A 56,777-nucleotide genomic window follows, 5' to 3' on the forward strand; every position below is an offset into this window, starting at 1 on the left:
ACGGTTCGGCGCTGATCTTCGAGACCATCGTGGACGGCGTCAGCCTGCAGGGCATCGACCTGCTCCGCACCGATGCCGACGGGCTCATCACCGAGTTCACCGTGATGGTGCGACCTCTGTCGGCGGCGAACGCCTTGGCGGCCGCAATGGCGGCCCAGTTCCCCCAGATCCAGCAGGAGGCGGCTCGATGAGCCCCTACCCACACCTGCTCAGCCCCCTCGACCTGGGCCACACGACCCTGCGCAACCGCGTGATCATGGGCTCGATGCACACCGGCATGGAGGACCGGGCCAAGCACCTGCCGGAGCTCGCCGCCTACTTCGCCGAGCGGGCCAAGGGCGGCGTGGCCCTGTCGGTCACCGGCGGCTACGCGCCCAACCGCCACGGCTGGTTGCTGCCGTTCGGCTCCACCATGACGTCCAAGCGGCTCGCCGACAAGCACCGGGTCGTCACCGACGCGGTGCACGAGCACGACGGCAAGATCGCGCTGCAGCTGCTGCACGCCGGTCGCTACGGGTACCACCCGTTCAAGCGCGGCGCCTCCAAGATCGCGTCGCCCATCACGCCGTTCGGTCCTCCCAAGGCGATGAGCACCGCCGAGGTCGACCGGACCGTCGACGACTTCGCTGCCTCGGCCGAGCTCGCCCAGCGCGCCGGGTACGACGGCGTCGAGATCATGGGCTCGGAGGGCTACCTGATCAACCAGATGGTGACGGCGCGCACCAACGACCGCACCGACCAGTGGGGCGGATCGGCGCGCAACCGGATGAAGTTCCCGATCGAGATCGTTCGCCGCGTGCGGGACCGCGTCGGCCCCGACTTCATCGTGATGTACCGCATGAGCCTGCTCGATCTCGTCGACGACGCCCAGAGCTGGAGCGAGACGGTCGAGCTGGCCCAGCAGGTCGAGGCCGCCGGCGTCTCGATCATCAACACCGGGATCGGCTGGCACGAGGCCCGCATCCCCACCATCGTCACCTCGGTGCCCCGCGGCGCGTTCTCGTGGGTGACCGGCAAGCTGCGGCCCGCCGTGAACGTGCCGGTCGTGGCGTCCAACCGGATCAACACCCCCGAGGTCGCCGAACGGATCATCGCCGACGGCGAGGCCGACCTGGTCTCGATGGCTCGGCCGCTGCTCAGCGACCCGCACTTCGTGAACAAGGCCGCCGAGGACCGCGCCGACGAGATCAACACCTGTATCGCCTGCAACCAGGCCTGCCTCGACCACACCTTCGCCAACAAGCGCGCCAGCTGCATGGTCAACCCGCGCGCCGGGCACGAGACGACCCTGGTCCTGACGCCCACCCGCACGGCCAAGCACATCGCCGTCGTGGGGGCCGGGCCAGCTGGCCTCGCGGCCGCCGCCGAGCTGGCTGGACGCGGCCACCGGGTCGAGTTGTTCGAGGCCGAGCCGCAGGTCGGCGGCCAGTTCAGCCTGGCCATGAAGATTCCGGGCAAGGAGGAGTTCGCCGAGACGCTGCGCTACTACTCCCGCCGGCTTGAGCTCGGCGGCGTGCAGGTCCATCTGGGGCGCCGGGCGCTCCCCGAGGATCTGACCGCCTTCGACGAGGTCGTCGTCGCGACCGGGGTGACACCCCGCATCCCGGAGATCCCGGGGCTCGACCACGACTCGGTCGTGTCGTACCAGGACGTGATCCGCCACGAGGTTCCCGTGGGGCGCCGGGTCGCCATCCTCGGCGCCGGGGGGATCGGCTTCGACGTCGCCGAGTACCTGCTGCACGACGTGGACGAGTCGCTCGAGCACTGGATGCAGCGTTGGGGCGTCACCGACCCGGCCCGCCAGCGGGGCGGCCTCGCCACCAAGGTGCAGGCACCACCTCGCCGCGACATCACCCTGCTCCAGCGCAAGACCACGTCGCTGGGCAAGGGCCTGGGCAAGACCAGCGGCTGGGTGCACCGCACCACGCTGAAGGACTCGGGCGTCGACATGATCAAGGGCGTCACGTACGACCGCATCGACGACGACGGCCTGCACATCACCGTGAGCACCGGCAAGAAGACCAGCGAGTCACGGCTCATCGAGGTCGACACGATCGTGCTGTGCACCGGCCAGGAGTCGCAGCGAGATCTCGTGGATCCCCTCGAGGCTGCCGGGGTGACGGTGCACGTCATCGGCGGCGCCGACGTCGCCGCCGAGCTCGACGCCAAGCGCGCCATCAAGCAGGCCACCGAGCTCGCGGCCCGTCTGTAAGCCGCCGCCCGGGGTGCGAGGGCATCTCAACACCGACTGGTCCGATAACCGCCAGCCCGTGCGGAATCCAGCGGGTTGACTGACTGCCATGACCTCATCGACGAATCCGACCGACCCCGCCCCCAGCCAGGCCGACAGGGCCAGGGACTTTCATGCCCTGCACACCATCGGGGTGCTCGTTCTTCCGAATGCCTGGGACGTTGCCTCGGCTGTCGTGGTGCGCGACGCGGGGGCACGTGCGGTGGCGACCACCAGCGCCGGGGCCGCCTGGAGCCTGGGTGCCCCGGACGGGGAGCGCTTGGCTCGCGATCGCGCCGTGGATCTGATCGCCCGCATCACCGCAGTTCTCGACGGTCCGGTCACCGCAGACATCGAGGCCGGTTATGGCGCTGACCCGGACCAGGTGGCGGCCACTGCGCACGCGATGCTTGAAGCCGGTGCCGTCGGGGTCAACCTGGAAGACGCGTGCGGGGCGCGACTGTGGGGCCAGCTCGAGCAGGCCGAGCGGATCGCCGCCGTACGAGCTACAGCCGACGAGGCCGACGTGCCGATGTTCATCAACGCCCGCATCGACACCTACGTGCTGCAGGTCGGTGAGCCCGAGAAGCGACTGAGCGAGACGATCCGCAGAGCGGATGCCTACCTCGCCGCAGGTGCGGACGGCATCTTCGTACCCGGTCTCATGGACGCCGGAGCCATCCGAGACCTCACTGCTGCGGTACCAGCGCCCGTCAACATCATGGCCGGACCGGGTGCACTGACCGTCGCCCAGCTGACGGATCTCGGTGTACGTCGGGTCAGCGTGGGCATGGCTATCGCACAAGGCGTCTACGCCTACACCCGCCGCGCGGCTGTCGAACTGCTCAACGAAGGCACCTACCGTGAACTTGCCGAGGGGATGGACTATGCCGAGCTCAACGCCGCCCTCGCGGCCCACTTCAGGAGCCGGCCAGGTCGATCAGTCGCTGCACGGTGTTCAGGTTGCGGGCGGTCCCCAGGACCCCCAGCTGACGCATGATCGCGTCGGTCCGCATCTGTGGCCGTCCCGCTCCCTGGGCATAGCGGATGTGCAGCTCGGCGCCGATGACCTGCCAGCGGTCCTCGCCGGTCGCGATCTCCTCGGCCCGGGCCACGGCCGATCGCGGCGGCTCCGCCGTCAAGAAGGTCACGAACGAGGCGGTGGGAGCGGCCACCTCGAACGGGTGCGCGGCGAGGGATGCCCTCAGCTGCGCGGGGGTGCGCGAGATCACTTCGCGAAAGAAGCCGAACTCGGAGGTGATCGCCTGCTCCAGCGCCCGGTCGAACACCTCGTGGTCGGTGTCGAGGTCGACCAGCAAGTTCCCCGAAGCGATGTACGTCGAGACATTGATGGCCCCGAGGTCCGTGGCGATCTCCCGCAGGCGAGCCATCGGCAGCTTCGCGGTACCGCCCACGTTGACCGCGCGCAGCAGCACGACGTGACGTGACATCGTCCACTCCTCTCGCCGCGATCAGTACTGCGACGCGACAGTGGGCCGCCACCCGGAGGTGACGGCCCCTGAGTCGCGCGTGGTTAGAAGTAGTGCTTTCGTCCGCCGATTCCGCGGCCCACCGCCCCCAGGACAAACAGGACGACACCGACCACGGCGAGGATGCCGCCGATCGTGTACAGGATCGGAATGTTCAGCACCGCCCCCAGGATCAACAGGACGACTCCAAGAATGATCACAAGTTCTTCCTCTCTTCTCGAGGTCGGCCGGGGGCCAACCTCACAGGACGGCGACACTACGCCAATCTCAGGTTCCGTTCATACTTTCGTGCCGTCGACACGCTCGATCTTTGCCGCCGTTTTAGGCTTGACGACGTGAGTCGGCCCTTCCCCCAGATCGTCAGCGCACTGGGCGACCGCCGCTGTCTGGTGCTGACCGGGGCGGGGGTCTCGACCGACTCGGGTATTCCTGACTACCGCGGCCCCGGATCGATCGCCCGCACGCCCATGACGTATCAGGAGTTCGTGGCCGCACCTGAGGCTCGGCAGACGTACTGGGCCCGCGCCCACGTCGGGTGGAGTCGCATGAGCGGCGCCGAGCCGAACCGCACCCACGTCGCGCTCGTCGAGCTGCAGGGCGCTGGCCGCCTGGGCGGTCTGATCACCCAGAACGTCGACGGGCTGCACGAACGGGCCGGCCACCTCGACACGATCGACCTGCACGGACGCCTCGACCGCGTCGTCTGCCTCGACTGCGGCCAGCGCACGCCACGCAGCAGCCTGCACGAGCGACTCGTGCGCCTCAATCCCGGTTACGCCGACCGCGACGGTCCGACCCGACCCGATGGCGACGTGCTGCTCGCCACCACCGACGACTTCGTCGTCGCCGACTGCCTGCGGTGCGCCGGTCGAGGAGACGTCGGCCGCCTCAAGCCCGATGTGGTGTTCTTCGGCGAGAGCGTCGCCAAGCCACTCGTGCAGCGCTGCTTCGACCTGGTGGAGCGGGCCGAGGCACTGCTGGTGCTCGGGTCGTCGCTGCAGGTGATGTCCGGCCTGCGCTTCGTGCGAGCCGCCGCCAAGCGGGAGATCCCCGTGGTGATCGTCAACCGCGGACCGACCCGCGGCGACGACCTCGCCACCGTGCGCATCAACGCCGGCTGCGCCGAGACGTTGGCTCAGCTCAGCTGACGGATCCGTACCGTCTCGGGCAACGCCGCCAGGGCGGCCAGCGTGTCGGCGCTGACCCCGTCGGGGACGTCCGTCACGACGTAGCCGTTCTCACCCCGGGTCGACAACGACTGCGCGTCGATGTTGACCTCGCGCTCGCCGAGCAACCCGTTGATCGTGGCCAGCACGCCCGGGGCGTTGCGGTGCACGTGGGCGATGCGGCACTTGCCCTGATCGGCGGGCAGGTTCAGCTCGGGCATGTTCACGCTCAACGACGTGCTGCCGAACTCGGTGTAGGACCGCAGCTTGGAGGCGACGAATCGGCCGATGTCCTGCTGGGCCTCCTCGGTCGAGCCACCCACGTGCGGCGTCAGGATCACGTTGGGCAGGCCGCGCAGGTCCGACTCGAACTCATCGCCCTGACGCTTGGGCTCGACCGGGAACACGTCGACGGCCGCACCGGCGATGTGACCGGACTGCAGGTGCTTGCGCAGGGCCACGGTGTCCACGGCGATGCCGCGCGACAGATTCAGGAACAGCGCCCGCGGCTTCATCTGCTTCATCTCCTCGTCGCCGAACAACCCCGCGTTTCCGGGGCGGCCGTCGACGTGCAGCGTCACGACGTCGGCCTCGGCGAGCAGCTCCTCGATCGTCGAGCAGCGCTTGGCGTTGCCCAGGGCGAGCTTGTCGTCGATGTCGAAGAAGATCACCTTCAGGCCGAGGGCCTCGGCCACGACCGACAGCTGGCTGCCGATGTTGCCGTATCCGATGATGCCGAGCGTGCGGCCACGGATCTCGTGGCTTCCGGCGGCCGACTTGTTCCAGACCCCGGCGTGCATGTCGGTGGACTTCTCGTGCAGTCGGCGGGCCAGCGAGATGATCTCGGCGATCGCGAGCTCCACGACGCTGCGGGTGTTGGAGTACGGAGCATTGAAGACCGCGATGCCACGCGCCGTGGTGGCGGCCAGGTCGATCTGGTTGGTGCCGATGCAGAACGCCCCGATCGCCAGCAGGTTCGGAGCCGCGGCCAACACGTTGTCGGTGATGTAGGTGGTCGACCGGATGCCGAGCAGGTGCACGCCGGCGATGGCCTCGATCAGCTCGTCCTCGCCGAGCGCGCCGTCGCGCGTCTCGACCTGGTACCCCTTGCCGCGCAAGAAGTCGGCCCCGTCGGTGTGGATGTTCTCCAGCAGCAGGACCCGGACGTCGGCGTCCTCGAGTCGTTCGGTCGCGAACGGGGCGGAAGTGTTCATGGTCATCATCATGGTGGTGGGCTCCAGGTCAGCAGAAATGGGGGCTGACCGGGGCCCAGGCGAACGGTCCCAGTACGGATGGTGCGGTGTCGCGAACGCGGTCACTCCCCGGTGGTATCCACCTCAACGCCAGTCGCGGCCGCCCGATGAGCCTACCCGTTGTCCTGACCGGTGAACTGCGCCAGCATCTCGGGCGGGATCTCCCGGTCGAGATTGGCCAGTCGCACCTGGCCCTGGGCGATGAGCTTGTCGTCCTGGTTGATCGAGTCGAGGTGCCACAGCTGCTGGCTGCGCCCGCGATGGATGGGGGTGGCGGTCACCGTGATCGTGTCTCCGACCGCGGCCTGGCGGATGAAGTCCGTGGAGTTGTTGGTGCCCACCACGACGCCCTGGGTGCCGAGCCAGACCTGCCCACCGGTGCTGGCCGTGGACTCGTGCACGGCGCAGTAGACGCCGCCGTGCGGGATGCCGAAGGGTTGCAGGTGTTCGGTGCCGATCGTGAACTGCACGACGACCCGGTCGGCGGTGACCTCGAGGTGCTCCACGCCCAGCAGTCCGTCCAGTCCGGGAATCTCACTCATGCGCCGAGTATGTCAGGGGTTGGACCTGCAGCACGCCGCCGGCCAGCCGGGATAATGTGACGGCCATCGCTCCGACTTCCGAGGACTTCATCGTGCCCACCCTTGCCATCACCGGCGCCACCGGCGTCGTGGGATCGACCGCAGCACGACACCTCGCCGCGGCTGGCCGCACGGCTCGGCTCATCGTTCGTGACGCCGCGCGCACCGTCGACCTGCCCGGTTTCGATATCGCGACCTTCCCCGGAACGCATGGCCCGGCGCTTCGCGCAGCCTTGTCAGGCATCGACACGGCCTTCATGGTCTCGGCCTACGAGGACGACAATCGCCTGCTGCTGCACCAGGACTTCGTCGATGCCGCCGTGCGGTGCGGTGTGCGACAGATCGTCTATCTGTCCTTCGTGGGGGCGGCCGATGACGCCGTCTGCGTGTACGCCCGCGATCACGGGGCGACCGAGACGTACCTGAACGATTCAGGTCTCGACGTCACGATCCTGCGCAGCAACCTCTACGCCGAGACGCTGGTCGACCTGGTGCACGAGGACCAGATCCGGGCGCCGGCCGCGGACGGCCGCATCGCCGCGGTGGCCCGCGCCGACGTGGGCGCCGCAGTGGGAGCCGTGCTCGCCGACCCCAAGACCCACGTGGGCCAGACCTACGAGCTGTCCGGGCCCGACGCTCTGTCCCTCGACGACGTCGCCACGTTGCTCGAGCCCGTGATCGGTGTCCCGATCGCCTACACCCCGCAGAGCGATGAGCAGGCCCGGCAGCAGAAACGGGATCACTGCGCTCCCGATGAGGTGCTCGACGCGTGGCTGTCGGCCTACGTCGCGATCCGCCACGGCATTCACGGCCACGTCACCGACGACGTGCGCCACCTCACGGGACGGGCACCGACTCCTGCCGCGCAGGCACTCGCACACTGGCAGGAATAGCCTAGACGCATGACCTCCACCCCTTTGCTGACCATCGATGGCACCGTCTCGATCCGCGAACGGGTGGCGATTCCCGCCGGCGCGATCGCCTCGATCAAGCTGGTCGACTCCACCGGTGAGGTGCTGGCCGCAACCGCGGTGCAGGTCGACGGCGTCCCAGCCCCCTTCCACCTCGCGGCCGACCCGGCCTTCCAGACCGTCGAAGGATCCCTGCTGCTGTGGGCGGCGCTGCGCACCGAGGACCACCTCTGGGGAACCCCGGACCTCGTGCCCGTGCTCTCCGACACCGCCGACCTGATGCTCCAGCAGATCGAGGAGTGATGGACGAGCCGCTCCTCGGTCGCATCGCGCGACTGCTGCGGCCCTATCGCAGGCAGGTGTCGTGGGTGGGCGTGGCCGTGGTGGTCGCCGCCGCCCTCACGTCGGTGATCCCGTTCCTGACCCAGGCCGTGTTCGACCGGGCCCTGTTCCCGTCGTCGGGCCCTCCGCAGCTGGGGCTGCTCGGCTGGCTGGTCGCCGGCATGATCGTCATCCCGGTCGTCACCGCGCTGATCGGGATCGCGCAGAACTGGCTGACCTCCACGATCGGCAACTCCGCGATGGCCGACCTGCGGGGCGACCTGTTCGCCCACCTGCAGAGAATGGACCTCGCCTTCTTCACCGCCACCAAGACCGGTTCGATCCAGTCACGTCTGGCCAACGACGTCGCCGGCGTGCGCACCGTGCTGACCGACACCGCGACGACCATCGTGCAGAACTCGGTCACCGTGGTCGCGGCGTTCGTGTCGATGGTGATCCTGTCCTGGCAGCTGACCATCCTGACCCTGATCCTGATGCCGCTGTTCGTGGTCATCCAGCTGCAGGTCGGCAAGCGCCGCCAGCGGATCGCCAAGCGCACTCAGGAGTCGTTGTCGGAGATGACGGCGATCACCGAGGAGGCGCTGAGCGTCTCGGGCATGATGCTGTCCAAGGTCTTCCACCGCGGCGACTCCGAGGTCGATCGGTACCGCGAGGCCAACCGGCAGCAGACCCGCCTGCAGGTCGATCAGGCCATGACCGGGCGTGCGTTCTTCGCCACGGTCCAGACGTTCTTCGCCATCACCCCGGCGCTGATCTACCTCGTCGCCGGTCTCATGATCACCGGATCGCTCGGCGGTGCCAGCCTCACGGCCGGCACGCTCGTCGCGTTCACGACGCTGCAGGCCCGGCTGCAGATGCCGCTGCTGCAGCTGATGCGCGTCACGCTGGACGTCCAGACATCGCTGGCCCTGTTCCGTCGCATCTTCGAGTACCTCGATCTCGAGCCCGCCATCACCGAGCGACCGGGTGCGATCGTCCTGGACCCGAGCACGTTGCGCGGCGAGATCGAGTTCCGTGACGTGTCGTTCCGCTACCCCGAGCCGCGAGCCCTGTCCGGCACGGCCAACCACGACCGGTTCGGCGACACCGGCGTACGCATCGAGCGCGGCGACGAGCCGCTTGGGACGCAGTGGGCCCTGGAGCACGTCTCCTTCACGGTCCGCCCCGGCCAGCTGGCCGCCATCGTGGGTCCGTCGGGGTCGGGCAAGACCACGACCAGCTACCTGGTCCCCCGGTTCCACGAGGTCACCACCGGCGCCGTGCTGATCGACGGCCACGACGTGCGCGACGTGACGATGGCGTCGCTGGCCCAGTCGATCGGCATGGTGACGCAGGAGCCGTACCTGTTCCACGGCACGATCCGCGACAACATCGCGTACGCCCGGCCCGACGCGACCGCCGAGCAGATCGAGCAGGCGGCTCGCGACGCCAACATCCACGACCGCATCGTCGGCTTCGACGACGGCTACGAGACCATCACCGGCGAGCGCGGCTACCGGCTCAGCGGTGGAGAGAAGCAGCGGCTCGCGATCGCCCGGGTGCTGCTGATGGACCCGCGCATCCTCATTCTCGATGAGGCCACCTCGGCACTCGACACCGAGACCGAGCGGCTGGTCCAGGAGGCGCTCGACCGCGCCACCCACAACCGCACCACCATCGCGATCGCGCACCGGCTCTCCACCATCGCGAACGCCGACGTCATCTTCGGCCTCGAGGACGGTCGACTCGTCGAGTCCGGCACCCACGCCGAGCTGCTCGCCGCCGGGGGGCTGTACTCACGCCTGTACGTCGAGCAGTTCAGCTCGGCGACGAGAACGCCCCTAGACAGCCAACGCCCCTGAGGCGATCGCGGCGCGGTGCGCCTGGTCCAGCGCGGTGCGGGCTCGGTCGCGCACCTCGTCGGACTCAGCTACGCCTGGTGCAGCGAAGACCACCGAGCTGAACACGCCGTCGGTGCAGGTCTGGGCCTGGACACCCACGGCGTCCGCACCGGCGGAGGTCTGGATCGGCACGAACAGCACGAAGTCGCTGGGCTCATCGTCGGCGACGGCCCCGGCGATGGTGGGGAAGAGGTCGCAGGCCTCGGTGGCCGACAGCGCGCCTCGACCCTCGACGAGATCGACGATCTCCTGCAGGCTCTCCTGCTCATCGGCGTCGACGTCCCGGCCCGAATCGGTCAGCGCGTTGATGAGGTCGGGCAGGGAGCTGGCCCACGAACCGGCATCGAGTGAGCTCACCTCGACGAAGGTGGCTCCGTCGGCCCACCGGCACTGCAGGCCAAGTGCCGCCCTCGACGGATCGGTCACCGTGTCGACCCGCTGGCCCGTGAGGTCCTCGCGCTGCTGGCTGTCCAGCAGACCGCAGGCGATCGCCTGGCTGCTGGACGAGGGCGCCGGCGCCGCGCTGTCGCCGTCCGCGCTCCCGCTGCAGGCTGAGAGCGCGGCCACGGCGAGGAGGGTGACCACAGCGCGCACGGGCTACAGCGCCAGGCCGACGTACTTGGTCTCGAGGTACTCCTCGATGCCCTCGGCACCGCCCTCACGGCCGAAGCCGCTGGCCTTGACCCCACCGAACGGCGCTGCGGGGTTGGACACGACGCCCTGGTTGATTCCCACCATGCCGGTCTGCAGTCCCTCGTACACGCGCACGACGCGGGCGTGGTCGCGGGTGAAGGCGTAGGCCACCAGGCCGAACTCGGTGTCGTTGGCCATGTCGATGCCCTCCTGCTCGTCGCTGAAGGTGTAGATCGGCGCAACGGGGCCGAAGATCTCCTCGGTCCAGATCTCGGCGTCCTTGCTGACGTTGGTCAGGACCGTGGGCGGGTAGTAGGTGTCGGTGCCGTACTGGCTGGTGTCGGGGCGCTCGCCTCCGGTCAGCACGGTGGCTCCCTGGGCGATCGCGTCGGCGACCAGATCGGCGACCTTGTCGCGCTGGGTGGAGTCGACCAGCGGACCGACCTGGACACCGTCGTCGGTGCCGCGACCCACCGTCATCGCCGCCATCTTCTCGGTGAGCTTGGTGCCGAACTCCTCGGCCACCGACTCATGGACGATGAACCGGTTGGCCGCCGTGCAGGCCTCCCCGACGTTGCGCATCTTGGCCAGCATGGCGCCGTCGACGGCCGCGTCGATGTCAGCGTCGTCGAACACCACGAACGGCGCGTTGCCGCCGAGCTCCATCGACACGCGCAGCACGCCGGCAGCGCTCTGCTCGATGAGCTTGCGGCCGACCCCGGTCGATCCGGTGAAGGTCAGCTTGCGCAGACGAGGGTCCTCGATCAACGGGCCCATGACCTCGCCGGTGCTGGAGGTGGTGACGACGTTGAGCACGCCATCGGGCAGGCCGGCCTGCTTCAGCAGGTCGGCCAGACGCAGCATGGTCAACGGGGTCTGTTGCGCAGGCTTGACGACCATGGTGCAGCCCGCGGCGATGGCGGGCCCGATCTTGCGGGTTCCCATGGCGAGCGGGAAGTTCCACGGCGTGATCATCAGGCACGGGCCGACAGGCTGCTTGAGGGTCAGCAACCGGGTCTTGCCGTTGGGCGCCATCGAGTAGCGCCCCGAGATGCGGACGGCCTCCTCGCTGAACCAGCGGAAGAACTCCGCGCCGTAGGCGATCTCGGCCTTCGACTCGCTCAGTGGCTTGCCCATCTCGAGGGTCATGAGCATCGCCAGCTCGTCGGTTCGTTCGGTGATCATCTCGAAGGCGGTGCGCAGGATCTCCCCACGATCGCGCGGCGCACTGGCCGCCCACTCCGCCTGCGCAGCGACGGCTGCGTCCAGCGCGGCCGCGCCGTCGGCCGCCGAGGCATCGGCCACCTGCACGAGCGTCGATCCGGTCGAGGGATCGTCGACCGACAGGGTGCGTCCGCCTTCGGCGTCGCGCCACTGTCCGGCGATGAAGAGCTGGGGATGGACTGCGTCGATGACCGTCTTCTCGTTCATGACTTCACTGTAGGTCGTCTAGAAGAAGTCGCCGGCTGCCGCCGCAGGCGCTCCGCCCTCGTCGTGGGCCATGGGCGTGAACCGCGAGTAGTGGCCCTGGAAGCTGACCGCGACCTTGGTGGTGGGACCGGATCGGTTCTTGGCCACGATGATGTCTGCCTCACCGATGCGCTCGCGCGGGCCCTCGGACGCCCCACCGCCGGACTCGTCTCCGTCGCGCTGGCCGCGGTGCAGCAGCAGGACGACGTCGGCGTCCTGCTCGATCGAGCCGGACTCGCGCAGGTCCGAGATCATGGGGGTCTTGTCGGTGCGCTGCTCCGAGCCACGGTTCAGCTGGCTGATCGCGATGATCGGCACGTTGAGCTCCTTGGCCAGCAGCTTGATCTGGCGGGAGAACTCCGAGACCTCGACCTGACGGTTCTCGACCTTCTTGCCCGAGGTCATCAGCTGCAGGTAGTCGATGACCAGCAGGCCGAGGCCATGCTCCTTCTGGATGCGGCGGGCCTTGGCGCGGATCTCGGGCATCGTCATGTTGGGGCTGTCGTCGATGACGATGGGCGCGCCGTTGACCTTGCTGGTGACATTGCTGATCTTGCGCCAGTCGGCATCGGACATCTGGCCACCGCGCATGGCGCTGACGTTGACCTTGCCCTCGGCGGACAGCAGTCGGGTGGTGATCTCCGAGGCCGTCATCTCCAGGGAGAAGATCGCCGACGGGATCTTGTGCCGGATCGAGGCGGAGCGACAGAAGTCGAGGCCGAGGGTCGACTTGCCGATACCGGGTCGGGCCGCCACCACGATCATCTGACCGCCACGAAATCCCGTGGTGACGCGATCGAGGTCGGGGAATCCCGACGGCACGCCGTGGATCTCACCGGACCGCTGACCCAACGCCTCGATCTCGTCGATCGTGCTGGGGATGAGCTGGGAGATCAGCCGGTAGTCGTCGGCGCCGCGTGATCCGTCGACGTCGAGCACCTCGGCCTGGGCCCGGTCGACGATGTCCTCGAGCTCGCCCTGACCGGCCTGCCCGAGCTGCGCGATGCGCTGGCCGACCTCGACCAGGCGGCGCAGGATGGCCTTCTCGCGCACGATGTGCGCGTAGTAGTCGACGTTGGCGGCGATGCTGACGCCGGATACCAGGGTGTGCAGGTAGGGAGCGCCACCGACTCGGGCGACCTCGCCGCGGCGTTGCAGCTCGGCGGCGACCGTGATCGCGTCGGCGGGCTCTCCGCGGGTGGCCAGGCCCACGATGGTGTCGAAGATGAGCTCGTGCGCGGGGCGGTAGAAGTCGCGGCCCTGCACCGTGTCTGCGGCCGGGTCGATGGCGTTCTTGCTGAGCAGCATGGCCCCCAGGACGCTCTGCTCGGCCGCAACATCCTGGGGCGGAACGTGGGCGTCGGCTGCGCTGTCGGGCTCAGGCTCGTACAGATCAGAGACGCTCATGGACCGGACGCTACGGGTGCACCCCGACAAAGTGAACCTCGCGCCGCACAGCCCATGTGCGCAACTGCCGCCAGCCTGTGGAACACGCCGCGCAGGTTGTGCACGGACGGTGGACAACTCTGTGGACAGTACCTGTGTGCAGATTGATTTAATCCGCGTGACCAGCACAGATGTGTTTTGCTACCTGTGGATCAAAGAAATCCGACAGCTGTCCAGTCGGGACGCAGGAACTGGGCCGGACCGTAGTTGGCCACGCCGTCGGCGACCACCATGGCCTGGGGGACGACGCCCAGGGGCACGAGTGGAACGTCGGCGAACAGCTGCTCGTCCAGATCCGCGATCTCATCGAATCGCGCCTGGTCGTCGAGGGTCTCGACGGCCGTGTCCCAGGCCCGGGCCAGGTCGTCGTCCTCGCGCCCCGTGAAGTTCTGGCTGGAGTCGATCGGATGGAACAGCGCCTTGGCGTCGGCGAGCTCGAAGACCCCACCGGACTGGGTGAAGGTGGCCAGGTCGAAGTCCAGGGCGATGATGCGATCGGGGAAGTCCTCGTCGGGCACCGGCTCGACCGTGACCTCGATACCGACCTCGCCGAGCTGGTCGGCGATCAGCGCGGCACGGTCGGTGACGGTGCTGGTGGTCTCCGGCACCGGGAGGGTGAGGGTCAGCGGGTTGTCGGCGTCGAAGCCGGCCTCGGCCAACAGGCGCGTGGCCTCGTCCGGATCGGGAGCGATCAGGTCCGACTGGTCGGTGTAGCCGCGCTGGCCCGGCAGTAGGACGAAGCTGCCCAGCACGGCCGGCGGCGACGGAGCGGCGGTCGCGGCGGCCAGTGCTCGTCGATCGAGGGCGAGCGCGACCGCCCGGCGCACCTCTGGCTCGCTGAGCGGGCCGGAGGCCGCGTTCATCGTCAGCTGGGTCCACTCGGTTCCTGCCGATTGGCGCACCTGCCGATCGTCGAGATCGATCGAGTCCAGATCGGTGGACGGTGGTGGCGTGATCGCGTCGAGCTCACCGTCGCCCAACGCCTCGACCTGGGCTCGCGCCGTGGCCGACTGCCACACGATCGCCTCGAGTCGGGGCGGATCACCCCACCACAGGATGTTGGGCTCCAGCATCAGCCGACCGGCCTCGCGGTCGACGTCACTGACCACGAAAGGCCCGTTGGACGGGGCGGCACGCTCCGCGAGGGCAGTGTTGAAGCGGTCGGGTGAACTGGTCACGGACTGCGGGAGGCGGGGGTAGACGTAGCGAGGCCAGTCGGCCGTCGCGCTGTCGAACTCGACCGTGTAGGAGTACTCGTCCTCGCCGGGTTCGACCGCCGCGATGTCTCGCCAGCCCTGGGTGCTGCGCACCTCGAAGTCGCTGTCGGAGCCGTTCTGGGCCTTCCAGTAGGCGACCATGTCTGCCGCGGTGATCGGTTGGCCGTCCTGCCAGACGGCCTCAGGGTTCAGGTCGACCTGGATGGTCAGCGGGGAGCTCTCGACGACCTCGATCGATCGGGCGTAGTCCGGATCGACCTCCCACCCGCCGTCGGCCGTGAGGCGTACGCCGGATCCGTAGGTGGGCTCGAGGAGCTGCTCGACGGTCCCGTCGACGTTGGCGGCCAGCTGCGGGTTGAAGTTCGCGGGCAGAGCCGCGGTGGCGAGGCGTAGCGTGCCGCCGGCCTCGGTCTCCTCGGCCGGGACGGGGTCCCAGCCCACGGCTGGCAGCGGCGCGTCGGGGTCGGGCGTGGCGGCGGGAGCACCCGTGCGCTCGTCGTCGTCACCGGAGAACAGCGCGCACCCGCTGAGCAGCATGGTGGCTGCCATGAGCACGACGAGGAGTCGGGCGGGGGACCTGAGAAGAGTTCGCACGATGGGTACCAACGACGAACCGGCGCCGCCGTCCCCCTGCGGGGACGACGCGCGCCGGCTCGATCGTTCTACTTGGACGCGACCACGTTGAGCTTGACGCGCGCGCTGACCTCGGGGTGCAGGCGCACGGCGACCTCGTGTGGGCCGACGGCCTTGATCGGGTTGCCGATCTCGATGCGTCGCTTGTCGACACTGCCGCCATCGGCAGCGATGGCCGCAGCGATGTCGGCCACGGTGACGGCGCCGAACAGGCGTCCGCCGGTGCCGGCGTTGACCGGCACGTTGACCGGCGAGCCCTCGAGGCGACCCTTGAGGCTCTTGGCCTCTTCGAGGTCGTGGATGGCGTGGCTGTCGCGGGCCGCCTGGATGGACTCGACCTGCTTGGCCGCTCCCTTGGTCCAGCGGATCGCGAAGTTGCGCGGCAGCAGGTAGTTGCGGCCGTAGCCGTTCTTGACCTCGACGATGTCGCCGGGCTCACCGAGATTGGTGACCTCGTGCGTGAGGATGAGCTTCATTGACGTGTCCCCTTCCTCAGCGTGTGGTGGACGTGTAGGGCAGCAGCGCCATCTCGCGGGCGTTCTTGATCGCCTTGGCCAGCTGGCGCTGCTCCTGCACGGAGACGCCGGTGACCCGACGCGCGCGGATCTTGCCGCGGTCGGAGATGAACTTGCGCAGCAGCGCAGTGTCCTTGTAGTTGATGACGGTGTTGGCCGCGAGCGGATTGCTCTTCTTCTTCGGCTTCCGGATGACGGGCTTTGCCATGATGCTCCTGATTTCTTGCGCGAATGCGTGTGATTAGAAGGGGGGGTCCTCGGAGGTGGCGGCGCCGCCTCCACCCCATGCGTCAGATCCGCCCTGGGCGTTGCCACCCTGGCCCGACTGGGGCGAGGAGCCCCACGGGTTGGACTGGCCACCACCGGAGTTGCCCCCGGAGTTTCCGCCGCCTCCTCCGCCGCTGCCGCCCGACGCGCGGGTGACCTTGGCGGTGGCGAAGCGCAGGGACGGGCCGATCTCGTCGACCGTCATCTCCACGCTGGTGCCCTTGGAGCCGTCCTGGCGCTCGAAGTTGCGCACCTTCAGCGAGCCGGTCACGACGACGCGCTGGCCCTTGGTGAGGGACTCCGCGACGTTCTCGGCCAGCTGGCGCCACGCATCACAGCGGATGAACAGCGCGTCGCCGTCCTTCCACTCGTTGGTCTGTCGATCGAACGTACGAGGCGTCGATGCGACGGTGAAGTTGGCCACTGCGGCGCCCGACGGAGTGAACTTGAGCTCCGGGTCGCCGGTGAGGTTGCCGACTACGGTGATGTTGGTTTCGCCAGCCATGAGGCACAGCCTTTCAAGAGGGTGGGTGATCTGACACCAGTGAACCGCAGAGGTGGGACAACGCGAGGCGTCGTGTCCACAAAGCGGCCCAGCCACTTACGAGATGGCCGACTACTTGATGTCGGGGCGGGTGACCTTGGTGCGGACCACGGACTCGTTCAGTGTGAGCTGACGATCCAGCTCCTTGACGGTGGCGGGCTCGGCCTGCAGCGTGACGACGGCGTAGATGCCTTCGGTCTTCTTGTTGATCTCGTAGGCGAAGCGGCGCTTGCCCCACACGTCGATCTCGTCGACCGAGCCGCCGTCCTGGCGGACCACGTTCAAGTAGGTGTCGAGGCTGGGCTGCACGGTGCGTTCGTCGAGCTCGGGCTCGAGGATGATCATGACTTCATACGGGCGCAATGACATTGCGTCTCCTTCGGTCTGAACGGCTGCGGGGTCCCCGCAGCAGGAGGTGTTGCCACACGGCAACCGTTCCAGCCTACGCGAGGACCGGCCTTGCAGGCCAATTAGGGTAGCCGCGTGGACCCTCAGGACTTCTCGATCGACGCCCTCGTCGTCTCGCCGATGCGCCGGTACGGGGGGCGGCCCTCCGACGGACCCACCCCGTTCGATCCCGTCGCCCACCCGCGCGGCGAGCACCCCACGACGGTGCGGGTGCGGGCCCACAAGGGATTGGTCGGCGACCGGTACTTCGGCACGCGATTCACCTATGCCAGCGTCACGTTCCTCGCGACCGAGAAGGTCCGGGCGCTCGAGGGTGAGCTGCAGGCCGGGCCGTTCGACCCGACCGAGGCCCGACGCAATGTCGTGACGCGCGGGCTCGACGTCGATGCGCTGGTCCGCACCGAGTTCACCCTCGATGCCGGTCACGGGCCGATCCGGTTCCGGTCCATCACGCCGGCCAATCCGTGCGCGTGGTTGAACGAGGTGTTCGCCCCCGGCGCTCATCAGGCCTTCCGTGGGCATGCCGGCATCCGGTGCGAGCCCCTCGACGACGGCCAGCTGAGCGTGGGTCCGGCGAGGCTGATCGACGTGCGCCCGCTGTCCGACGAGGAGCTGCGCCGCCGGGTGTCGAACGCCCCGCTCAGCTGACCGGGCTCGGCTACTCCGTGTCGTCGTCGACCCAGTCGAGGGTCTTGGTGACGGCCTTCTTCCAGTTGCGGAAGTACTTCTCGCGCAGGTCCTCGTCCATGGACGGCGACCAGCGCTTGCCCTCGCCCCAGTTGTCGCGGATGTCGTCCTGGCTGGCCCAGTAGCCGACGGCGAGGCCGGCGGCGTAGGCAGCGCCGAGCGCCGTGGTCTCGGCGACCTTGGGGCGCACGACATCGACGCCCAGGATGTCGGCCTGGAACTGCATCAGCGTCTCGTTGACGACCATGCCGCCGTCGACGCGCAGCTCGGTCAGCGGGACGCCGGAGTCGGCGTTCATCGCGTCCAGCACCTCGCGGGTCTGGTAGGCGGTCGACTCCAGCACGGCGCGGGCGATGTGGTTGCGATTGACGTACCGCGTCAGGCCGACCAGGGCGCCGCGAGCGTCGGAGCGCCAGTGCGGCGCGAACAGACCGGAGAACGCGGGCACGAAGTAGGCGCCACCGTTGTCCTCGACCTTGGCCGCGAGCGTCTCGATCTCGGCGGCGTCCTTGATCAGACCGAGGTTGTCGCGCACCCACTGCACCAGCGAGCCGGTGACGGCGATCGAGCCCTCGAGGGCGTAGACGACCGGCTCGTCGCCGACCTTGTAGCAGACCGTGGTGAGCAGGCCGTTCTCGGACAGGACCGGCTCGGTGCCGGTGTTGAGCAGCATGAAGTTGCCGGTGCCGTAGGTGTTCTTGGCCTCGCCCTTCGCCAGGCAGGCCTGGCCGAAGGTCGCCGCCTGCTGGTCGCCCAGGATGCCGGCCACGGGGGTGCCGTTGAGGATGCCGGGCTTGCACTCGCCGTAGACCTCGGCGCTGGAGCGGATCTCAGGCAGCATCGACATGGGGATGCCCATGTCGGCGGCGATCGACTCGTCCCACTTCAGGGTCTTCAGATCCATCAGCATGGTGCGGCTGGCGTTCGTGACGTCGGTGATGTGCACGCCGTCGTTGTCGGCGCCGCCGGTCAGGTTCCACAGCACCCAGGAATCCATCGTGCCGCACAGCAGCTCGCCGGCCTCGGCCCGCTCCTTGACCCCGTCGACGTTCTCCAGGATCCAGGTGATCTTGGGTCCGGCGAAGTAGGTCGCCAGCGGCAGACCGACGGTCGCCTTGTACTTGTCGGGTCCCTCGTCACCGCCGAGACGGTCGGCGATCTTCTGGGTGCGGGTGTCCTGCCACACGATCGCGTTGTAGACCGGCTTGCCGTTGCTCTTGTCCCACACCACCGCGGTCTCGCGCTGGTTGGTGATGCCGACCGATGCGATGTTCTTGCTGTTGAAGTTCGCCTTCGCCAGCGCCCCACCGATCACGGTGCGGGTGTTCTTCCAGATCTCGATCGCATCGTGCTCGACCCAGCCCGCCTTGGGGAAGATCTGCTCGTGCTCGACCTGGTCGACCGCCACGACGGACCCGTCGTGGTCGAAGATCATGGCGCGGGTCGATGTGGTGCCCTGGTCGATCGCCATCACGTAGGTGTTGTCAGCCATGTCAGCTCTCATCTCTGGTGGGTGGATCAAACGTAGTTCAGTGCGAGGGCCGTGAGGCCTGCCAGGACGCCACCGATACTCGGGCCCACGATCGGCACCCAGGCGTAGCGCCAGTTGCTGTCGCGCTTGCCGGGGATGGGGAGCACCTGATGGGCCAGACGCGGGCCGAGGTCACGGGCCGGGTTGATCGCGTAGCCGGTCGGGCCGCCGAGGCTGGCGCCGATGCCGACGACCAGCAGCGCCACGGCCAGCGGGCCCAGCTCGTTGGGGGTGTTGCCGAAGGCGATGATCACGAACACCAGCACGAAAGTGCCGAGCACCTCGGTGACGAGGTTCCACGGCGGTGCCTCGATGGCGGGTGCCGTCGAGAAGGTGCCGAGCTTGTCGTCGGCAGCCGCGTCGGGATCGTCGAAGTGCTTCTTGTACGCGGTCCACATCAGGCAGGCGCCGATGAACGCACCGATCAGCTGGGCGCTGATGTAGACAAGTGCCTTGACGACGGTGTTGCCGCCGAGATCGTCGCCGGAGGCGATCAGACCCAGGGTGACCGCCGGGTTGATGTGCGCCCCGGACTTGTAGGCGACGAACACGCCGGCGAAGACCGCCAGACCCCAACCGAAGTGGATCATCAGCGGCCCACCACCATTGCCGCCGGTGCGCGGCAGCAGGGCGTTGGCCACCACTCCACCGCCCAGCAGCAACAGCACGGCGGTGCCGAACAGCTCCGGCACGAAGATGTCCACGAACATGCAGATTCCCCCTCGACACCCACCCCCCGGTGAGCGTGAGATGAATAGTGCCATGCCCCAAGGGGTGGGCGCGACCACCGGATCGGCCTAGGGTGAGGGCGTGACTCCCATGTTTCCACTGGGATCCGTGCTGATGCCGGCGATGCCGTTGCCGTTGCGTCTGTTCGAGCCCCGTTACCTGTCGATGCTTGACGCCGTCCTCGACCGCGAGACGCTCGACTTCGGGGTGGTGCTGATCGAGCGCGGCCACGAGGTCGGCGGTGGCGATGCCCGCTTCGGCATCGGCACGATGGCGCGGGTCGAGCAGGTGCAGTCCGGCGACGGGCTCGCGGTGCTGATCGCGCGCGGCAGCCACCGCTTCACGGTCGACGCGTGGGGGCCGGAGGATCCGTGGCCCGCGGCCGACCTCACCCCCGTCGATGCCCTCGCCTGGGACGAGTCGGACCGCTCTCTGCTCGACTCGACCGAGCGGACGGTGCGTCAGGCGCTGGCCCGGGCCAGCGAGTTCGTCGAGACCACGTGGGAGGCCACGACCGAGCTGTCCGAGGATCCGGTCGATCGCGCCTGGCAGGTGGCCGGCATCGCTCCGGTCGGCACCATGGACCAGGTCGACCTGCTCGCCTCCACGTCGATCACACAGCTGCTGACCACGGTCGGGTCCCACACCCGCGCTGCGTTGGAGATGATCACGATGCAGGTGGACGAGACCGACTAGGTCAAGCGACCTTGACATTGAGGCACGTGTCAAGCACCCTTGACATGTGCAGAATGACGTCAAGGAGCTCCGCCGGACCAGTGGCCTCTCCCAGGCCGACCTCGGACGACTGCTGGGCGTCTCGCGTCAAACCATCATCGCCATCGAGAACGGCCGCTACGACCCTTCGTTGCCGTTGGCGATCACCATCGCGCGACACTTCGAGACCACCGTGGAGGAGATCTTTCATGCCTGAAAGCACCCAGAAGTCCGACCGCACCGAGTCCTGGATCGTCCCGATCACCTGTGTCGTCATCGGCGTCGCGTACCTCACGGTCGGCGTCTTCCGCGGTGACGTCACCAGCGGTGTCGTGGGCCTCGCGATCATGCTGGCCTACGGGGCCGTGCTCGTGCTGTTCCGTCGCCGCTCGGAGGCGGTGGCCCTGCTGGGCGGCGGGGCCAGCGACGAGCGGCGCGCGGCGATCACCTCCCGGTCCCACGACACCACCGGCCAGGTCCTCGTGGTGGTCCTGGTCGCCGGCATGTTCTGGAGTCTGGCCACGGACAACGGCCACGCCGGCGTCTTCGTCGCCCTCGCGGCGATCGGCGGCTTCACCTTCATAGGCTCGACGATCTGGCACTCCGTCCGCGGCTGACCAGACCCCAGAAGCACAGCTCGGATCCGACCCGTCAGCGTCCCCGGGGTCGCTTCACGCCCGGCGTCGGTGGCGCGGTCCACGGATCCTCGGGCCACGCGTGCTTGGGATAACGGCCGCGCAGCTCCGCCCGCACCTGGTGATAGGGGCCGGACCAGAACGACTCCAGGTCGGCGGTCACGGCGGCGGGACGCCGAGCCGGGGTGAGCAGGTGCAGCAGGAGGGGGACGCGGCCGTCGGCGAGTCGTGGAGTGGCCGCCCAGCCGAATGCTTCCTGGATGCGGACCGACAGGACCGGTTGCTCAGTTCCGGTGGGGCCGTACTCCACCCGCACCGCGGACCCGCTCGGCACGGTGATGCGCTCTGGTGCGAGCTCGTCGAGGCGGCCCGCCTGAGGCCACGGCAGCAATCGCCGGATCGCGGCCAGCATGTCGACGCGGCGCAGGTCACGGGGTGATCGCACCCGGGCGAGGTCGGCGCCGACCCAGGTGTCCATCGAGTCCAGCAGCGCCGCGTCGCCGACATCGGGCCACGGATCGCCCAGCGACTCGTGCAGGAAGGCCAGCCGGCGGCGCAGCGCCGATGACGCCTCGGTCCAGGGCAGCACGGTCAGACCGTCGGCAGCCAGGGCCGCACGCACGGCGGCGGCGATTGCGGCCGGATCCGGCTCGGCGATGGGCACGGCCGACAGCTCGATGGCTCCGAGTCGGGTGACCCGCCTGGCCACGAGCCGTCCATCCGTCCACGACACGTCGTCGGTCTCGTGCCACCGGGTGGCGGCTGCCTCGAGAGCGAGGTCCTCGTCGAGAGGAGCTGCGGCGCGGATCGTGGCCTCTGCGGCACCCGCGCGGCGTTCGGCATCGGCCACCGCGATCCACGTGACGCCGGACAGTGCCGGGTCACCGCGCCGGAAGGCCGCACCGGTGCCCGAGACCATCAGGTAGGTCGAGCCTCCGGGTCGCAGGCGGGCCACCCGGCCCGGATGGGCCAGCGCCACGACCGCTCCGACTGCGAGGTCGTCGGTCAGGTCGGTGCGGTCGGCCGGGGACGACAGCGATCGTTCCAACCGGCTGACGGAGTCCTTCCACGATCCGGTGCCCGGGCCGCCGCGGTGCATCGTGCGCAACGCCGCGACGAGATCGCCACCGGGCGCGCGCACGTCGTCGGCCAGCAGGGCGACGATCTCGGCGGCCCGGCGCGACCCCACCTGGGCGGAGCCGTCGAGCAGGGCCCGAGCGAGTCGTGGGTCGACCGGAACGCGCGCCATCTGACGTCCACGTGCGGTGATGGCGCCCGCGTCATCGGTGGCCCCCAGGTCGAACAGCTCTCGTCGAGCCGTCTCGATCGAGGCGGGTGGCGGCTGGTCCAGCAGGGCCAGATCCGAGCCGTCCGACGAGCCCCACGCCGCGAGCTCGAGCGCGAATCCCGTCAGATCGGCGACAGCGACCTCGGGCACGGAGTGGTCGGTCAGGTGAGCGTGATCGGCGCGCGACCAGCACCGATGCACCGTCCCGGTCGCTTCTCGGCCGGCTCGACCGGCGCGTTGCTCGGCTGCTGCCCGGCTGACCCGAACCGTGACCAGGGCCGGCAGTCCGCGCCGGTGGTCGGTGCGCGGTTCGCGGGACAACCCGGCATCCACCACGATCCGCACCCCGGGCACCGTGAGCGAGGACTCTGCGACCGCGGTGGACACGACGACACGCCGTCGAGCACCTCGCGTCAGTGCGCGATCCTGCTCTGCCGGAGGGAGGCGGCCGTGCAGGGCCCACACGTCGACGCCGTCGATCCCCGACAACCGGCGCACCACGCCTCCGACCTCGGCGACGCCGGGCAGGAACACCAGCGCGTCCCCGGGATCGGAGGCGAGTGCGCGACGGACGGTCGCCGCGACGTGGTCGAGGAACCGGGGCGTGACACCGCGCTCGTCGAATGGCAGGACCCCCGAGGGTGGTGGGAGCCAGTGCTCGGTGACGGGGTGGAGGCTGCCCGGCACCGAGATGACGCGTGCTCCCCCGAGGACCTCGGCCGTGCGTTCGGCCTCGACCGTCGCCGACATGGCCACGAGCAGCAGGTCGTCTCGCACGGTGGCTCGCACGTCGAGGCAGAAGGCCAGGGTCAGGTCCGCGTCGAGCTGGCGCTCGTGGACCTCGTCGAGGATGACCGCATCGACACCGGGCAGCTCAGGATCGCGCTGCAGCCGGCGTAGGAGGATGCCGGTCGTGACGAACTCGATGCGGGTGTCGGGCGAGACCACGCTGTCGCCGCGGACCGAGTAGCCGACGGTCCCGCCCACCTTCTCGCCGAGCAGGGAGGCGAGACGACGCGCTGCGGCCCGGGCGGCGATCCGACGCGGCTGGGTCACGACGACCCGCCCGGCGACTCCGGCCGCGACCGACGGCGGCACCATCGTGGTCTTGCCGGTGCCCGGTGGCGCCTGCACGACCGCGACGCCACCAACGCTCAGCGCGTCGCCCAGCGCAGCGAGACCCCCCACGACGGGCAGGTCCGGCGGGTCAAGCAGCAGCCGTCCGATCGCGTCCACAGCGTCCTTTCGCGGAGGTGCGGTTTACCAGGTTACGTAGGTTTCCCATCACTCACGTAGGCAAATTTGCCCTGAGGCGTGCTGGCTTTCCTACGTAACCTGGTAAACCATCACAGCGTCAGAGGTCGGCGGAGACCTTCCAGAGGTCGATGCCGTCGGCGTCGATGGCGAGGTCGTCGATGGCGGCGAGCTCGGCGTCGGCGAAGTCGAGGTGCTGGACGGCGGCGAGGTTCTCGTCGAGCTGCTGGACCGACGAGGCTCCGATCAGGGCCGAGGTGACGCCTCCGGGGCGGAGGGTCCAGGCGATCGCCATCTGGGCGAGCGACTGTCCGCGCTGCTCGGCAAGGTCGGAGAGACCGTGCAGTCTGCGGACGTTGTCCGTCGTCAGGACGCCGTCGTCGAAGCTGCCCCGTGCACCGGCCCGGTCGACCGGATCGCCCTGCAGGTAGCGACCCGTGAGCAGGCCCTGCGCCAACGGGGAGAACCCGATCGAGCCGAGGCCGTGCTCGGCCAGCGTGTCGGTCAGGCCGCGCTCGATCCAGCGGTTCAGGATCGAGTACGACGGCTGGTGGATGACCAGCGGCGTGCCGAGGGATCGGGCCACCTCGACGGCCTCGGCGGTGCGCTGCGGCGAGTACGAGGAGATCCCCACGTACAGCGCCTTGCCCTGCCTGACCGCGGTGTCGAGCGCGCCGATCGTCTCGGCCACCGGCGTCGAGGGATCGGCGCGGTGCGAGTAGAAGATGTCGACGTGGTCGACGCTCATGCGAGCCAGCGACTGGTCGAGGCTGGCCAGCACGTGCTTGCGCGAGCCGAGCTTGCCGTACGGGCCGGGCCACATGTCCCACCCCGCCTTGGAGGAGATGATCAGCTCGTCACGGTAGGGCGCGAAGTCGCCGCGCATCATCCGTCCGAAGTTCTCCTCGGCCGAGCCGTACGGCGGCCCGTAGTTGTTCGCCAGGTCGAAGTGCGTGATGCCGCGGTCGAACGCGTGGCGCAGGATCTCGCGCTGCGTGTCGAACGGTCGGTTGTCGCCGAAGTTCCACCACAGACCCAGCGAGATAGGCGGCAGGAGGAGCCCCGAGTCACCGACGCGCCGGTAGTCCAGCTGCTGGTACCGGTCAGGCGCCGCGACGTAGGGGCGGTGCAGTTCGGGTACGGGATCGGCGTAGTAGCGGGCTTCGGGATCAGACGGGATGCTCACGCAGTCACGCTAGCCGAGACGCGCCGGGACGAGGCGCGCCAGCACCACGTCGACGTCGACCCCGGGGTATCGGCCGGTGAGGACCAGCCCGTCCGTGTCGGCACCAGGGTCCAGCACGTGCGGAATGCTCAGATCGCCTGCCGACGTGTGCACCACGGTGTGCTGGCGGCCGGTCTCAGCACCGATCCAGGCAGCACCGATCCACTCGGCCACGTCCACCGCACCAGTTGCACCGCTGCCGCGCACGGTCACGACGGGTTCGCGGGTCCTGAGCAGGCCGTCGTCCTCGAACTGCATCGGCGACTCGGTCGCACCGGTGCAGATCGTGGTCACGAGCGCGGTCACGAAGACCGGATCGCCGGCGCCCGCATAGATCCAGCGATCCCCGAGGACGCTGTGGCTCATGGTGCAGACCCCGAAGTCCTCGCCACCGTCGAGCGCGGACCCCCGATACGTCAGCGGCACCTGCACGACCCTGCCGTCGCCAAGTCGCGCGAGCAGAACTTCGAGACCGACCTCGCCCGCCGGATCGTCGAACCGGTAGCTGCCGATCATCTCCAGGTCGGCCAGCCCCAGATCGGTGGCATCGCTCGCGAGCCACGGCTGGCTGCGCAACCAGAGTGCGACGACCTCCGCCTTGGTCGGCGAGATGGTGGCGTCGGGGTGAAGGAGTGCCATCAGGCCGATGGTCCTTTCGCGAGGAGACCGGTGAGCACGTCGATCGCGTGATCGGTAGCGGCGTCGTCGACGTCGAGGTGCCAGACCAGTCGAACCGTTCCGGCGCCCACGGCGTACGCACGGACACCCTGATCGAGCGCAGCCGCGACGAGCGTCGTGGCGGCCCACCCGGCACGTCCCACGTCCAGGATCACGATGTTGGTCTCGACGTGCTCGGGGTCGACGCATCCCGGTGCGGCCTCGGCACACGCCTGCGCCGTGCGCCGAGCACGGGAGTGGTCGTCGGCCAGCCGGTCGACGTGATGATCCAGCGCGTGCAGCCCGGCCGCGGCAAGGATGCCGCCTTGGCGCATGCCGCCGCCGTAGCGCTTGCGCCAGATGCGGGCCTCGTCGATCGCTGCGGTCGAGCCGACCAGCACCGAGCCGACGGGTGCGCCCAGGCCCTTGCTGAGGCAGACCGACACGGTGTCGAACTGCTGACCGTGATCGGCCAGCCGCTCGCCCGTGGCGACGTGGGCGTTCCACAGGCGCGCACCATCGAGGTGCATCGCGACACCGGCGGCCTGGGTCCCGCGCCGCAGATCACGGATCGTCTCGAGTGACTGCACCGTGCCGCCACCGAAGTTGTGGGTGTTCTCGACCACGACCAGCGAGGTGTTGACCTGATAAGCGCCGGCGCCGGTGATCATCAGGCCGAGCGGGTCGGCGGCGTCCAGGACGCCCCGATCCGATGACCACGTGCGCGACGTGATCCCGGCGAGCGCGGCGGCAGCGCCCAGCTCGGCGCGCACCACGTGCGCCAAGGAGTCGCACACCATCTCGGCGCCCGGCGCCACGTGCAGGCGTAGTCCCAGCTGATTGGCCATCGAACCGGACGGCGTGAACAGTCCCGCCTCGTGTCCCAGCAGGTCGGCGACCCGCTCCTGCAGGGCGTTGACCGTGGCGTCCTCGCCGTAGACGTCGTCACCGACATCGGCACTCGCCATCGCCTGCCGCATGGCGGGCGTCGGCTGGGTCAGCGTGTCGGACAGCAGGTCAGCGCGCACCATCAGGAGAGGCTGGCGATGGCGCTGTCGTAGTCGGGCTCATCGCCGATCTCGGGCACGAGCTGGCTGTGCAGCACGGTGCCGTCGCGGTCGAGGACGACCACGGCGCGGGCGAACAGGCCGCGGAAGCCCGAGTCGGTCAGGGTCACGCCATAGTCCTCACCGAAGCTGGAGCGGAAGGCCGAGCCGACGATGACGTTCTCGATGCCCTCGGACCCGCAGAACCGGCCCATCGCGAAGGGCAGGTCCATCGCCACGTTGACGACGTCGGTCTCCGGCAGTCCTGCCGCGAGCTTGTTGAACTGGCGCACGCTGGCCGCGCACACGCCGGTGTCGACGCTGGGGAAGATGTTCAGCACGGTGCGCCTGGACGCATCGCGGGTGAGGTCGGCCAGGTCGGTGCCCGTGAGGGTGAACTCCGGGGCCGTCGAGCCGACGGTCGGCAGGTCGCCGACCAGGGTGGCGGGAGCGCCGCCGAGCGCAGTCTGGGTCATGGGAGTTGTCTAGCAGAGTCGGCGGGGAGCTCAGCGCATGCGGGTGATCTCGACCTCGACGAACAGCTCGGATCCGCCGGGCGTGGAGTAGATGCCTCGCAGCGGCGGGTTGTCGGCGTAGTCGCGGCCTCGCGAGACCACGATGTGTCGCGGTCCCTGGGCGATCTCGTTGGTGGGGTCGAAGCCGACCCACTCGCCGTCCCAGTACTCGATCCACGCGTGCGACTCGCCCTCGACCGACTCGCCGATCACCGGCTGGCTCGACGGGTGCAGGTAGCCACCGACGTAGCGGGCCGGGATGCGAGCATGCCGCAGGGCACCGAGGGTCAGGTGCGCGATGTCCTGGCACACGCCGGTGCCGGCCTCCCACGCCTGGGCCGCGGTGCTGGTGACCTCGGTCGAGCCGGCCTGGTAGACGATCCGGTCGTGCAGCATCGCCATGACGGCCTGGGCATACTGCTCGGGGGCCTCTGAGGTGGCGCGGATCCGGTCGAGCTCGACGACCATGGACTCCGGCGGGCTCACCCAGTCGCTGCTGTCGAGGAACTCGCACAGCTCGTCGGCGACGGCGCGCAGGTCGTCCCACTCGATGTGCTCGCGCTCGACGAGATCGGCGATCGACGGCTGCGTCTCGACCACCGAGGTGGCCACGACGGCGAGGTCGGCGTGCGGGTCGTGCACCTCGAACGCGGTGACCGTGGTGCCCCAGTAGTCGCGGTACTCATAGGTCCACGGTGACGGCGAGATCTCCAGACGCGAGCGCAGCATGTACTGCTCGGACGTCGTGGCCGGGGTCATGCGGGCCTCGTTGAACGAGGCGACGGCGCCGTTCTCGTAGTGGTAGCCCGTGGTGTGCTTGATGCGCAGCTGCATGCCTTCGGTGGCGTTCACAGCAGAACACCTCCTGTCCAGGAGTAGGCCTCGGACTCGGCGAAGTACCGCGAGGTGACGACGTCGCTGGCCGCAGCGCACGATCGCTGCAGCCGCTCCATCTCGACGGGCAGGTCGAACACGATGTCGGCCAGCGGCCGGTACTCCAGCTCGGTACGAGCCCGGCCAAGCAGGCGCTGGGCCTCGTCACCGAAGCCGGCGCGGCGGCCGCTGCGCTCCAGGCGCGACAGCGCCTTCTCGGCCTCGGACAGCGCCGAGACGATCGAGCGCGGGAACCAGCGGTCCAGCAGCAGGAACTCGGCGGCCTGACGGTCCGCCTCGATGCCGCGGTAGGCGCGGATGAAGCTCTCGTAGGCGCCGCAGGCCCGCAACGTGGTGGGCCAGGCGACCTGTGGGCCGTTGGCGAGCGCCGCGGTCGACAGCAGACGCGCCGTCATGTCGACGCGCTCGATGTTGCGGCCCAGCATGTAGAACTGCCAGCCCTCGTCGCGCGACATGGTCGACTCGGCGATGCCCGAGATCATCGCGGTGCGGTTGCGCACCCACGCGAACATGTCCGGCGGGCGCATGGCCCGTGCGGACCCGAGCCCGCGCCACGTGGTGTTGATGGCGGCCCACACGTCGGTCGACAACGTCTCGCGGGCACGGCGGGCACTTTCGCGGCACGCCCCGATGGCGGTCGCGATGGACACCGGTGAGTCGGGGTTGTGCGCCAGCAGGTCGAGGATCATGCCGCGGTTGGGCTCGCCGGTGTAGTCCTCGACGCCCATCACCGACAACAGCTGCTCGCACGAGACGCGCTCGTTCATGCCGGTGTCCTCGACGAGCACCTGCATCTGGACGTCGAGGAGGCGGGCGGTGTCGTCAGCGCGCTCCAGGTAGCGGCCGATCCAGAACAGCGACTCGGCGATGCGGCTCAACATGGCGGGTCCTCCCACACGAGATCGGTTCTGCCCTGGTCGGTGCGTGACTGCTGCTGCTCCTGCTCCTGCACCGCGGGCAGCTCCTCCTCGACAGCGGCTGGGCCGCCCTCCTGGGAGACGCCCGCGACCGGGGATCCGGTGGGGATGGCTTCCTCGCCGTCCTCGAACTCATCGGCACTGACGCCGGCGGCGAGCACCCACGTGTCCTTGGAGCCGCCACCGCGGCTGGAGTTCACGATCAGCTCGCCCTCGGGCAGTGCCACGCGGGTGAGCCCGCCGGGCAGCACCCACACGTCGCCGTCGCCCTTGTTGACCGCGAACGGTCGAAGATCCACGTGGCGGGGGCGGATGCCCTCGTCGACGAGGGTCGGGACGGTCGACAGGCTGATCACCGGCTGGGCGATCCAGGCTCGAGGATCGGCGTGGATCTTGCCGCGCAGCTCGTCGAGCTCGTCCTTGCTCGCGGCGGGGCCGATCACGATGCCCTTGCCACCGGACCCGTCGACCGGCTTGAGCACCAGCTCGTCGAGGCGGTCGAGGACCTCCTCGCGCTGGTCGGCCTCACCCACGCGCCAGGTGTCGACGTTCTTGAGGATCGGCACCTCGCCCAGGTAGTAGTCGATCAGGTCGGGCAGGTAGGTGTAGAGCAGCTTGTCGTCGGCGACACCGTTGCCGATCGCGTTGGCGATCGTGACGTTGCCCGCGCGTGCGGCGTTGATGATGCCGGGCACGCCGAGGGTCGACTCGGACTTGAACTGCTGCGGATCGAGCCAGTCGTCGTCGATGCGGCGGTAGATGACGTGCACCGGCTCGAGGCCGTTCGTGGTGCGCATCATGACGCGACCGGAGCGGCACACGAGGTCGCGTCCCTCCACCAGCTCGACGCCCATCGTGCGGGCGAGCAGGGTGTGCTCGAAGTAGGCCGAGTTGTAGACGCCCGGGGTCAGCACGACCACCGTGGGCTCGCTGACGCCGGCGGGAGCGGCAGCGCGCAGGGCCGCCAGCAGGTGCTGCGAGTACTGCGCGACCGGACGGATGCGGTGATCGGCGAACAGCTCGGGCAGGGAGGCGGAGAGGGCACGCCGGTTGGTCATCACGTAGGAGACGCCCGAGGGCACCCGCACGTTGTCCTCCAGCACCCGGAAGTCGCCGTCACCGTCGCGGATCAGGTCGACGCCCGACACGTGCACCCGCACGCCGTTGGCCGGATCGAGACCGGCCACGACCCGGGCGTAGTGCGGGGACGTCATGACCGTCGAACGGGGCACGACACCGTCGGCGAACAACTCGCCGGGACCGTAGATGTCGGCGAGGAAGGCCTCCAGTGCGAGGACCCGTTGGCGCACGCCGCGCTCCACGTGGTCCCAGTCGGCGGCCTCGATCAGGCGCGGGACGATGTCGAGCGGGAACGGACGCTCCTCACCGGCGACACCGAAGGTGATGCCCTGCTCGAGATAGGACGAGGCCAAGGAGTCGGCCCGCAGCCGGACCTCGTCAGGTCCCATCTTGGAGAAGGCCGAGCGCACCGACTCGTACGTCGGTCTGACCTCCGCGCCGTTTCCCGCATACATCTCGTCGAAGCCCTTGACGGGCCCATATCCGTCGAGCAGCTCTGGAGTGTCCACGATTCCCACCGTAGGGCAGAGGTGGTCCCGTCGTGGTTCGGTGCCCATCAGTGGCGGAGGAATCTGCCGATCTCACGCGCCGAATGCCGAACGGGCCGATACGCTCGTGTCAACAGAGAGGTCCGCGATGGACGGGTACGTGCTGGTGCTCAACGCGAGCTACGAACCACTGCAGCGCGTCTCGCTGCAGCACGCCATCAAGATGCTGGTCCGCGAGGTCGCGGTCATCGAGGAGGAAGCGGGCGGCACGTTCGGCCCGTTCCCCCGTCCCAAGGTGCTGCGCCTGGTCCGCTACGTGGTCACCCGGTGGATGCATCGACGCTCCGACCTGTGCACCAAGTCCGCGATCAAGGCGCGCGACAAGAACTGCGCCTACTGCGGTGGCCACGCCGACACCGTCGACCACATTATTCCCCGTAGCCGCGGAGGCACCCTCACGTGGGACAACGCGGTCGCCGCGTGCCAGAAGTGCAATCACCGCAAGGCCAACCGCACTCCCGACGAGGCCGGCATGACGCTGCTCATCGTCCCGATCAGGCCGACTCACCAGTTCGTGGCCTGAGGGCCGAGCACCGGACGCTACAGACCAGCGCGGTCGTAGATGTCGGCGAGCGCGTCGAGGTAGGCGCCCTCGTCGTCAGCGTTCTCCTCCTGGGCGGCAAGCGCGTCGGCCATGACCTGCTCGGCGACCTGCTCGAAGCGGGCGTTCCACTTCTCGGCGTCGAGCTGCCAGTAGCCGCACGTGTAGAAGTCCGACTGCGGCCAGCCCAGGGTGCGGCGCAGGTGCTTGCGCACGGCTCGGCTGGCGCGAGCCTCGCCGGCCAGCCAGACGTAGCGGTCGGTGGCCGGGAGGTCGGCGTCGATGACGGCCGACGACAGCGCCTCGCTGATCAGGCCGTCGTGCTCGACCTGCACCCAGGTCACGTCGACATCGGCCGGGCTCGGCAGGGCGATGCGGTCAGCCTCGTCGGTCAGCACGACGACAGCCCGTGCATGCTGCCCCGGATCGAGGCCGCGCAGGATGCGTGCCAACGCCGGCAGCCCGGTGACGTCCGCGGCCAGCAGCTGCCATCGGACACCGGCCGGTGCCGCGTACAACCCGTGCGGCTCGACGAGTCCGACGCGATCGCCCGGCTCGCAGGTGCGGGCCCAGTTCGATCCGACGCCGTGCTCGTGCAGGGCGATGTCGAGGTCGATCTGGGTGCATCCGTCGATGATGCGCAGGTCCGAGATCGTGTACACCCGCGACTCTGGTTCGACCGCGCCCTCGGGATACGTCACCGTGAACTTCTCGTCGATCATCGGCAGCGACAGCTCGGCACCGGCTGGCGGGATCAGCACGCGCAGGTACTCATCGGGAATGCCGGTGCCCGGCATCTGGTGGTCATCGACGTCGAGCGTGATGGTCACGAGGTGGGCCGAGAGCGGTCGGCGGCCCCGGACGGTGGAGGCGAAGGTCTTCACTTAGGTAACCCTAACCGACCTCGGGTGTGGAGTAAAACATTGGTAGCGTGCCCAGGTGACGTCATCACTTGTGGTCCGGACCATCACCGATGCCGAGCACCGGGCATTCGTGCGCTCGAGAGCGGCGGTCAGCTTCCTGCAGACCCCGGCGTGGGCGAGCGTCAAGAACGACTGGCGTGGCGAGTCGATCGGCTGGTTCGAGGGCGCCCGTCTCGTGGGAGCGGGCCTGGTCCTGTACCGCCAGATGCCGAAGCTGAAGCGGTACCTAGCCTATCTGCCCGAGGGTCCCGACATCGACTGGACCGACCCCGATCTCGACCGGTGGCTGTCGCCGATGACTACCCACCTCAAGCGGGCCGGCGCCTTCGGGATCCGGATGGGTCCGGCCGTCGTGGGTCGCCGCTGGCACGCCTCGACGATCAAGGCCGCCGTGGCCGATCCCGCGCTCGGCTCGCTGTCGGAGACCCCGGCCGATGAGATGAACGACGACGTGCTGGCCGTGGCCGGCCGCCTGCGCAGTGCCGGGTGGCGCGAGATCGGGCTCGACGGCGGATTCGCCGCGGGCCAGCCCAAGTACAACTTCCAGCTGCCGTTGGCCGACAAGAGCGAGGCGGACGTGCTCGCTGGCATGAACCAGCAGTGGCGGCGCAACATCAAGAAGGCCACCAAGAACGGTGTCGAGGTCAGCCACGGCACCCGTGACGATCTGGCCGAGTTCCACACGGTCTACGCCGAGACCGCCGAGCGCGACGGGTTCACGCCGCGGCCGTTGTCGTACTTCCAGCGGATGTGGGACGCCCTCACCGCCGAGGAACCCGACCGCATGGTGCTGTATTTGGCTCGCCACGAGGGCGATCTCGTCGCGGCGACCACGTTGGTGCGCGTCGGTGGCCACGCCTGGTACTCCTACGGAGCCTCCACGACCGCCAAGCGGGACGTCCGCGGATCCAATGCGGTGCAGTGGGCGATGATGCGTGACGCCATGGCTGCGGGAGCCTCCGTCTACGACATGCGCGGCATCACCGAGACCCTCGACGCCGAGGACCCGCAGATCGGGCTCATCCAGTTCAAGGTCGGCACCGGCGGTGAGGCCGTCGAGCACCTCGGCGAGTGGGACCTGCCCCTCAACCGGGTGCTCTACACCGGCTTCACCCAATACATGAAGAGGCGCGGATGAGCCTGACGCTGCACGTCGACTCCGCTCGCTGGCGCGCCGGGTTCAACCGGCTCGTGCAGGCGCATCCCACCACCGTTCCGGTGATCAAGGGCAACGGTTATGGATTCGGCCGCGACCTGCTGGCTCGCGAGGTGGGGGCACTCGGCCTCGACCTCATCGCCGTCGGCACCTATGCCGAGGTGCCCGACGCGCTGGCCTACTTCCCCTCGGGCAGGGTCATGGTGCTCAGCCCGTGGCGGCCGTTCGAGGATCCCGACATGACTGCGGCCATGACCAGCGACCGCGTGCTGCACACCGTCGGACGCGTCGAGGACGTCGCCGCACTGGCTGCAGCCGCCCCCGGCGCCCGGGTCGTGCTCGAGGGTGAGACCTCCATGTCACGCCACGGCCTGGATCGCCACGAGCTCGCCGCCGCAGTCGCCGAGCTGGGCGACCTGGTGGTCGAGGGATTCGCGATCCACCTGCCGCTGGCCGGCTCGGGACCCGCCGACGGCCACCTGCGAGAGGCCGAGAGCTGGGCTGCCGCGCTCGAGACGTCTCAGCTGGAGACCACGACCCTGTTCGTGTCCCACTTGAGCCCGGCCGAGCTCGGCACCCTGGCCGAGCGTCGCCCCGGGCTCACCATTCGACCGCGTACCGGAACGGCCCTGTGGCTCGGTGACCTGGGCGCCCTCTCGGTGCGTGCCACGGTGCTCGACCGGCACTCAGTCGGTCGCGGCGAGCAAGTGGGCTATCGCCAGCGCGGCGTGCCGCGCGACGGGGTGCTGCTGATCCTCGCCGGCGGCACGAGCCACGGCGTCGGCCTGGAAGCCCCCCGCGGGGCCGGCGGCGTGCTCGGGCGCGGCAAGACTCTGGCCAAGGGCGGCCTCGAGGCCGCTGGACTCGTGCTGTCGCCGTTCACGATCGCGGGCAAGCAGCGGTGGTTCGTCGAACCACCGCACATGCACGTCTCGATGATCTTCGTGCCCGCCGACGTGACGGCGCCCCAGGTCGGCGACGCGGTCGACGTCGCGGTGCGATTCACCACCACGACGTTCGACCGCGTCATCCTGGAGTAGCGACTACCGGTCGTTGTTGTTGCCGCCGCCGTTGTTGTTGTTGCCGTCGGGAATAACCGGCACCTCGGGCTCGGGCTCGGGCTCCGGCTCGGGCTCGGGCTCCGGCTCGGGCAACGGCTGTGGCTGGCAGCCGCCGTTGCCGTCGGGCTCCTCGCTGGCCGCGCAGCGCTCCTGCGTGGGCTCCGGCTCGGGCGCAGGAGCAGGTGGTGGCACCGGGACGCAGCCGGTGCGGCTGCCGTTGAGCTGCTGACCGGCGCCACACTGCGGCACCGGCGGGGGAACGACCTGGCCCTGATCGGCCTGGATGTCGCCCGGCTCGGGGAATGATCCACAGTCGTTGGGATCCAAGGCTGAATCCATGAACGCCTTGAACGTCAGGGCCGGGAAGGTGCCGCCGAAGAACGGTTGCAGGTAGCCCTCGAGATCCTCGTTGCCGACGCCGCGGTTGTACATGACTGCGGTGGCGAGCTTCGGCGTGTAGCCGGCGAACCATGACGACGACACGTACTGGTCGTCATCGGGCCCCGCCGTGGCGGTGCCGGTCTTGCCGGCCGTGGGACACACCGTGGCACCGTTGACACCCGATCCGCCGGCGGCCGTCACACCCTGCATCGCCTTGATCGTGTCACCGGCGACGTCCTCGCTGATGGTGCGCTCGGTGCTCACCTCGTGCTTGTAGAGCTCGGAGCCGTTGGCGTCGTCGACCTGATCGACCAGGAACCAGTCGGCCCTCTCGCCGCCGGCCGACAGCGTGGCGTAGGCGTTGGCCATGTCGATCGGTGCGACGGGGAAGAAGCCCAGCGGGGTGACCAGCGGAGCACCATCCTCGCGCACCGGGTCGAGCACCGACGCCGGGATGCCGGCCTCCTGGGCGGAGTCGAGCACCTTGTCCGGGCCGTCCTCCATCTGCTGGGTCAGGTCCACGAAGGCGGTGTTGATCGACTTGGCGGTGGCGGTGGCCAACGAGACAGGACCAAAGGAGTCACCACCGGAGTCGCCCTGGTTCTCGACGATGCCGTTGTCGACCTCCAGGGGCGAGCTGCCGTTGAGCTGGCTCTGCAGGCTGTAGCCGTTCTCCAGCGCCGCCACCACGGCGAAGACCTTGAAGGTCGATCCCGGCTGCGTGGGCAGGGTCGCCCAGTTCAGCTGGCTGTCCAGGTAGTCGGGGCCGCCGTACAGCGACCGCACCGCACCGGTCCCGGGCTCGACCGAGGCCAGCGCGGTGTGCAGCTCGTCGAGGCCCCCGGGGCGCACGTCGTTGACCGCGCCGACCGCGGCGTCCTGGCGACCCTTGTTGATCGTGGTGACGATGCGCAGCCCGCCACCGCGGGTCTGGGCGTCGGAGAACTCCAGCTCGGCCATCTCCTTCTGCACCATCTCCAGGATGTGGCCCTCGGGTCCGGCGAAGCGGTCGCTGTTCTTCTTCTCGATCACCTCGGGGATGCGGTCGCGGTACTCCTCGCGCTCCTCGGAGGTGATCGCTCCGGCCTCTTCCATGCCGTCGAGCACGTAGTTGAAACGCGGCGTGAAGCGGTCCTCGAACCCGTCGACGTAGGGGTCGTAGTAGCTCGGGCTGTTGATGATCGTGGCGAGCATCGCGGACTCGGCGTAGTCCATCTCCGAGGCGGGCTTGCCGAAGTACGTCTGCGAGGCGACCTCGACGCCGTAGGCGCCGTTGCCGAAGTAGATGGTGTTGAGGTAGCCCTCGAGGATCTGGTCCTTGCTGAGCTGGTTGTGGATCTTGACCGAGAGCACCGCTTCCTTGAGCTTGCGCGTGTAGGAGCGCTCCTGGGTCAGGTACAGGATCTTGACGTACTGCTGGGTGATGGTCGAGCCGCCGCCCTGGATCTCGCCGCTCGTGGTGTTGTCGCGCAGGGCGCGCACGATCCCCTTGAAGTCGATGCCGCTGTTGGTCGCGAACGAGCGGTCCTCCGCTGCGATCGCGGCGGCCTGAATGGAGGCAGGCATCTCGGACAGGTCGATGTTCTCGCGGTCCTGCGTCGCGAACGAGCCGAGCTCGGTCTTGCCGTCCGCGTACATCACATTGGTGGTCTGCGTCTGGAAGTCCGCGTTGGGATCGGGGATCGCGATGGCGCGGTACAGCACGAAGAACAGCAGGGCACCGGCCACGATGCCGGCCACGGCCAGGAACACGAGCCACCGCAACAGGCGGGTGTACCAGGGGCCATGGCCACCGATGCCGCGTCCGATGCTGCGCAGGCGGGAGTCGCCGCCCTTGCTGCGCCGCGAGGGCGACGTCTTGCGCTTGGTCTGAGTTGCCACAGAGGTTTCCTTCGAGCCGATCGGGACGTGCCGGGATGCGTCCGCGAGGCGGAACCGGTCAAGTGTGCCGAACGTACCTGAGAAGACGCCAATTGACAGCGATGCAACTCCTCGATGTATCGTCCCGCTATGCAGACAAAGTGATCACTTTGTCAGGACCGAAGCTCCCGACCGGAATGGATCTCATGACTCGACGTGGTGCGGCGCTGGAGGTGGCGGTCCTCGGACTGCTGCACGACGCACCCATGCACGGGTACGAGGTGCGCAAGCAGGTCAACGCCCTCCTGGGCTGGAGCCGGATCTTGTCCTTCGGGACGCTCTACCCGTGCCTCAAGGCGCTCGGTCGCGCGGGCCACATCGTGGCCGACGAGACCCAGGGACCCGAGGCGCGGTCGCGCCGGGCCCGCATCGTGTACCGGCTCACCGCCGAGGGCAAGGAGCACTTCGCCACGATGCTCGAGGAGTCCGGGCCCTCGGCCTGGGACGACGACACCTTCGGCGTGCGGTTCGCGTTCTTCGCGCGCACCAGCAAGGCCTCGCGGGTGCGCATCCTGGAAGGTCGGCGCAGCAGGCTCGAGGAGCGCCTCGACCAGGTGCGCCAGGCCGCGCAGCGCGGTCGCGAGCGCGCCGACGCCTACACCCTCGAGCTGCAGCGGCACGGACTCGAATCGGTCGAGCACGAGATCTCGTGGTTGACCGAGCTGATCGAGCGTGAGCGCACGATCCCTGAACCAGACCATCCCAACCAAGACCAATGAACAGGAGAACCCATGGGTTCGACAGCCAAGAAGCCGATCCGTGTCGCCATCGTGGGCGTGGGCAACTGCGCCACGTCCCTGATCCAGGGCGTCGAGTACTACCGCAACTCTGACCCGTCCGGCACCGTGCCCGGGCTGATGCACGTCACGTTCGGCGAGTACCACGTCGGAGACGTCGAGTTCGTCGCCGCGTTCGACGTCGACGCCAAGAAGGTCGGGTTCGACCTCGCGGAGGCCACGCAGGCCAGCGAGAACAACACCATCAAGATCGCCGACGTCCCGCCCACCGGCATCACGGTGCAGCGCGGCCCCACGCTCGACGGACTGGGCAAGTACTACCTCGAGACCATCGAGCAGTCGGACGCCGAGCCCGTCGACATCGTGCAGTCGCTGAAGGACACCGAGGCCGACGTGCTGGTGTCCTACCTGCCCGTGGGTTCGGAGGAGGCCGACAAGTTCTACGCGCAGTGCGCGATCGACGCGGGGGTCGCCTTCGTCAACGCCCTGCCGGTGTTCATCGCCTCCGATCCGGTCTGGGCCAAGAAGTTCGAGGACGCCGGTGTCCCGATCATCGGCGACGACATCAAGAGCCAGGTCGGCGCGACCATCACCCACCGCGTCATGGCCAAGCTGTTCCAGGACCGCGGTGTCGTCCTGGATCGCACGTACCAGCTGAACGTCGGCGGCAACATGGACTTCAAGAACATGCTCGAGCGCGATCGCCTGGAGTCCAAGAAGATCTCCAAGACGCAGGCCGTCACCTCCAACATCGATCACGACCTGGGCGCCAAGAACGTGCACATCGGACCCAGCGACTACGTGCAGTGGCTCGACGACCGCAAGTGGGCGTACGTGCGGCTCGAGGGTCGCGCCTTCGGCGATGTGCCCCTCAACCTGGAGTACAAGCTCGAGGTCTGGGATTCCCCGAACTCGGCCGGCATCATCATCGACGCGATCCGGGCGGCCAAGATCGCCAAGGACCGCGGCATCGGCGGCGCGCTGCTGAGCGCGTCGTCCTACCTGATGAAGAGCCCGCCCGAGCAGCGCCCCGACGACCTCGGTCGCCTCAAGCTCGAGGCCTTCATAGCCGGTGACGAAGAGCGCTGATTCGCTGAGAACCGATGCGGGTGGTGCCGCGGCTCAGGTCGCGAGCAGCACCCGCATCGTGCGTTCCATGACCTGTGCGGAGTCCTCGATGGTGAGGCCGTAGTCGTCGCGCAGCTGGGTCCAGGTGGGCCAGGAGGCGGCCACGACCACGGCGTGCAGGAGCCACCCGTGAGCGCTCTCCTCGCAGCGCGCCAGCTCGGTCGCGAAGACCAGCTCGACCTGGTCGCGCATGCGATCGACGTGGCTGCGGCGGCTCGCTCGCAGCGCGGGCGAGAAGGGCTCGCTCAGCGCTGCCGACCGGGCGGCCGGTGCGATGTTCTCGAGGCGCCGCACCCGCTGCGCCACGTAGGTCGCGAGCCGGGCGTCGAAGTCCGTCGCCGGGTCGATCGGCTTCCACAGCTCGTCGTCCTCGGCCAGCCAGAAGTTGGTCGAGTGGGTCATCAGCTCCTCTCGATCCTTGAAGTTGGTCCAGATCGTGCGGACCGAGACTCCCGCGCGCTGGGCCACCTTCGCGGCCGTCGGCTGCAGCTCGCCGTCGCGGAGCAGAGCCGCGTGCGCAGCGATGATGGCCGCCCGCGTCCGCTCGCCTCGGGCGATGCGTCCGTCAGTGTTGGGCTGCGATTCCACGGTCCACCCCCTGCGTCTGGTTTCTGTTCGGTGTCAATTATGCGCACGCCACGGACAAACCCGCACACCTCGTGCATACTTCCTGAGATGCGCATCACACCGAGCACGACAACCCAAGGCCGCCCATGCTGCAGGTGAAGAATCTGGAGGTCGTCTACAACGACGTGATCCAGGTCCTCAAGGGCGTGAGTCTGGACGTTCCCACCGGCTCCATCGTCGCCCTCCTCGGAGCCAACGGCGCTGGCAAGACCACCTTGCTGCGCGCCCTCAGCGGTCTCCTGGAGACGCATGACGGACAGATCACCAAGGGCGAGATCCACCTCGACGGCAAGCCCATCCACCGGCGCAAGGCCCCCGCCATCGTGGCGGCCGGGATGTCGCAGGTGCTCGAGGGGCGCCGGGTCTTCACCGAGTTCACCGTCGAGGAGAACCTGCGCGTCGGTGGCCACACCCGCGCCAAGGGGCGCACCGAGGCGATCAACGAGGTCTACGACCTGTTCCCGATCCTGGCGGATCGCAAGCGAAGCACGGCCGGCTACCTGTCCGGCGGGGAGCAGCAGATGCTCGCGATGGGCCGCGCCCTGGTCGCCCGGCCCTCGTTCCTGCTGCTCGACGAGCCCAGCCTCGGCCTCGCGCCCCGCATCGTGCAGCAGATCCGCGACATCGTCGTCCAGATCAACCAGCGCGGCACCACGGTGCTGCTGGTCGAGCAGAACGCGACCATGGCGCTGTCGATCGCCGAGCGCGGCTACGTCATGGAGAACGGCAAGATCGTGATGGACAAGCCGGCCGCCGAGATGCTGGACGACGACGACATCCGCGACTTCTACCTCGGCCGCGGAGATGGTGCGACGTCCTACAGCAACCTGAAGCACTACAAGCGCAGGAAGCGGTGGCTGTCATGAGTGCGTCTCCCGTCGTCTCGGTCAAGGACATCGAGCTGCGCTTCGCGGGCGTCACGGCCCTCAGCGGGGTCAGCTTCGAGGTCATGCCCGACGAGCTGTTCGCGATCATCGGCCCCAACGGCGCCGGCAAGACCTCGATCTTCAACGTGCTGTCGGGGGTCTACAGCCCCCAGGTGGGGTCGGTGGAGTTCGACGGCCAGACCCTCGGCAAGCTCAAGCCCCATCGCATCGCCCACCTGGGCATGGCGCGCACGTTCCAGAACATCGAGCTGTTCGAGAACCTCGACATCGTCGACAACCTCATGCTCGGGCGCCACCACCACCTCGGCTACGGCTGGCCGTCGGCAGTCGCCTGGCTCGGTCGCGCGAAGGCTGCCGAGATCAAGAATCGCGAGCGGGTCGAGGAGATCATCGACTTCCTCGAGATCGCGGCCTACCGCACCCTGCCCGTGGGACTGCTGCCGTACGGCATCCAGAAGCGCATCGAGCTCGGCCGAGCGCTGGCCATGGAGCCGAAGGTGCTGCTGCTCGACGAGCCGGTCGCCGGCATGAACGGCGAGGAGACCGAGGACATGGCGCGGTTCATCCTCGACATCAAGCGTGAGCTCGGCATCGCCATGATCCTCGTCGAGCACGACATGGGCCTGGTCATGGACATCGCCGACCGCGTCATGGCGCTGGACTTCGGCCTGCCCCTCGTGACCGGCACACCGGACGTCGTGCAGAACCATCCTGAGGTCATCAGGGCCTATCTGGGAACCGCGCAGGACGAGGAGGCTTCATGAGCACGACCAACCGCCGCGAGACCCTGGCCCAGGTGGTGCGGGGACGCGCGGCCGGTACTCCGTCACGGGTGGCGATGCGCGAGAAGCTGCTCGGCCTGTGGCGCGAGATCACCTGGCGCTCGTACTGGGAGAACGCCGACCTGGTCGGCCACGGCTTGCTGGCGCTCGGCGTCGTCCCGGGTGACCGGGTCGCCGTGCACAGCGAGAACCGGCCCGAGTGGCTGTACTGCGACGTCGGCATCACGGCGATCCGCGCCGCGACGGTGGGGCTGTACCCCACCAACCCCTCGCCGGAGGTCCTGCACGTGCTGCGCGACTCCGGTTCGTGCGTGCTGTTCGCCGAGGACCAGGAGCAGGTCGACAAGGCACTGGAGATCGCCGACCAGTGCCCCGACCTGCGACACATCGTCTACCTCGATCCGCGTGGCATCGCGGGCTTCTACACCGACGCCCGTCTGATGTCGTTCGACGACTTCCTGGCCGGCGCGAGCGTCCATGCCGCGGAGCACCCCGGTGCGGTCGACCAGCTGGTCGATGCGGCCGAGGCGTCCGACCTCGCCACGCTCGTGTACACGTCGGGAACCACCGGTCCGCCCAAGGGGGCGATGCTCTCCACCGGAAACGTGGCCTTCGTGATCGAACGTCTCAGCGACGACGCATTCATCGATCCGGTGCCGACCCACAAGGACCTCGCGGTCTCCTACCTCCCGCTGTGTCACGTGGCCGAACGCCTCTTCACCGTCTGGACCAGCGCGGCCAGCAGCGTGCAGGTCAACTTCGCCGAGTCGATCGACACGGTGCCCCAGGCGTTGCGCGAGATCCAGCCCACGCTGCTGTTCGGCGTGCCGCGCATCTGGGAGAAGATGGTCGCCGGCGTGCAGATCCGCATGAGCGGCGCCTCGCGCATCAAGCGGGCCAACTTCGCCCTGTGGATGAAGGTCTCACGCTGGATCGGCCGCACCCTCGTGGCCAACGACGGCAAGCACACCCTCGCCACTCGCCTCGTCTACGGCGTCGGCTGGGTGTTCTTGTACCGGGCCCTGCGCGAACGGCTCGGACTGTCGCGGGTCAGGTACGCCGCCTCGGGCGCGGCCCCCATCTCTCCGGAGGTGCTGGAGTTCTTCATGGGCATCGGCCTGCCGATGCACGAGGTCTACGGCATGACCGAGAACAGCGCCATCGCCACCTCCAACCGTCGTGGTCGCGTCAAGCTCGGCACGGTCGGTGAGCCGCAGGTCGGCATCGAGTTGCGCATCGACGAGGCGACCGGCGAGATCCTCACGCGGCACGAGGGCACCTTCGTCGGTTACTGGAACAACCCCGAGGCCACCGCGTCGACCATCGACGCGGACGGCTGGTTGCACACCGGCGACGTCGGCGAGTGGGTCGAGGGCACGCACGTCAAGATCACCGATCGCATCAAGGACATCATCATCACCGCCGGCGGCAAGAACATCGCGCCGAGCGAGATCGAGAACGCCCTGAAGGCGTCGCCCTACATCAAGGAGGCCATCGTCATCGGCGATCGGCGCAAGTACCTCACCGCTCTCATCGGCATCGAGCTCGACACGGTCGGCAACTGGGCGCAGAAGAAGAAGCTCTCGTTCACCACCTACTCGGACCTGTCCAGCAAGCCCGAGGTCATCGACCTGGTCCAGGGAGTCGTCGACCAGGTGAACACCTCGTTCGCCGCCGTCGAGACGATCAAGCGATTCAGTCTCCTGCCGGAGGAGCTCGACGAGGACGCCGGCCACCTCACAGCCACCCAGAAGGTCCGACGCTCTGCGGTGACCGGCCAGTTCGAGTCGATCATCGAGGGCATGTACGCAGGAGAGCGCGCATGACCGACTTCTTGCAGGCCCTGGTCAACGGCTTCGGCCAGGGCTCGATCTATGCCCTTCTCGCCCTCGGCTACGTGATGATCTACAAGGCCACACGGGTCATCAGCTTCGCCCAGCCGGCGCTGATGGTCGTCGGTGGGCTCGTGACCTATCACGCCACCAGCGAGCTCGGCCTCCCGTTCTTCGCCGGCATGGCGGTCGGCATCCTCGGCGGCGCGCTGATCGGCATGATCGTGGAGCGACTCGCTCTGCGGCCGATGATCGGCAAGCCGGTGTTCACCCTGGCGATCATCACGATCGGCGTGGACATCGTGCTGCGCATCTTCGCCAACCGCTACATCGGTGTGCAGGCCAAGATCGTGCGTTATCCCGACGGGAACGAACGCTACGAGCTGGGCGGAGTCTCCATCTCGCACCAGACGCTCGGGCTGATCGCGGTCACCGCGGTCACCGTCACGGCCCTGATCTTGTTCTTCCGCTTCTCGCGCACCGGCCTGGCCATGCGTGCGACGGCGCTCGATCAGGAGACGGCACTGGCCCAAGGCATCCGGGTCGGGGCGATCTTCGCCCTCGCCTGGGCCATCGCTGGCGGCCTCGCGGCCATCGCGGGCACCTTCGTCGCCTCGGACACGGCCGGCATGGACCAGGCCAGCTGGATCATCGCGCTCAAGGCGTTGCCGGCGATCATCATCGGCGGTCTCGACTCGCTGCCCGGCGCCGTGATCGGTGGACTGCTGGTCGGCATCACCGAAGCCCTCACCGCCATCTACCAACCGCAGTACGCCGAGTTCCTCGGCGCCAACTTCGCCCTGGTGGCGCCCTATGCGTTGATGCTCCTGGTGCTGCTGGTCAAACCCTACGGACTGTTCGGCACCAAGGAGGTGGAGCGGGTATGAGCACCACGACTCCCCAGAAGTCCAAGGCCCAGAAGTCCAAAGCACTGCGGGGCCGTCCGCTGGCGCGCACCGCCTATGCCCAGGACCTGTCGATGCTGAACTCGCCGGCCAAGCGCCGGTCGGTGGTGCTGATCGTCCTGGTCTCGTTCGGACTGCCGTTCCTGCTGACCGACGATCTTCTGCTGATCCTCACGCTGGGCATGATCTCGGCCGTCGGCGCGATCGGCCTCAACCTGGTCACCGGTTATGCCGGACAGGTCTCGCTGGGGCACGCGTTCTTCATCGGCCTGGGCGCCTACACCGGCGCGATCCTGGGTGGCGACACCGACAGCACCCTGGTGGGATACGGACTCCCGATCTACGTCTGGTTGCCGGCCGCCGGCGTGGTCGCGGCGATCGCCGGTCTGCTGGTCGGCCCGATCGCGGTCCGACTGCGCGGGTTGTACCTCGCGATCGTCACGCTGGGCCTGGTGTTCCTCGGTGATCACGTGTTCCGGGAGGCCCGGTCGCTGACCGGTGGTCCCGGAATCGGTCGCCGTGGGCCCGATCTCGTCGTCTTCGGCATCGACTTCAACACCAGCGGGATGATCCTGGGGCTGGAGATCGGTCGCGAGCAGCGTCAGTTCCTGCTGGCCCTGGTGTTCTTGATCTTCTTCGCCGTGCTGGGTCGCAACATCGCCCGATCCGGCGTGGGGCGTGCTTTCTCGGCCGTCCGCGACCGCGACGTGGCTGCAGCCGTGGTCGGCGTCGACCTGACCAAGTACAAGATCATGGCGTTCGCGATGAGCTCGTTCTTCGCCGGTGTCACGGGAGCCCTGTACTACGCGGTGGTCGGTGTCTTCGAACCCACGACCTTCGGTCTGCTGCTGTCGATCCAGTACCTGGCGATGATCCTGATCGGCGGCGTCGCCACGATCTCCGGCTCCATCATGGGCGCCATCTTCATCACGAGCCTGGGCCGCATCTCCGGTGAGATCGCGGGCATCATCCCCGGCATCTCCAGCGCGGGCGGCGGCGGACTGATCTCGGTGTTCCAGCTCGAGGCGATCCTCTACGGCTCGCTGATCGTCGTGTTCCTCATCTTCGAGCCACGCGGGTTGTTCGGGATCTGGAATCGAATACGCCTGTACTGGAAGGGCTGGCCCTTCTCCTATTGACGCTCCACCCACCCCCAAGACGGTATGGCTCGTCGAGCTGTGCTCCACCCGAAAGGAAACTCAGATGGTGATCAACATGAGATCGACCGCGACCCGAGCAGTCGTCGGCGCCGCAGTCGCGACGTTGGTGCTGACCGGCTGCCGCGGCAGCGACGGCGGCGACACGGCCGACGGAGCCAGCCCCGGCGTGAGCCCCGAAGCCTGCCCCGATGCAGTCAACGAGGACAACGGCTGCATCTACCTCGGCGAGATCTCCGACCTCACGGTCGGTCCCTTCGCGCCTCTGGCCGTCCCGATCACCGATGCTCACAAGGCGTTCTGGCAGAAGGTCAACGAAGAGGGCGGCGTCGGCGGCTACGACGTCAACATCTCCGAGAACATCGCTGACGCCGAGTACAACCCCGAGCTGCACAACAGGGAGTACCAGGCGATGCGCGAGGACGTCCTCGCGCTCGGTCAGACCCTGGGCTCGACCCAGACCCTGACGATCCTCGAGGACATGAAGGCCGACAACGTCATCGGCGTTCCCGCCTCCTGGAACTCGGCGTGGGAGTTCGAGGACCAGATCCTCGAGAGTGGAGCCAACTACTGCTTCGAGGCCATGAACGGCGTCGACTGGGCCGTTGCGAACCGCGACGTCTCGGAGAAGGTCGTGGCGGTCGGCTACCCCGGCGACTACGGCGGAGACGCCGGCGCAGGTGTCGAGGCTGCGGCTGAGGCCAACGACCTGGAGTTCGCCAAGATCGAGACTCCCACGGGCCAGGACAACCAGGCTGGCGCGATCGGCGAGATCCTGCGCGAGGAGCCCGATCTGGTCGTCGTCTCGACGGGCCCGGCCGAGATGGCCACCATCGTCGGCGGTCTGGCCCAGCAGGGCTTCACCGGCGCGGTCGTCGGGTCCAGCCCGACCTGGAACCCGGCGCTGCTGCAGTCCGCGGCCGCGCCGGCCCTGGAGGCGCTCTACGCGCAGGCCGGACCGTGGGGTCCGTTCGGTACCGACACCCCCGGTCACCAGGCCATGCGTGACGCGCTCGGCGATGTGACGCCCAACGACGGCTACACCTCCGGGTGGGTCTGGGCCTACCCCATGCTGGCTGCACTGCAGCAGGCGGCGGAGTCCGAGGGCGGCATCACCCGCGAGAGCGTGGTCGAGGCGGCCGGAAATCTCGAGGAGGTCGACTACGAGGGCATGCTGCCCCCGGAGGCCGGCGCCACGATCGGTGAACCGTCCGAGGTTGCCTACCGCGCCAGCGTCATCAGCACGGTCGACCCGGATGCCCCCAGCGGCGTCTCCATCGACCAGGATCTGACGGCCGGACCGACCGCCGAGGCGTACGACTTCAGCGAGCCGTGCTTCAGCCTGCAGTGATCTGATCGACGAGATGGACCCGGTGAGCTTCTGCTCACCGGGTTCTTCTGCGTTGCGGGTCGGTCAGCGATGGGCGAGGAGGTGGGCGAGTCGGTGTTCCTTCGCTGATGGTGGTGATTCGGGTGTTCGTCGGTGTGTGGGTTCGGCGTCGACGGTGTGTCCGGAGGGCAGGATCCACTGGATGATGCGGTGTCCTTTGAGGATGTGGTGGCGCCGGCACAGTGGCCACATGTTGGTGCCCGAGGTTGGTCCGTCGGGCCAAGGTTGTCGATGATCGCCATCACATCGATCGGCCGGGACGAGGCATCCGGGTGCCTGGCACACGCCGTCGCGGAAAAGTAGGGCGAGCTTGAGTGTTTCTGGGGCGAGTCGGCCGAGATATTGGTGGGCGAGGACGTCGTCGGTGACCGGATCGACGATCAGCCGGTGCCACACGGGGTTCGCGACCAGGTCGGGGTTCAAGATCCAGGAGGCGGGGCACGACCAGGACCCGTCGGCGGCTTCGGCGAACCCGTCCTTGGCTCCGGTGAAGGTCTCGGCCGAGAGCTTGACCGCAATGTGGGCGTGGATGGAGGTCTCGCCGGCTTCGTTGTTGGTCAGCCAGGAGGCGAGGAGGTCGGCCTGGCGTTGCGCCAGCGTGCGCGGATCGTCCGCGCCCATGGCCTTGGCCTCGACGGCGAGTCGTTTCATGGCGGCTGCAGCCTGTGGCGATGTCAATGACGCGAGCAGGGTGGCCATGCCGTCTTCGCCGTGGCGCACATCGACCCGACGATCCGCACGGGCCCGTTCGGCGCGTTCGAGCGCCAGGTCGGTCTCGACCCGGTCGACGAACTGGCGCAACCAGCGGCGCAGCTCGGCTGGGGTGTGCGACTCGGCGTAGGCGACGACGCGCTGGTCGAGACGCAGATGTGATTCGGGTCGCTGCAGGATGTCGACCGTTCGGGAGATCTCGCGGACACGTTCGAGATCGATGCGGCCGTCGCGAAATGCCAACCACGTGCAGGGGGCGTCGTCACGCATCCGGTCAGCCATCGCGAGCCGCCCCTGCACCCGCGCTTCACTCATGCCGGTGGCGGCCGCGATGTCGAGACTAATGGCTGCCTTCTCGAGCTGGCGCTGGATCGGCCGCTCCAACCCGGCGATGCGGGTCAGTTCGGCATCGCGGTACCTCACCATGGCATCTGTCTCCCGTGCCTCGGATCGCGCCCGAGCAGCCGACAACTCGGTCAGAAGACCGGTCGCGGGCTCAAGGTCGATGTCCATAGGAACAACCTAATCGCCACCACTGACAGTCCCTTCCGGACTGCGGTCGCAGTGTTGATCAATCCACGCTCGGCCAGTAAAGATCGGCGAGCAACGTGGGCAGCTCGGTCTCCATCGCGTCTGCGATTCGCATCAGTGACTTGAGCGTGGGGTTGCTTCCTTCGGTGTAAGCGCGTTCCCACCGGTGCCACTGCTGGAGGTCGACGCCGATGCGCTGTCCGGCTGCCTCGAGTGTCAACGAGTTCTCGTGACGCCATTGCTGCATGTGTTCGCCGAGACGTCTCGCGACATCTTCAGGCTGAACGGTGGGCACGTGAACACCCCACCGGCTAACATCACGGAAGTCTTCAACATAAAAGTTGAAATGCGATGGGGGGAACGTGTCCGAACGGTCTGACCTCGCCAACCCCATCCTCAATGGCCCCTACGACATCCCGTCCCAGCACTTCGAGATGGGCCCCAAGGGACCGACCGGTCAGACGCTCGCCGGCCGTCGTCCCAGCGAGTCATTCGTTCCGGTCGCGGGCTCGATCAAGGGCGGTGACGGCTCGGTGCAGGACATGCTCGAGTTCGAGGGAATGGTCGAGCGGCGCGAGACGAACACCTTGATCAACGCGATTCGCCGCGAGGTCGACCTCTGGCGATCGAACAACTACCCCCGAGCCACACCTACCTCCCGCAAACTGATGCTGTTCTGGGCTGACGAGTACCGGGAGAACCGGGTGTTGTTCTGCCAGCGAGAGGCTGTGGAGACGGCGATCTACCTGCACGAGGTCGCCGGTCGCGAGGGCGTGTTCCACGACTTCCGCAAGCAGGTCGAGACCTACAACGTCCAGTACAACGACGCCCTTCCGAGGATGGCGCTCAAGATGGCGACCGGCACGGGCAAGACCGTCGTCATGGCCATGCTCATCGCTTGGCAGACGCTGAATCGCGTGGCAGCCCCCAGGGATGCACGGTTCGTCAGGCGATTCCTCGTCGTGGCTCCCGGAGTGACGATCCGCGACCGTCTGCGGGTCCTGGTGCCCGGTTCCCCCGGCAACTACTACGCCGAGCGCGACCTGATTCCTCCCGAGTTGGTCGAGCCGCTCGGGCAGGCCCAACTGGCGATCGTGAACTATCACGCGTTCCTGCCCAGAGAGTCCAAGGACGTCAAGGGCGTGGCGACCGCCACGCGACGACTGCTGTTGGCCGACCGATCCGACAACCCGTTTCTGGAAACGGACGACCTGGTGGTCGAGAGGGTGCTGCGTGACGTCGGACGCGGCAAGGGACCGTTGATGGTGCTCAACGACGAGGCGCACCACTGCTATCGCGATCGCCCGATCGAGTCGACCGAGGCCAAGGCGCTGAAGCTGTCGACGGAGGATAAGAACGAGGCCAAGCAGGCCAACGAGGACGCCCGCGTCTGGTTCAAAGGGCTGCAGGCGCTGCGTCGCCACCCCGACGTGAACGTCAAGGCGGTGTGGGACCTGTCGGCGACTCCGTACTTCTTGAAGGGCAGCGGGTACAGCGAGGGCTTCATCTTTCCTTGGACCGTCAGTGACTTCTCGCTCATGGATGCCATCGAGTCCGGCATCGTCAAGGTGCCGCGATTGCCGGTCGACGACGACGCAGCCGGCGACGAGGTGGCCTACCGCGACCTGTGGGAGTCGGTGGGTAGTGATCTGGGCAAGAACAAGCTCAGGGACACCGAGCTGAAGGACTGGGTCATGCCGGCCAGGCTCGAGGGGGCGATTCGCAGTCTCTACGCCAACTACGAGCAGTCCTATCGCGAGTGGGACGAGCGACTGCGAACCCTCGATGAGCCGCCACCGGTGTTCATCGTGGTGTGTCCCAACACCTCGGTCTCTCGACTGGTGAAGGAGTGGGTCGAGGCGAACTTCGTGCTGTTCGCGAACGACTCCGGCCTCACCACGATCCTGGTCGATTCCGTGCAGCTGGAGTCAGGTGAGCCGCTCAAGGGCGACTTCAAGGCGATGGCCGCAGCTGAGATCGAGACATACAAGAGTGAGTACCGTCGCCGCAACCCCGGTGCCGACACCGACAAGCTGACCGACGCGGACCTCCTGCGCGAGGTGCTCAACACGGTGGGCAAGCGAGGCAAGCTGGGAGAGCAGGTGCGATGTGTCGTCAGCGTCGCGATGCTCACCGAGGGCTGGGATGCCAACACAGTCACCCACATCCTCGGGATCCGCGCCTTCCGTTCGCAGCTGCTCTGCGAGCAGGTGGTGGGCCGCGGGCTGCGGCGCCGCTCCTACGCTCTGGGTGACGACGGTCGGTTCGCCCCCGAGTACGCCAACGTCTACGGCATCCCGTTCGCCTTCATTCCGTCGGAGCACGACGTCGGGCCGGCTGTGCCTTCCGTGCCGCCGGTCGAGGTCACTTCTCTGGCGGGGCGCGAGCAGTTCCGGATCGAGTTCCCGGTGGTGGACGGGTATCGCACCGAGGTGCAGGATGCACCGCTGGTGTTCGATCCGGGCCCGGAGTCGCGGCTGACGATTGGGCAGGACAGCGTGCCGCGCTGGACGCAGCTCGAGCCCATCGCGGGCGAGGGCGAGCGGGTCGAGCAGGACCTTTCCGACGCGAGGCCGCAACGGGTGGCTTTCGAGATCGCCAACCAGCTGCTCAAGACCTACTTCGCGCCCGGCGACGAGGAGCGGCGCCCGTGGCTGTTTCCGCGGCTGCTCACGGTCACGCGACAGTGGCTCGCCGAGTGCGTCCATATCGAGGAGGGGTACGGGGTTGGCCGCCTCCTGCTGGCCGAGGCGCGAGCGCAGGCTTCCGAGCGGCTGTACCACGCCATCGCCTCGCTGGACAGCAATCGCAGCCCCCTGGTCATGCCCCTGCTGCGTCGCGGCGAACCGCAGCGCAGCACCGACAGCGTCAACTTCTTGACCCGTAAGGCCACTGTCGAGACGATGCGCTCGCAGGTGTCGCACGTGGTGCTCGACGGCCGCGACGGCAACACCTGGGAACAGCTGATGGCGGCCGAGCTGGAGCTCAACCGGCGCGATGTCGCCGCGTACGCCAAGAACGACCGGCTCGGCTTCGCCATCCCGTATGTCCACAAGGGTGTGAACCACGCCTATCTGCCGGACTTCCTGGTGCGCCTCACCCACCGCGAGGGCGATGTGCAGCGCTTCTTGATCATCGAGGTCTCCGGCGGGCAGAAGAGCCCCGGGTCGACCCGCGAGAAGGCCGACACCGCTCTGAACCGGTGGTGCCCCGCAGTCAACAACGACGGCGGTTTCGGCCGATGGGGCTACGTGGAGATCACCACCATGATCGACCTCCGTCAGCAGATCCAGGCGGCCATCGACTCGCACTACGCCGATGGCGATGTCATCGGCGACACCGATCTGCAGGACTTGAGCCCGAGGGAGGCGCGTCGTGGCGCGTAACAAGAACACCGGTCCGACTCCGGTCGAGGCGACCACGCACGCGGCGAAGCGTGCCAACATCCCCACCGCCGACGCGCAGGATCTCGTCGACCCCGAGCTCACGGCGGCGCGCCGCGTCCGGATGGAGCGCCGGCTGCCCACCCCCGAGCTCCTGTGGCGGGGCAAGGACGCTGACGATCTCGACGTCGAGGCGCCGCCGATCTACATCCAGGAGAAAATCGACCCCCGGGTCCTGGTCGAGAACCTGCGCAGGACTGCTGCCGCCGGTGAGCCAGAACCTGAGCTGACCCTCTTCGACTCGTTCGACGGGCTCGATGACCTCGACGCGGTCGACTTCTACCGCCACGAGTCGAACTGGTCGAACCGCATGGTGCTGGGCGACTCCCTGCAGGTGATGGCCTCGCTCGCCGAGCGTGAGCAGCTGCGTGGGCAGGTGCAGATGATCTACATCGACCCGCCGTACGGGATCAAGTTCGGCTCCAACTGGCAGGCGTCAGCCCGAAATCGAAACGTGAACGACGGAAAGCTCGAGGATGCCGCGCGGGAGGCCGAGCAGATCAAGGCCTTCCGCGACACGTGGGAGATCGGCATCCACTCCTACTTGTCATACCTGCGCGACCGGCTGCTCGTGGCGCGCGACTTGCTCACCAAATCGGGATCGTGTTTCGTCCAGATTGGGGACGAGAACCTCCATTTGGTGAGATCCCTTCTTGATGAGATCTTCGGCAGCGAGAACTTTGTCGCTCTGATAACTGTGAAGAAGACGACTGGTGCAACGTCGGAGTTCCTTCCCTCGACCGCTGACTACGTTGTTTGGTTTGCCAAGGACGCGTCGAATCTCAAGTATCGCGCTGCCTTCATGCCGAAGTCGCATGAAACCGGGTCAGCAGAGGCGTATCAGTCCCTTGAACTGCCCGACGGTCCGACTAGAAGGCTGACACGCTCGGAGAAACAGGACCCTTCACTCCTGCCAGTCGGCGCGCGGTTGTTTCGCTTTCAGACATTGACTAGCGCCAGAGTGCGACAGTCTCGGTCCGGACATTTCCCAGTCACGGTGGGCGGGCGCGACTATCTTCCCGGCACTCGCGAATGGTCGACGCATCGGGACGGAATGAATCGCCTTGTGGTGGCCGGCCGCGTGCGCGAGGTCGGGGCAGGAATCTCCTACGTGAGGTATCTCGATGACTTTGCGGCTCTGCCTCTCGGCAACATTTGGTCTGACACGCAAAGCGGAAGTGCGATGGACAAGGTTTACGTCGTGCAAACCAACAGCAAGATCGTTGAGCGGTGCATGCTCATGTGCACCGACCCGGGGGACCTCGTCCTCGACCCGACCTGCGGCTCCGGCACCAGCGCCTACGTCGCCGAGCAGTGGGGGCGCCGGTGGATCACGATCGACACGTCCCGGGTCGCGCTCGCTCTTGCTCGCCAGCGATTGATGGGATCGAAGTTCTCGTACTACCTGCTGGCTGACTCCGAGGCGGGCCGGGCGAAGGAGAACTCGCTGTCGACGACGCCGCTGCCGCACGCGTCAGTCACCAACGACATCCGGCACGGGTTCGTCTACGAGCGGGTGAAGCACATCACGCTCAAGTCGATCGCCAACAACCCCGACATCGTCGAGGGCATGTCACGCGTCGAGATCGACGCGGCTATCAAGCGTCACGCAGACTTCGAGAAGCTGTACGACAAGCCCTACGAGGACAAGAAGACCGTGCGGGTCGCGGGTCCGTTCACCGTCGAGAGCCTCTCGCCGCACCGTGCCATCGGTGGCATCGATGAGGCCACGAGCGCTGAGTCGCGGCAGGAGTCCGAGGCTGCGGCTGACGGGCCGAACTTCGAGCAGTCCATCCTCGACAACCTCTCGGCGGCGGGCATCCAGAACGGCGCCAAGGGCGAGCGCATCGAGTTCGCGAGCCTCGAGCCGTATGCGGGCGCCTACATCCAGGTCGTCGGGGAGCGCGTGCACTCCGAAGCCAGCCATGCCGCGCCGTCGCGGGTCGCCGTCGCGTTAGGTCCGCAATATGGCACCGTCAGTCCCGACTTCATCAAGGGTGCAGCCAAGGAGGCGATCCGCGACAACGAGATCGACTTGCTCTGCGTGCTGGGCTTCTCCTTCGACGCTCAGGCCACCGAGGTCAAGGAGGTCGATGGCATCGACCTCGAACCTGGCTTCGCGGCCGTGGAGGGCGAGCGCCTGGTGGGTCGGCTCCCCGTCCTGTTTGTGCGCATGAACGTCGACCTCTTGATGGGCAACGACCTGAAGAAGACCGGCGCGGGCAACCTGTTCACCGTGTTCGGCGAGCCCGACATAGAGGTGCGGCCGGAGGGGGACCAGTTGGTGATCGAGCTGCACGGAGTCGACGTCTACGACCCCACCGCAGGCGCTGTGCGAAGTGACGGCACCGACCGCATCGCTCTGTGGATGGTCGACACCGACTATGACGAGGAGTCCTTCTTCGTCCGCCACTGCTACTTCACCGGCGGCAATGATCCGTACAAGAGGCTCAAGACAGCGCTCAAGGCGGACATCGATGCCGAAGCCTGGGAGACGCTCTACGCGACCACCTCGCGTCCCTTTGACCGTCCGGCCCGGGGCAAGGTTGCGGTGAAGGTCATCAACGACTATGGCGATGAGGTCATGAAGGTCTACGACGTGGACCCCGGCACCCCATAGTTATGCATAGTTATGATCTCTACTCGGTGCTTGATTGCGGAAATCATAACTATGCATAACTATGGAGTCCGTGAACGCTGACGAACTGGCCACGATCATCGCTGATGGCGAGACCTTCACAGTTGAGTTCAAACGGGCTGCGCGTGCGAACGACCTCAGTGATGAGGACATCGTCGAGGCTGTCATTTGTCTAGCGAACGGATCTGGTGGTCTGCTCCTGCTTGGAGTGGAGGACGACGGTCAGGTGACGGGTGTTGCACCACGTCACGCCACGTCGACCGATCCGCACCGTCTGGCGGCGATGGTGCTTAACAAGACGGAGCCGGCGGTGGCCGTCGCTGCGGAGATCGCCGAGCTCGACGAGCACGCCGTGGTGGTCATCGACGTTCCGGATGTCGCCATGCCCGTAGGAACGAAGAGTGGAAAGTATGTGCGCCGCTCCACGCGGGTTGACGGAAGGCCCGAGTGCGTGGCCTTTCCGCTGCACGAGATGTTGTCGATCGGGTTGGCCGCAGATGGGCGGGACTACGCGGGCACGCTGGCGCGAGGGGCGACGGTCGATGACCTCGATCCGGACGAGTTCAACAGGTTCCGGCGCATGTGCGCGAGCGGGAAGGGCGATCGTGGTCTTGCCGATTCCAGTGACCTGGAGATCCTGCGAGCGCTGCGTCTGATTCGGCCGGAGCTCGCTGGGCAACTGACGCTGGGCGCCGTCCTGCTGTTCGGTACGCCGGCCGCACTCGATCGATTCGTGCCGACTGCCGAAGCGACCTTCCAGGTGCTTGATCGAGGTCGAATCACGGCCAACGAGGTCATCCGGGCACCCTTGTTCGCGACGGCAGAGGCGCTGTACGAGCGGGTGAGTACTCGCAACCCCGAGCAAGAGGTCGTTGTCGGACTTCATCGTGTAGGTGTTCCGAGAGTTCCGGCCGTCACCCTTCGCGAGTCGATTGCCAACGCCTTGGTCCATCGCGACTACTCAGAGCGCGGGCCGGTGCAGGTTCAACTGGGATCAGAGACATTTCGGGTCGCGAGCCCCGGCGGATTCCCTCCCGGCATCACCCTCGACAATCTGCTGGATGACTCACGACCGCGAAGCGTGATCCTGTCCGAAGCGTTCAAGAGGGCCGGCATCGTCGACCGAGCTGGCCGCGGAATCGCGGAGATATTCCAGTCCCAGCTGCGCGCTGGCCGAGGAGAACCTGACTACAGCACGTCGAACGACCGGATGGTCATCGTGGTGGTCCCCACTGCGGACGCGGATCTGGACCTGGTCCGATTCGTTCTCGACTATGAGGAAGACACTCAGGACGTGCTCGTCCTGGGCCAGTTGCGCATCCTCTATGAGCTCAAGGCGCTGGGACCACAATCCGTGGGTGACCTCGTCGATACCCTCCGACTCCCAGAAGGGGTGGTCAGGGCACACCTGGCCCGCCTCGCCGAGGCTGGCCTGTTGGAGCCTCGAGGATCGGGCCGGAACAAGCGACACCATCTTGCGGCCGCCTTCTACCGCTTGGCGCGATCGAGTGACTACGTGCGAGTCATAGACACCGATCCAATTCAGCAGGAACACATGATCCTGGCGTATGTTGACCGCTTCGAGACCATCACGCGCAGAAAGGCTGCGGAGCTGTGTCGGCTCAGTCCGACCCAGGCCCGCGTGGTCCTCAAACGACTGGTCGAACGCGGTGACCTGCGACTTGTTGGTCAGCGCCGTGGAGCCCACTACGTAGCTGCAAGAGAACAGTGAGGCATCTGATGAGCCACACCGACTGGCTGCTGACGCAATCGGAGCGCGGCAACGCACAGACGGTCCTCGACGACCGTCACGAGGGCGACGTCGCCTGGTCGACCGGCAACGTGGTGCGGCCCCTCATCCACGGAGCGACCTACTTCGCCGAGCTGCACGAGCGTCTCCTCGAGACGAGGGAGGGCGATCTCGTCTACTTCACTGACTGGCAGGGAGACGCCGATCAGCGACTGACCGACGAACCCGGCAGCGAGGTGGTCGAGGTGCTGGGGTCGGCGGACGAGCGCGGTGTGGACGTGCGCGGACTGATCTGGCGCTCGCACACCGAGCTGTTCAACTTCAATGCCGAGCAGAACCGGCTCCTGGGCAAGCAGCTGCAGTCTCGCGGGGCCGAGGCCCTGCTCGACATGCGCGTGCGCACCGGGGGATCGCACCACCAGAAGCTCGTGGTGATCCGGTACCGCGGCCGGCCCGAGCGCGACATCGCCTACATCGGTGGCATCGACCTGTGCCACTCGCGGCGCGACGACGCTCGCCACCTCGGCGATCCACAGGCCCTGAGCATGGCCCCGGAGTACGGCGACACCCCGGCGTGGCACGACGTGCAGGCCGCCATCACCGGCCCGGCGGTGTACGACGCCGAGACGGTCTTTCGGGAGCGGTGGCTCGATCCCACGCCCTTGTCGCGACGTCCGATCCATCGACTGCAGGACAGGCTGCGGGGATTGGACACGAACCCCGATCCGCTGGGCGAGCAGGCCCCGCCGCCACCCTCGCCCGAGGGGGCGACCCACACGGTCCAGCTCCTGCGCACCTACCCCAACCTGCGCCACGGCCGGGACTACCCCTTCGCGCGGGGCGGGGAACGCAGCGTGGCGCGTGGCTACAGCAAAGCGATCGCCCGCGCCCGCAACCTGATCTACATCGAGGACCAGTACCTCTGGGGTCACGAGGTCGGCGAGGTCCTCACCGACGCGCTGCGCACCAACCCCGACCTGCACGTCATGGCCGTGCTTCCCCTGTTCACCGATCAGGCCAGCTTCCTGGCGCGCGCGCCACAGATGCTCGGGCGTGCCCGAGCGATCCAGAACATGAGGGATGCCGCGCCCGGCCGAGTGGCGATCTACGGCCCCGAGAACCACGCGGGGACCCCGGTCTACGTGCACGCCAAGGTCTGCGTGATGGACGACCTCTGGACGACCGTCGGCTCGGACAACTTCAATCGACGCTCCTGGACCCACGACTCCGAGCTGTCAGCAGTCGTGGTCGACACCTCGGCTGACGACCACAGCCCCTACGCCCGCCGCCTACGCCTCACCCTCGCTGCCGAACACCTCGACCGGGATGTCGACACCACGCAGGTCGACACCGTGCAGCCGGACTCGCTGCTCGAGACGATGGCGGACTGCATCGATGCCCCCGACTTCTTCGCCGCGTTCGAGGAATCGGCCGATCGCCTCGACGAGTGGCATGCGAACGGCCAGCGAGGTTTGCGTCCGCCGGGGCGCCTGCGGCGTCAGGTGGTGCCGGAGCCGTCACGGTGGCTACGGGTGGCCGGGCACGCCCCCTTCCGACTCCTGCACGACCCT

At 67.9% G+C, this 56,777-nt stretch carries 53 protein-coding genes and 1 riboswitch (2 of these 54 cut by a window edge); of the genes, 26 read left to right on the forward strand and 27 right to left on the reverse strand.

The window, feature by feature from the left end; genetic code table 11:
• The 3 genes from ACHAA3_RS07405 to ACHAA3_RS07415 form a co-directional block, all read left to right on the forward strand.
• Window positions 1-191, forward strand: the 3' end of a protein-coding gene (locus ACHAA3_RS07405; RefSeq protein ID WP_435708332.1) for a nuclear transport factor 2 family protein. 199 nt of this gene lie to the left of the window's left edge; the window shows 191 of its 390 coding nt (coding positions 200-390); its start codon lies off the left edge, out of view; its stop codon occupies window positions 189-191.
• Window positions 188-2,212, forward strand: coding sequence for an NADPH-dependent 2,4-dienoyl-CoA reductase (locus tag ACHAA3_RS07410; RefSeq protein ID WP_435708333.1), 2,025 nt, complete (start codon window positions 188-190; stop codon window positions 2,210-2,212). Before ACHAA3_RS07405 ends, ACHAA3_RS07410 begins: the two co-directional genes overlap by 4 nt.
• Before the next feature lie 88 nt (window positions 2,213-2,300).
• Window positions 2,301-3,230, forward strand: a complete 930-nt coding sequence (locus ACHAA3_RS07415; RefSeq protein ID WP_435708334.1) for an isocitrate lyase/PEP mutase family protein — start codon at window positions 2,301-2,303, stop codon at window positions 3,228-3,230.
• On the opposite strand, the gene ACHAA3_RS07420 is transcribed toward ACHAA3_RS07415, so the two are convergent.
• Both ACHAA3_RS07420 and ACHAA3_RS07425 read right to left on the reverse strand, forming a co-directional pair.
• Window positions 3,151-3,681: a DUF1697 domain-containing protein gene (locus tag ACHAA3_RS07420; protein WP_435708335.1), complete on the reverse strand. Its 531-nt coding sequence runs from the start codon at window positions 3,679-3,681 to the stop codon at window positions 3,151-3,153. The genes ACHAA3_RS07415 and ACHAA3_RS07420 overlap by 80 nt on opposite strands.
• A gap of 83 nt (window positions 3,682-3,764) precedes the next feature.
• Window positions 3,765-3,920: a hypothetical protein gene (locus tag ACHAA3_RS07425; RefSeq protein WP_435708336.1), complete on the reverse strand. Its 156-nt coding sequence runs from the start codon at window positions 3,918-3,920 to the stop codon at window positions 3,765-3,767.
• Between the two features lie 135 nt (window positions 3,921-4,055).
• Between ACHAA3_RS07425 and ACHAA3_RS07430 the strand changes: the two genes are divergently transcribed.
• Entirely contained in the window at window positions 4,056-4,868 is an 813-nt protein-coding gene (locus ACHAA3_RS07430; protein ID WP_435708337.1) for a Sir2 family NAD-dependent protein deacetylase, read from the forward strand.
• On the opposite strand, the gene serA is transcribed toward ACHAA3_RS07430, so the two are convergent.
• Together serA and ACHAA3_RS07440 are read right to left on the reverse strand one after the other, a co-directional pair.
• Window positions 4,856-6,100: a phosphoglycerate dehydrogenase gene (serA, locus tag ACHAA3_RS07435; protein WP_435708338.1), complete on the reverse strand. Its 1,245-nt coding sequence runs from the start codon at window positions 6,098-6,100 to the stop codon at window positions 4,856-4,858. The two genes, ACHAA3_RS07430 and serA, sit on opposite strands and share 13 nt — an antisense overlap.
• A 46-nt stretch (window positions 6,101-6,146) precedes the next feature.
• Window positions 6,147-6,247, reverse strand: a riboswitch (ZMP/ZTP riboswitch).
• 5 nt (window positions 6,248-6,252) lie between these two features.
• Window positions 6,253-6,681 carry a PaaI family thioesterase gene (locus tag ACHAA3_RS07440; RefSeq protein WP_435708339.1) on the reverse strand — a complete coding sequence of 143 codons (429 nt, stop codon included), beginning with the start codon at window positions 6,679-6,681 and terminating at the stop codon, window positions 6,253-6,255.
• Between the two features lie 92 nt (window positions 6,682-6,773).
• On the opposite strand from ACHAA3_RS07440, the gene ACHAA3_RS07445 reads away from it, so the two are divergent.
• Genes ACHAA3_RS07445 through ACHAA3_RS07455 form a run of 3 tightly spaced genes read left to right on the forward strand, consistent with a single transcriptional unit; the run spans window position 6,774 to window position 9,814 of the window.
• Window positions 6,774-7,613: an NmrA family NAD(P)-binding protein gene (locus ACHAA3_RS07445; RefSeq protein ID WP_435708340.1), complete on the forward strand. Its 840-nt coding sequence runs from the start codon at window positions 6,774-6,776 to the stop codon at window positions 7,611-7,613.
• Window positions 7,614-7,622: 9 nt separating this feature from the next.
• On the forward strand, window positions 7,623-7,934 hold the full coding sequence (locus ACHAA3_RS07450) for a YbaY family lipoprotein (RefSeq protein WP_435708341.1): 312 nt from the start codon (window positions 7,623-7,625) through the stop codon (window positions 7,932-7,934).
• The gene (locus ACHAA3_RS07455; protein ID WP_435708342.1) at window positions 7,934-9,814 is read left to right on the forward strand and encodes an ABC transporter ATP-binding protein; all 1,881 of its coding nucleotides are present in this window, start codon (window positions 7,934-7,936) and stop codon (window positions 9,812-9,814) included. Before ACHAA3_RS07450 ends, ACHAA3_RS07455 begins: the two co-directional genes overlap by 1 nt.
• Here the strand turns inward: ACHAA3_RS07455 and ACHAA3_RS07460 are convergent.
• From ACHAA3_RS07460 to rpsF, 8 genes are all read right to left on the reverse strand, one after another.
• Window positions 9,794-10,447, reverse strand: coding sequence for a hypothetical protein (locus ACHAA3_RS07460; protein ID WP_435708343.1), 654 nt, complete (start codon window positions 10,445-10,447; stop codon window positions 9,794-9,796). The genes ACHAA3_RS07455 and ACHAA3_RS07460 overlap by 21 nt on opposite strands.
• A gap of 3 nt (window positions 10,448-10,450) precedes the next feature.
• Window positions 10,451-11,917, reverse strand: coding sequence for an NAD-dependent succinate-semialdehyde dehydrogenase (locus tag ACHAA3_RS07465; protein WP_435708344.1), 1,467 nt, complete (start codon window positions 11,915-11,917; stop codon window positions 10,451-10,453).
• 18 nt (window positions 11,918-11,935) lie between these two features.
• Window positions 11,936-13,363, reverse strand: coding sequence for a replicative DNA helicase (gene dnaB, locus ACHAA3_RS07470; RefSeq protein WP_435708345.1), 1,428 nt, complete (start codon window positions 13,361-13,363; stop codon window positions 11,936-11,938).
• A gap of 191 nt (window positions 13,364-13,554) precedes the next feature.
• On the reverse strand, window positions 13,555-15,168 hold the full coding sequence (locus ACHAA3_RS07475; protein ID WP_435708346.1) for an ABC transporter substrate-binding protein: 1,614 nt from the start codon (window positions 15,166-15,168) through the stop codon (window positions 13,555-13,557).
• Between the two features lie 113 nt (window positions 15,169-15,281).
• Window positions 15,282-15,728: a 50S ribosomal protein L9 gene (gene rplI, locus ACHAA3_RS07480; RefSeq protein ID WP_435708347.1), complete on the reverse strand. Its 447-nt coding sequence runs from the start codon at window positions 15,726-15,728 to the stop codon at window positions 15,282-15,284.
• Window positions 15,729-15,744: 16 nt separating this feature from the next.
• Window positions 15,745-15,975, reverse strand: a complete 231-nt coding sequence (gene rpsR, locus ACHAA3_RS07485; RefSeq protein ID WP_435708348.1) for a 30S ribosomal protein S18 — start codon at window positions 15,973-15,975, stop codon at window positions 15,745-15,747.
• Between the two features lie 33 nt (window positions 15,976-16,008).
• The gene (locus ACHAA3_RS07490) at window positions 16,009-16,539 is read right to left on the reverse strand and encodes a single-stranded DNA-binding protein (protein ID WP_435708349.1); all 531 of its coding nucleotides are present in this window, start codon (window positions 16,537-16,539) and stop codon (window positions 16,009-16,011) included.
• Between the two features lie 111 nt (window positions 16,540-16,650).
• Entirely contained in the window at window positions 16,651-16,941 is a 291-nt protein-coding gene (gene rpsF / locus ACHAA3_RS07495; protein ID WP_435708635.1) for a 30S ribosomal protein S6, read from the reverse strand.
• Between the two features lie 120 nt (window positions 16,942-17,061).
• Between rpsF and ACHAA3_RS07500 the strand changes: the two genes are divergently transcribed.
• Window positions 17,062-17,634 carry an MOSC domain-containing protein gene (locus ACHAA3_RS07500; RefSeq protein ID WP_435708350.1) on the forward strand — a complete coding sequence of 191 codons (573 nt, stop codon included), beginning with the start codon at window positions 17,062-17,064 and terminating at the stop codon, window positions 17,632-17,634.
• 10 nt (window positions 17,635-17,644) lie between these two features.
• Here ACHAA3_RS07500 and glpK read toward each other — a convergent pair whose 3' ends face one another.
• Complete coding sequence (glpK, locus tag ACHAA3_RS07505; RefSeq protein ID WP_435708351.1) at window positions 17,645-19,165, reverse strand: glycerol kinase GlpK; 1,521 nt, start codon at window positions 19,163-19,165, stop codon at window positions 17,645-17,647.
• 26 nt (window positions 19,166-19,191) lie between these two features.
• Window positions 19,192-19,914, reverse strand: coding sequence for an MIP/aquaporin family protein (locus ACHAA3_RS07510; protein WP_435708352.1), 723 nt, complete (start codon window positions 19,912-19,914; stop codon window positions 19,192-19,194).
• Between the two features lie 109 nt (window positions 19,915-20,023).
• On the opposite strand from ACHAA3_RS07510, the gene ACHAA3_RS07515 reads away from it, so the two are divergent.
• The 3 genes from ACHAA3_RS07515 to ACHAA3_RS07525 are packed head-to-tail and all read left to right on the forward strand — an operon-like array spanning window position 20,024 to window position 21,264.
• A complete protein-coding gene (locus ACHAA3_RS07515; RefSeq protein ID WP_435708636.1) occupies window positions 20,024-20,629 on the forward strand; it encodes an LON peptidase substrate-binding domain-containing protein in 606 nt (201 codons plus the stop codon).
• A gap of 46 nt (window positions 20,630-20,675) precedes the next feature.
• Complete coding sequence (locus tag ACHAA3_RS07520; protein WP_435708353.1) at window positions 20,676-20,864, forward strand: helix-turn-helix transcriptional regulator; 189 nt, start codon at window positions 20,676-20,678, stop codon at window positions 20,862-20,864.
• Window positions 20,857-21,264 carry a hypothetical protein gene (locus ACHAA3_RS07525; RefSeq protein ID WP_435708354.1) on the forward strand — a complete coding sequence of 136 codons (408 nt, stop codon included), beginning with the start codon at window positions 20,857-20,859 and terminating at the stop codon, window positions 21,262-21,264. Before ACHAA3_RS07520 ends, ACHAA3_RS07525 begins: the two co-directional genes overlap by 8 nt.
• Window positions 21,265-21,298: 34 nt before the next feature.
• Here the strand turns inward: ACHAA3_RS07525 and hrpB are convergent, their stop codons facing one another.
• The 8 genes from hrpB to ACHAA3_RS07565 all read right to left on the reverse strand — a co-directional run bounded on the left by hrpB (window position 21,299) and on the right by ACHAA3_RS07565 (window position 30,667).
• Entirely contained in the window at window positions 21,299-23,806 is a 2,508-nt protein-coding gene (hrpB, locus tag ACHAA3_RS07530) for an ATP-dependent helicase HrpB (protein ID WP_435708355.1), read from the reverse strand.
• 118 nt (window positions 23,807-23,924) lie between these two features.
• Window positions 23,925-25,004 carry an L-glyceraldehyde 3-phosphate reductase gene (mgrA, locus tag ACHAA3_RS07535; protein WP_435708637.1) on the reverse strand — a complete coding sequence of 360 codons (1,080 nt, stop codon included), beginning with the start codon at window positions 25,002-25,004 and terminating at the stop codon, window positions 23,925-23,927.
• 15 nt (window positions 25,005-25,019) lie between these two features.
• Complete coding sequence (locus ACHAA3_RS07540; protein WP_435708356.1) at window positions 25,020-25,688, reverse strand: maltokinase N-terminal cap-like domain-containing protein; 669 nt, start codon at window positions 25,686-25,688, stop codon at window positions 25,020-25,022.
• On the reverse strand, window positions 25,688-26,737 hold the full coding sequence (locus ACHAA3_RS07545; protein ID WP_435708358.1) for a threonine aldolase family protein: 1,050 nt from the start codon (window positions 26,735-26,737) through the stop codon (window positions 25,688-25,690). Before ACHAA3_RS07545 ends, ACHAA3_RS07540 begins: the two co-directional genes overlap by 1 nt.
• Window positions 26,737-27,228 (reverse strand): thiol peroxidase, encoded by a 492-nt coding sequence (gene tpx, locus ACHAA3_RS07550; protein WP_435708359.1) that lies wholly within the window; start codon window positions 27,226-27,228, stop codon window positions 26,737-26,739. Before tpx ends, ACHAA3_RS07545 begins: the two co-directional genes overlap by 1 nt.
• A 30-nt stretch (window positions 27,229-27,258) precedes the next feature.
• Window positions 27,259-28,119 (reverse strand): transglutaminase family protein, encoded by an 861-nt coding sequence (locus tag ACHAA3_RS07555; RefSeq protein ID WP_435708360.1) that lies wholly within the window; start codon window positions 28,117-28,119, stop codon window positions 27,259-27,261.
• Window positions 28,116-29,042: an alpha-E domain-containing protein gene (locus ACHAA3_RS07560; protein WP_435708361.1), complete on the reverse strand. Its 927-nt coding sequence runs from the start codon at window positions 29,040-29,042 to the stop codon at window positions 28,116-28,118. Before ACHAA3_RS07560 ends, ACHAA3_RS07555 begins: the two co-directional genes overlap by 4 nt.
• On the reverse strand, window positions 29,036-30,667 hold the full coding sequence (locus ACHAA3_RS07565) for a circularly permuted type 2 ATP-grasp protein (RefSeq protein WP_435708363.1): 1,632 nt from the start codon (window positions 30,665-30,667) through the stop codon (window positions 29,036-29,038). Before ACHAA3_RS07565 ends, ACHAA3_RS07560 begins: the two co-directional genes overlap by 7 nt.
• Window positions 30,668-30,794: 127 nt before the next feature.
• Between ACHAA3_RS07565 and ACHAA3_RS07570 the strand changes: the two genes are divergently transcribed.
• Window positions 30,795-31,229 (forward strand): HNH endonuclease, encoded by a 435-nt coding sequence (locus ACHAA3_RS07570; RefSeq protein ID WP_435708365.1) that lies wholly within the window; start codon window positions 30,795-30,797, stop codon window positions 31,227-31,229.
• A gap of 17 nt (window positions 31,230-31,246) precedes the next feature.
• On the opposite strand, the gene ACHAA3_RS07575 is transcribed toward ACHAA3_RS07570, so the two are convergent.
• Window positions 31,247-32,131 (reverse strand): siderophore-interacting protein, encoded by an 885-nt coding sequence (locus ACHAA3_RS07575; RefSeq protein ID WP_435708366.1) that lies wholly within the window; start codon window positions 32,129-32,131, stop codon window positions 31,247-31,249.
• A gap of 55 nt (window positions 32,132-32,186) precedes the next feature.
• Here ACHAA3_RS07575 and ACHAA3_RS07580 point away from each other — a divergent pair, with 55 nt between their 5' ends.
• On the forward strand, window positions 32,187-33,308 hold the full coding sequence (locus ACHAA3_RS07580) for a lipid II:glycine glycyltransferase FemX (protein ID WP_435708367.1): 1,122 nt from the start codon (window positions 32,187-32,189) through the stop codon (window positions 33,306-33,308).
• The gene (locus ACHAA3_RS07585; RefSeq protein ID WP_435708368.1) at window positions 33,305-34,366 is read left to right on the forward strand and encodes an alanine racemase; all 1,062 of its coding nucleotides are present in this window, start codon (window positions 33,305-33,307) and stop codon (window positions 34,364-34,366) included. The genes ACHAA3_RS07580 and ACHAA3_RS07585 overlap by 4 nt, the downstream gene beginning before the upstream one ends.
• Window positions 34,367-34,369: 3 nt before the next feature.
• Here ACHAA3_RS07585 and ACHAA3_RS07590 read toward each other — a convergent pair whose 3' ends face one another.
• Complete coding sequence (locus ACHAA3_RS07590; RefSeq protein WP_435708369.1) at window positions 34,370-36,649, reverse strand: transglycosylase domain-containing protein; 2,280 nt, start codon at window positions 36,647-36,649, stop codon at window positions 34,370-34,372.
• A 185-nt stretch (window positions 36,650-36,834) separates the two neighbouring features.
• Here ACHAA3_RS07590 and ACHAA3_RS07595 point away from each other — a divergent pair, with 185 nt between their 5' ends.
• Together ACHAA3_RS07595 and ACHAA3_RS07600 are read left to right on the forward strand one after the other, a co-directional pair.
• A complete protein-coding gene (locus ACHAA3_RS07595) occupies window positions 36,835-37,407 on the forward strand; it encodes a PadR family transcriptional regulator (RefSeq protein ID WP_435708370.1) in 573 nt (190 codons plus the stop codon).
• A gap of 12 nt (window positions 37,408-37,419) precedes the next feature.
• Window positions 37,420-38,514, forward strand: a complete 1,095-nt coding sequence (locus tag ACHAA3_RS07600) for an inositol-3-phosphate synthase (protein WP_435708371.1) — start codon at window positions 37,420-37,422, stop codon at window positions 38,512-38,514.
• Window positions 38,515-38,547: 33 nt separating this feature from the next.
• Here the strand turns inward: ACHAA3_RS07600 and ACHAA3_RS07605 are convergent, their stop codons facing one another.
• The gene (locus tag ACHAA3_RS07605) at window positions 38,548-39,141 is read right to left on the reverse strand and encodes a TetR/AcrR family transcriptional regulator (protein WP_435708372.1); all 594 of its coding nucleotides are present in this window, start codon (window positions 39,139-39,141) and stop codon (window positions 38,548-38,550) included.
• 125 nt (window positions 39,142-39,266) lie between these two features.
• Here ACHAA3_RS07605 and ACHAA3_RS07610 point away from each other — a divergent pair, with 125 nt between their 5' ends.
• The 6 genes from ACHAA3_RS07610 to ACHAA3_RS07635 all read left to right on the forward strand — a co-directional run bounded on the left by ACHAA3_RS07610 (window position 39,267) and on the right by ACHAA3_RS07635 (window position 46,094).
• Window positions 39,267-40,046 (forward strand): ABC transporter ATP-binding protein, encoded by a 780-nt coding sequence (locus ACHAA3_RS07610; protein WP_435708373.1) that lies wholly within the window; start codon window positions 39,267-39,269, stop codon window positions 40,044-40,046.
• Window positions 40,043-40,831 carry an ABC transporter ATP-binding protein gene (locus ACHAA3_RS07615; RefSeq protein ID WP_435708374.1) on the forward strand — a complete coding sequence of 263 codons (789 nt, stop codon included), beginning with the start codon at window positions 40,043-40,045 and terminating at the stop codon, window positions 40,829-40,831. Before ACHAA3_RS07610 ends, ACHAA3_RS07615 begins: the two co-directional genes overlap by 4 nt.
• Window positions 40,828-42,675 carry an AMP-dependent synthetase/ligase gene (locus tag ACHAA3_RS07620; protein ID WP_435708375.1) on the forward strand — a complete coding sequence of 616 codons (1,848 nt, stop codon included), beginning with the start codon at window positions 40,828-40,830 and terminating at the stop codon, window positions 42,673-42,675. The genes ACHAA3_RS07615 and ACHAA3_RS07620 overlap by 4 nt, the downstream gene beginning before the upstream one ends.
• Window positions 42,672-43,568 carry a branched-chain amino acid ABC transporter permease gene (locus ACHAA3_RS07625; protein ID WP_435708376.1) on the forward strand — a complete coding sequence of 299 codons (897 nt, stop codon included), beginning with the start codon at window positions 42,672-42,674 and terminating at the stop codon, window positions 43,566-43,568. The genes ACHAA3_RS07620 and ACHAA3_RS07625 overlap by 4 nt, the downstream gene beginning before the upstream one ends.
• On the forward strand, window positions 43,565-44,725 hold the full coding sequence (locus ACHAA3_RS07630; protein ID WP_435708377.1) for a branched-chain amino acid ABC transporter permease: 1,161 nt from the start codon (window positions 43,565-43,567) through the stop codon (window positions 44,723-44,725). Before ACHAA3_RS07625 ends, ACHAA3_RS07630 begins: the two co-directional genes overlap by 4 nt.
• A 76-nt stretch (window positions 44,726-44,801) precedes the next feature.
• Window positions 44,802-46,094, forward strand: coding sequence for an ABC transporter substrate-binding protein (locus ACHAA3_RS07635; protein WP_435708378.1), 1,293 nt, complete (start codon window positions 44,802-44,804; stop codon window positions 46,092-46,094).
• A 63-nt stretch (window positions 46,095-46,157) separates the two neighbouring features.
• Here the strand turns inward: ACHAA3_RS07635 and ACHAA3_RS07640 are convergent, their stop codons facing one another.
• Entirely contained in the window at window positions 46,158-47,357 is a 1,200-nt protein-coding gene (locus ACHAA3_RS07640; protein ID WP_435708379.1) for a DUF222 domain-containing protein, read from the reverse strand.
• A 58-nt stretch (window positions 47,358-47,415) separates the two neighbouring features.
• Window positions 47,416-47,670, reverse strand: coding sequence for a helix-turn-helix domain-containing protein (locus tag ACHAA3_RS07645; protein ID WP_435708380.1), 255 nt, complete (start codon window positions 47,668-47,670; stop codon window positions 47,416-47,418).
• Between the two features lie 67 nt (window positions 47,671-47,737).
• On the opposite strand from ACHAA3_RS07645, the gene ACHAA3_RS07650 reads away from it, so the two are divergent.
• The 4 genes from ACHAA3_RS07650 to ACHAA3_RS07665 form a co-directional block, all read left to right on the forward strand.
• Window positions 47,738-50,761, forward strand: a complete 3,024-nt coding sequence (locus tag ACHAA3_RS07650; protein WP_435708381.1) for a BPTD_3080 family restriction endonuclease — start codon at window positions 47,738-47,740, stop codon at window positions 50,759-50,761.
• The gene (locus ACHAA3_RS07655; RefSeq protein WP_435708382.1) at window positions 50,751-53,438 is read left to right on the forward strand and encodes a site-specific DNA-methyltransferase; all 2,688 of its coding nucleotides are present in this window, start codon (window positions 50,751-50,753) and stop codon (window positions 53,436-53,438) included. The genes ACHAA3_RS07650 and ACHAA3_RS07655 overlap by 11 nt, the downstream gene beginning before the upstream one ends.
• Window positions 53,439-53,499: 61 nt before the next feature.
• Entirely contained in the window at window positions 53,500-55,188 is a 1,689-nt protein-coding gene (locus ACHAA3_RS07660) for an RNA-binding domain-containing protein (protein ID WP_435708383.1), read from the forward strand.
• An 8-nt stretch (window positions 55,189-55,196) separates the two neighbouring features.
• A protein-coding gene (locus tag ACHAA3_RS07665) for a phospholipase D family protein (RefSeq protein WP_435708384.1) crosses the window boundary here: on the forward strand, window positions 55,197-56,777 show its 5' portion. Its footprint extends 42 nt past the window's final position; the window shows 1,581 of its 1,623 coding nt (coding positions 1-1,581); it begins with the start codon at window positions 55,197-55,199; its stop codon lies off the right edge, out of view.

Source organism: Aeromicrobium sp. CF3.5 (assembly GCF_051262695.1).
GTDB lineage: Bacteria > Actinomycetota > Actinomycetes > Propionibacteriales > Nocardioidaceae > Aeromicrobium.

Coding starts and splice junctions, on each gene's coding strand:
- ACHAA3_RS07410 (WP_435708333.1), top strand. CDS start 188: ATGAGCCCCTACCCACACCTGCTCAGCCCCCTCGACCTGGGCCACACG.
- ACHAA3_RS07415 (WP_435708334.1), top strand. CDS start 2,301: ATGACCTCATCGACGAATCCGACCGACCCCGCCCCCAGCCAGGCCGAC.
- ACHAA3_RS07420 (WP_435708335.1), bottom strand. CDS start 3,681: ATGTCACGTCACGTCGTGCTGCTGCGCGCGGTCAACGTGGGCGGTACC.
- serA (WP_435708338.1), bottom strand. CDS start 6,100: ATGAACACTTCCGCCCCGTTCGCGACCGAACGACTCGAGGACGCCGAC.
- ACHAA3_RS07440 (WP_435708339.1), bottom strand. CDS start 6,681: ATGAGTGAGATTCCCGGACTGGACGGACTGCTGGGCGTGGAGCACCTC.
- ACHAA3_RS07450 (WP_435708341.1), top strand. CDS start 7,623: ATGACCTCCACCCCTTTGCTGACCATCGATGGCACCGTCTCGATCCGC.
- ACHAA3_RS07455 (WP_435708342.1), top strand. CDS start 7,934: ATGGACGAGCCGCTCCTCGGTCGCATCGCGCGACTGCTGCGGCCCTAT.
- ACHAA3_RS07465 (WP_435708344.1), bottom strand. CDS start 11,917: ATGAACGAGAAGACGGTCATCGACGCAGTCCATCCCCAGCTCTTCATC.
- dnaB (WP_435708345.1), bottom strand. CDS start 13,363: ATGAGCGTCTCTGATCTGTACGAGCCTGAGCCCGACAGCGCAGCCGAC.
- ACHAA3_RS07475 (WP_435708346.1), bottom strand. CDS start 15,168: ATGGCAGCCACCATGCTGCTCAGCGGGTGCGCGCTGTTCTCCGGTGAC.
- rplI (WP_435708347.1), bottom strand. CDS start 15,728: ATGAAGCTCATCCTCACGCACGAGGTCACCAATCTCGGTGAGCCCGGC.
- rpsR (WP_435708348.1), bottom strand. CDS start 15,975: ATGGCAAAGCCCGTCATCCGGAAGCCGAAGAAGAAGAGCAATCCGCTC.
- ACHAA3_RS07490 (WP_435708349.1), bottom strand. CDS start 16,539: ATGGCTGGCGAAACCAACATCACCGTAGTCGGCAACCTCACCGGCGAC.
- glpK (WP_435708351.1), bottom strand. CDS start 19,165: ATGGCTGACAACACCTACGTGATGGCGATCGACCAGGGCACCACATCG.
- ACHAA3_RS07510 (WP_435708352.1), bottom strand. CDS start 19,914: ATGTTCGTGGACATCTTCGTGCCGGAGCTGTTCGGCACCGCCGTGCTG.
- ACHAA3_RS07515 (WP_435708636.1), top strand. CDS start 20,024: ATGTTTCCACTGGGATCCGTGCTGATGCCGGCGATGCCGTTGCCGTTG.
- ACHAA3_RS07525 (WP_435708354.1), top strand. CDS start 20,857: ATGCCTGAAAGCACCCAGAAGTCCGACCGCACCGAGTCCTGGATCGTC.
- ACHAA3_RS07540 (WP_435708356.1), bottom strand. CDS start 25,688: ATGGCACTCCTTCACCCCGACGCCACCATCTCGCCGACCAAGGCGGAG.
- ACHAA3_RS07545 (WP_435708358.1), bottom strand. CDS start 26,737: ATGGTGCGCGCTGACCTGCTGTCCGACACGCTGACCCAGCCGACGCCC.
- tpx (WP_435708359.1), bottom strand. CDS start 27,228: ATGACCCAGACTGCGCTCGGCGGCGCTCCCGCCACCCTGGTCGGCGAC.
- ACHAA3_RS07560 (WP_435708361.1), bottom strand. CDS start 29,042: ATGTTGAGCCGCATCGCCGAGTCGCTGTTCTGGATCGGCCGCTACCTG.
- ACHAA3_RS07570 (WP_435708365.1), top strand. CDS start 30,795: ATGGACGGGTACGTGCTGGTGCTCAACGCGAGCTACGAACCACTGCAG.
- ACHAA3_RS07585 (WP_435708368.1), top strand. CDS start 33,305: ATGAGCCTGACGCTGCACGTCGACTCCGCTCGCTGGCGCGCCGGGTTC.
- ACHAA3_RS07595 (WP_435708370.1), top strand. CDS start 36,835: ATGACTCGACGTGGTGCGGCGCTGGAGGTGGCGGTCCTCGGACTGCTG.
- ACHAA3_RS07600 (WP_435708371.1), top strand. CDS start 37,420: ATGGGTTCGACAGCCAAGAAGCCGATCCGTGTCGCCATCGTGGGCGTG.
- ACHAA3_RS07610 (WP_435708373.1), top strand. CDS start 39,267: ATGCTGCAGGTGAAGAATCTGGAGGTCGTCTACAACGACGTGATCCAG.
- ACHAA3_RS07615 (WP_435708374.1), top strand. CDS start 40,043: ATGAGTGCGTCTCCCGTCGTCTCGGTCAAGGACATCGAGCTGCGCTTC.
- ACHAA3_RS07620 (WP_435708375.1), top strand. CDS start 40,828: ATGAGCACGACCAACCGCCGCGAGACCCTGGCCCAGGTGGTGCGGGGA.
- ACHAA3_RS07625 (WP_435708376.1), top strand. CDS start 42,672: ATGACCGACTTCTTGCAGGCCCTGGTCAACGGCTTCGGCCAGGGCTCG.
- ACHAA3_RS07630 (WP_435708377.1), top strand. CDS start 43,565: ATGAGCACCACGACTCCCCAGAAGTCCAAGGCCCAGAAGTCCAAAGCA.
- ACHAA3_RS07635 (WP_435708378.1), top strand. CDS start 44,802: ATGAGATCGACCGCGACCCGAGCAGTCGTCGGCGCCGCAGTCGCGACG.
- ACHAA3_RS07640 (WP_435708379.1), bottom strand. CDS start 47,357: ATGGACATCGACCTTGAGCCCGCGACCGGTCTTCTGACCGAGTTGTCG.
- ACHAA3_RS07660 (WP_435708383.1), top strand. CDS start 53,500: ATGGAGTCCGTGAACGCTGACGAACTGGCCACGATCATCGCTGATGGC.